At 71.1% G+C, this 55517-nt stretch carries 58 protein-coding genes and 1 pseudogene (2 of these 59 cut by a window edge); 21 read left to right on the top strand and 38 right to left on the bottom strand.

The window, feature by feature from the left end:
- The 8 genes from AYL44_RS07965 to AYL44_RS08000 form a co-directional block, all read right to left on the bottom strand.
- Positions 1 to 168, bottom strand: the start of a protein-coding gene (locus AYL44_RS07965; RefSeq protein WP_064002743.1) for an MSMEG_6728 family protein. Its footprint begins 285 nt before the window's first position; 168 of the gene's 453 nt are visible here — the first part of the coding sequence; the start codon lies at positions 166 to 168; its stop codon lies off the left edge, out of view.
- Position 169: 1 nt separating this feature from the next.
- Positions 170 to 544: a DUF2256 and DUF3253 domain-containing protein gene (locus AYL44_RS07970; protein WP_064002744.1), complete on the bottom strand. Its 375-nt coding sequence runs from the start codon at positions 542 to 544 to the stop codon at positions 170 to 172.
- Positions 545 to 607: 63 nt separating this feature from the next.
- Positions 608 to 1258 carry a GNAT family N-acetyltransferase gene (locus tag AYL44_RS07975; RefSeq protein WP_064002745.1) on the bottom strand — a complete coding sequence of 217 codons (651 nt, stop codon included), beginning with the start codon at positions 1256 to 1258 and terminating at the stop codon, positions 608 to 610.
- 36 nt (positions 1259 to 1294) lie between these two features.
- A complete protein-coding gene (locus tag AYL44_RS07980) occupies positions 1295 to 2170 on the bottom strand; it encodes an Fpg/Nei family DNA glycosylase (protein WP_231872755.1) in 876 nt (291 codons plus the stop codon).
- 104 nt (positions 2171 to 2274) lie between these two features.
- Positions 2275 to 3969 (bottom strand): glycoside hydrolase family 13 protein, encoded by a 1695-nt coding sequence (locus tag AYL44_RS07985; RefSeq protein WP_064002747.1) that lies wholly within the window; start codon positions 3967 to 3969, stop codon positions 2275 to 2277.
- Between the two features lie 29 nt (positions 3970 to 3998).
- Positions 3999 to 4919, bottom strand: a complete 921-nt coding sequence (locus tag AYL44_RS07990) for a carbohydrate ABC transporter permease (RefSeq protein ID WP_064002748.1) — start codon at positions 4917 to 4919, stop codon at positions 3999 to 4001.
- Positions 4919 to 5842 carry a carbohydrate ABC transporter permease gene (locus AYL44_RS07995; RefSeq protein WP_064002749.1) on the bottom strand — a complete coding sequence of 308 codons (924 nt, stop codon included), beginning with the start codon at positions 5840 to 5842 and terminating at the stop codon, positions 4919 to 4921. The genes AYL44_RS07990 and AYL44_RS07995 overlap by 1 nt, the downstream gene beginning before the upstream one ends.
- Positions 5839 to 7140, bottom strand: a complete 1302-nt coding sequence (locus AYL44_RS08000; RefSeq protein ID WP_064002750.1) for an ABC transporter substrate-binding protein — start codon at positions 7138 to 7140, stop codon at positions 5839 to 5841. The genes AYL44_RS07995 and AYL44_RS08000 overlap by 4 nt, the downstream gene beginning before the upstream one ends.
- A 128-nt stretch (positions 7141 to 7268) precedes the next feature.
- Here AYL44_RS08000 and AYL44_RS08005 point away from each other — a divergent pair, with 128 nt between their 5' ends.
- Positions 7269 to 8462, top strand: a complete 1194-nt coding sequence (locus AYL44_RS08005; protein ID WP_064002751.1) for an ROK family protein — start codon at positions 7269 to 7271, stop codon at positions 8460 to 8462.
- A 149-nt stretch (positions 8463 to 8611) separates the two neighbouring features.
- Here AYL44_RS08005 and AYL44_RS08010 read toward each other — a convergent pair whose 3' ends face one another.
- Entirely contained in the window at positions 8612 to 9604 is a 993-nt protein-coding gene (locus AYL44_RS08010; protein WP_064002752.1) for an alpha/beta fold hydrolase, read from the bottom strand.
- 94 nt (positions 9605 to 9698) lie between these two features.
- On the opposite strand from AYL44_RS08010, the gene AYL44_RS08015 reads away from it, so the two are divergent.
- Positions 9699 to 11252: a cryptochrome/photolyase family protein gene (locus AYL44_RS08015; protein ID WP_064002753.1), complete on the top strand. Its 1554-nt coding sequence runs from the start codon at positions 9699 to 9701 to the stop codon at positions 11250 to 11252.
- Positions 11253 to 11275: 23 nt separating this feature from the next.
- Entirely contained in the window at positions 11276 to 12013 is a 738-nt protein-coding gene (locus tag AYL44_RS08020; protein ID WP_064002754.1) for an SDR family NAD(P)-dependent oxidoreductase, read from the top strand.
- 9 nt (positions 12014 to 12022) lie between these two features.
- Here the strand turns inward: AYL44_RS08020 and AYL44_RS08025 are convergent, their stop codons facing one another.
- From AYL44_RS08025 to AYL44_RS08075, 11 genes are all read right to left on the bottom strand, one after another.
- Positions 12023 to 12679: a hypothetical protein gene (locus tag AYL44_RS08025; protein ID WP_157532592.1), complete on the bottom strand. Its 657-nt coding sequence runs from the start codon at positions 12677 to 12679 to the stop codon at positions 12023 to 12025.
- A gap of 85 nt (positions 12680 to 12764) precedes the next feature.
- Positions 12765 to 13196 (bottom strand): hypothetical protein, encoded by a 432-nt coding sequence (locus AYL44_RS08030; protein WP_064002756.1) that lies wholly within the window; start codon positions 13194 to 13196, stop codon positions 12765 to 12767.
- 81 nt (positions 13197 to 13277) lie between these two features.
- On the bottom strand, positions 13278 to 13706 hold the full coding sequence (locus AYL44_RS08035) for an SRPBCC family protein (RefSeq protein ID WP_064002757.1): 429 nt from the start codon (positions 13704 to 13706) through the stop codon (positions 13278 to 13280).
- 4 nt (positions 13707 to 13710) lie between these two features.
- Complete coding sequence (locus tag AYL44_RS08040) at positions 13711 to 13920, bottom strand: hypothetical protein (RefSeq protein WP_157532594.1); 210 nt, start codon at positions 13918 to 13920, stop codon at positions 13711 to 13713.
- Positions 13917 to 14450, bottom strand: coding sequence for a GNAT family N-acetyltransferase (locus AYL44_RS08045; protein ID WP_082886151.1), 534 nt, complete (start codon positions 14448 to 14450; stop codon positions 13917 to 13919). Before AYL44_RS08045 ends, AYL44_RS08040 begins: the two co-directional genes overlap by 4 nt.
- Positions 14451 to 14512: 62 nt before the next feature.
- Positions 14513 to 15055, bottom strand: coding sequence for an RNA polymerase sigma factor (locus tag AYL44_RS08050; protein WP_197471617.1), 543 nt, complete (start codon positions 15053 to 15055; stop codon positions 14513 to 14515).
- Entirely contained in the window at positions 15052 to 15651 is a 600-nt protein-coding gene (locus tag AYL44_RS08055; RefSeq protein WP_064002760.1) for a hypothetical protein, read from the bottom strand. The genes AYL44_RS08050 and AYL44_RS08055 overlap by 4 nt, the downstream gene beginning before the upstream one ends.
- A 224-nt stretch (positions 15652 to 15875) precedes the next feature.
- A complete protein-coding gene (locus AYL44_RS08060) occupies positions 15876 to 18053 on the bottom strand; it encodes a heavy metal translocating P-type ATPase (RefSeq protein ID WP_064002761.1) in 2178 nt (725 codons plus the stop codon).
- On the bottom strand, positions 18050 to 18337 hold the full coding sequence (locus tag AYL44_RS08065) for a heavy-metal-associated domain-containing protein (RefSeq protein WP_064002762.1): 288 nt from the start codon (positions 18335 to 18337) through the stop codon (positions 18050 to 18052). The genes AYL44_RS08060 and AYL44_RS08065 overlap by 4 nt, the downstream gene beginning before the upstream one ends.
- Positions 18338 to 18365: 28 nt before the next feature.
- Entirely contained in the window at positions 18366 to 18647 is a 282-nt protein-coding gene (locus tag AYL44_RS08070; RefSeq protein ID WP_064002763.1) for a metal-sensitive transcriptional regulator, read from the bottom strand.
- A 165-nt stretch (positions 18648 to 18812) separates the two neighbouring features.
- Positions 18813 to 19517, bottom strand: coding sequence for a FadR/GntR family transcriptional regulator (locus AYL44_RS08075; protein WP_064002764.1), 705 nt, complete (start codon positions 19515 to 19517; stop codon positions 18813 to 18815).
- A gap of 168 nt (positions 19518 to 19685) precedes the next feature.
- Between AYL44_RS08075 and AYL44_RS08080 the strand changes: the two genes are divergently transcribed.
- From AYL44_RS08080 to AYL44_RS08120, 9 genes and pseudogenes are all read left to right on the top strand, one after another.
- Positions 19686 to 21068: a GntP family permease gene (locus tag AYL44_RS08080; protein WP_064002765.1), complete on the top strand. Its 1383-nt coding sequence runs from the start codon at positions 19686 to 19688 to the stop codon at positions 21066 to 21068.
- A complete protein-coding gene (locus tag AYL44_RS08085) occupies positions 21061 to 21828 on the top strand; it encodes an SDR family oxidoreductase (protein ID WP_064002766.1) in 768 nt (255 codons plus the stop codon). Before AYL44_RS08080 ends, AYL44_RS08085 begins: the two co-directional genes overlap by 8 nt.
- A gap of 15 nt (positions 21829 to 21843) precedes the next feature.
- Entirely contained in the window at positions 21844 to 22866 is a 1023-nt protein-coding gene (locus AYL44_RS08090; protein ID WP_064002767.1) for an L-idonate 5-dehydrogenase, read from the top strand.
- Positions 22863 to 23357, top strand: a complete 495-nt coding sequence (locus AYL44_RS08095; RefSeq protein WP_064002768.1) for a gluconokinase — start codon at positions 22863 to 22865, stop codon at positions 23355 to 23357. The genes AYL44_RS08090 and AYL44_RS08095 overlap by 4 nt, the downstream gene beginning before the upstream one ends.
- A gap of 88 nt (positions 23358 to 23445) precedes the next feature.
- Positions 23446 to 24027 carry a class I SAM-dependent methyltransferase gene (locus AYL44_RS08100; protein WP_064002769.1) on the top strand — a complete coding sequence of 194 codons (582 nt, stop codon included), beginning with the start codon at positions 23446 to 23448 and terminating at the stop codon, positions 24025 to 24027.
- A gap of 63 nt (positions 24028 to 24090) precedes the next feature.
- On the top strand, positions 24091 to 24999 hold the full coding sequence (locus AYL44_RS08105) for an NmrA family NAD(P)-binding protein (RefSeq protein ID WP_064002770.1): 909 nt from the start codon (positions 24091 to 24093) through the stop codon (positions 24997 to 24999).
- Positions 24945 to 25913: pseudogene (locus AYL44_RS08110) on the top strand (UbiA family prenyltransferase); the annotation flags it as partial. The gene AYL44_RS08105 and the pseudogene AYL44_RS08110, both read left to right, overlap by 55 nt.
- Positions 25820 to 27334 carry a phytoene desaturase family protein gene (locus AYL44_RS08115; protein WP_082886163.1) on the top strand — a complete coding sequence of 505 codons (1515 nt, stop codon included), beginning with the start codon at positions 25820 to 25822 and terminating at the stop codon, positions 27332 to 27334. The pseudogene AYL44_RS08110 and the gene AYL44_RS08115, both read left to right, overlap by 94 nt.
- 161 nt (positions 27335 to 27495) lie before the next feature.
- Positions 27496 to 27975, top strand: a complete 480-nt coding sequence (locus AYL44_RS08120; protein WP_064002772.1) for a GNAT family N-acetyltransferase — start codon at positions 27496 to 27498, stop codon at positions 27973 to 27975.
- Positions 27976 to 28004: 29 nt separating this feature from the next.
- On the opposite strand, the gene dnaB is transcribed toward AYL44_RS08120, so the two are convergent.
- A complete protein-coding gene (gene dnaB, locus AYL44_RS08125) occupies positions 28005 to 29375 on the bottom strand; it encodes a replicative DNA helicase (RefSeq protein WP_064002773.1) in 1371 nt (456 codons plus the stop codon).
- Between the two features lie 440 nt (positions 29376 to 29815).
- Between dnaB and AYL44_RS08130 the strand changes: the two genes are divergently transcribed.
- Both AYL44_RS08130 and AYL44_RS14550 read left to right on the top strand, forming a co-directional pair.
- The gene (locus tag AYL44_RS08130; RefSeq protein ID WP_064002774.1) at positions 29816 to 30907 is read left to right on the top strand and encodes a hypothetical protein; all 1092 of its coding nucleotides are present in this window, start codon (positions 29816 to 29818) and stop codon (positions 30905 to 30907) included.
- A 97-nt stretch (positions 30908 to 31004) separates the two neighbouring features.
- Positions 31005 to 32768, top strand: a complete 1764-nt coding sequence (locus AYL44_RS14550; RefSeq protein WP_197471618.1) for an LPXTG cell wall anchor domain-containing protein — start codon at positions 31005 to 31007, stop codon at positions 32766 to 32768.
- A gap of 235 nt (positions 32769 to 33003) precedes the next feature.
- Here the strand turns inward: AYL44_RS14550 and rplI are convergent, their stop codons facing one another.
- From rplI to AYL44_RS08160, 5 genes are all read right to left on the bottom strand, one after another.
- Positions 33004 to 33456 (bottom strand): 50S ribosomal protein L9, encoded by a 453-nt coding sequence (rplI, locus tag AYL44_RS08140; RefSeq protein WP_064002775.1) that lies wholly within the window; start codon positions 33454 to 33456, stop codon positions 33004 to 33006.
- A gap of 11 nt (positions 33457 to 33467) precedes the next feature.
- Entirely contained in the window at positions 33468 to 33722 is a 255-nt protein-coding gene (rpsR, locus tag AYL44_RS08145) for a 30S ribosomal protein S18 (protein ID WP_005054609.1), read from the bottom strand.
- A 53-nt stretch (positions 33723 to 33775) separates the two neighbouring features.
- Positions 33776 to 34297 carry a single-stranded DNA-binding protein gene (locus tag AYL44_RS08150; RefSeq protein ID WP_064002776.1) on the bottom strand — a complete coding sequence of 174 codons (522 nt, stop codon included), beginning with the start codon at positions 34295 to 34297 and terminating at the stop codon, positions 33776 to 33778.
- Positions 34298 to 34302: 5 nt separating this feature from the next.
- Positions 34303 to 34668 (bottom strand): 30S ribosomal protein S6, encoded by a 366-nt coding sequence (rpsF, locus tag AYL44_RS08155; RefSeq protein ID WP_269454691.1) that lies wholly within the window; start codon positions 34666 to 34668, stop codon positions 34303 to 34305.
- Positions 34669 to 34780: 112 nt separating this feature from the next.
- Positions 34781 to 35728, bottom strand: a complete 948-nt coding sequence (locus AYL44_RS08160) for a helix-turn-helix transcriptional regulator (RefSeq protein ID WP_064002777.1) — start codon at positions 35726 to 35728, stop codon at positions 34781 to 34783.
- 90 nt (positions 35729 to 35818) lie between these two features.
- Between AYL44_RS08160 and AYL44_RS08165 the strand changes: the two genes are divergently transcribed.
- The 3 genes from AYL44_RS08165 (at position 35819) to AYL44_RS08175 (ending at position 38461) form a co-directional block, all read left to right on the top strand.
- Entirely contained in the window at positions 35819 to 36274 is a 456-nt protein-coding gene (locus AYL44_RS08165) for a VOC family protein (RefSeq protein ID WP_064002778.1), read from the top strand.
- Positions 36275 to 36365: 91 nt separating this feature from the next.
- Positions 36366 to 37346 (top strand): hypothetical protein, encoded by a 981-nt coding sequence (locus AYL44_RS08170; protein ID WP_064002779.1) that lies wholly within the window; start codon positions 36366 to 36368, stop codon positions 37344 to 37346.
- Positions 37343 to 38461, top strand: a complete 1119-nt coding sequence (locus AYL44_RS08175; protein ID WP_064002780.1) for a hypothetical protein — start codon at positions 37343 to 37345, stop codon at positions 38459 to 38461. Before AYL44_RS08170 ends, AYL44_RS08175 begins: the two co-directional genes overlap by 4 nt.
- An 89-nt stretch (positions 38462 to 38550) precedes the next feature.
- Here the strand turns inward: AYL44_RS08175 and AYL44_RS08180 are convergent, their stop codons facing one another.
- Together AYL44_RS08180 and AYL44_RS08185 are read right to left on the bottom strand one after the other, a co-directional pair.
- Positions 38551 to 39297, bottom strand: a complete 747-nt coding sequence (locus AYL44_RS08180; RefSeq protein WP_064002781.1) for a 3-hydroxybutyrate dehydrogenase — start codon at positions 39295 to 39297, stop codon at positions 38551 to 38553.
- The gene (locus tag AYL44_RS08185; RefSeq protein WP_064002782.1) at positions 39294 to 40676 is read right to left on the bottom strand and encodes an MFS transporter; all 1383 of its coding nucleotides are present in this window, start codon (positions 40674 to 40676) and stop codon (positions 39294 to 39296) included. The genes AYL44_RS08180 and AYL44_RS08185 overlap by 4 nt, the downstream gene beginning before the upstream one ends.
- Before the next feature lie 144 nt (positions 40677 to 40820).
- Here AYL44_RS08185 and AYL44_RS08190 point away from each other — a divergent pair, with 144 nt between their 5' ends.
- The gene (locus tag AYL44_RS08190) at positions 40821 to 41729 is read left to right on the top strand and encodes a LysR family transcriptional regulator (RefSeq protein ID WP_064002783.1); all 909 of its coding nucleotides are present in this window, start codon (positions 40821 to 40823) and stop codon (positions 41727 to 41729) included.
- Positions 41730 to 41879: 150 nt separating this feature from the next.
- Here the strand turns inward: AYL44_RS08190 and AYL44_RS08195 are convergent, their stop codons facing one another.
- The 8 genes from AYL44_RS08195 to AYL44_RS08230 all read right to left on the bottom strand — a co-directional run bounded on the left by AYL44_RS08195 (position 41880) and on the right by AYL44_RS08230 (position 51184).
- Positions 41880 to 43220, bottom strand: a complete 1341-nt coding sequence (locus tag AYL44_RS08195; protein WP_157532598.1) for a DUF6716 putative glycosyltransferase — start codon at positions 43218 to 43220, stop codon at positions 41880 to 41882.
- Positions 43217 to 44089: an N-acetylneuraminate synthase family protein gene (locus AYL44_RS08200; protein ID WP_064002785.1), complete on the bottom strand. Its 873-nt coding sequence runs from the start codon at positions 44087 to 44089 to the stop codon at positions 43217 to 43219. Before AYL44_RS08200 ends, AYL44_RS08195 begins: the two co-directional genes overlap by 4 nt.
- A gap of 104 nt (positions 44090 to 44193) precedes the next feature.
- Positions 44194 to 45357 (bottom strand): acylneuraminate cytidylyltransferase, encoded by a 1164-nt coding sequence (locus AYL44_RS08205; protein WP_064002786.1) that lies wholly within the window; start codon positions 45355 to 45357, stop codon positions 44194 to 44196.
- Between the two features lies 1 nt (position 45358).
- Positions 45359 to 46711 carry a polysialyltransferase family glycosyltransferase gene (locus AYL44_RS08210; protein ID WP_064002787.1) on the bottom strand — a complete coding sequence of 451 codons (1353 nt, stop codon included), beginning with the start codon at positions 46709 to 46711 and terminating at the stop codon, positions 45359 to 45361.
- Positions 46708 to 47685: a glycosyltransferase family 2 protein gene (locus AYL44_RS08215; RefSeq protein ID WP_231872756.1), complete on the bottom strand. Its 978-nt coding sequence runs from the start codon at positions 47683 to 47685 to the stop codon at positions 46708 to 46710. Before AYL44_RS08215 ends, AYL44_RS08210 begins: the two co-directional genes overlap by 4 nt.
- A gap of 66 nt (positions 47686 to 47751) precedes the next feature.
- Complete coding sequence (locus AYL44_RS08220; RefSeq protein WP_064002789.1) at positions 47752 to 48138, bottom strand: DUF779 domain-containing protein; 387 nt, start codon at positions 48136 to 48138, stop codon at positions 47752 to 47754.
- A gap of 11 nt (positions 48139 to 48149) precedes the next feature.
- Positions 48150 to 49700 (bottom strand): aldehyde dehydrogenase family protein, encoded by a 1551-nt coding sequence (locus tag AYL44_RS08225; protein ID WP_064002790.1) that lies wholly within the window; start codon positions 49698 to 49700, stop codon positions 48150 to 48152.
- Positions 49701 to 49870: 170 nt separating this feature from the next.
- Complete coding sequence (locus tag AYL44_RS08230) at positions 49871 to 51184, bottom strand: GAF domain-containing protein (protein WP_064002791.1); 1314 nt, start codon at positions 51182 to 51184, stop codon at positions 49871 to 49873.
- Between the two features lie 187 nt (positions 51185 to 51371).
- Between AYL44_RS08230 and AYL44_RS08235 the strand changes: the two genes are divergently transcribed.
- From AYL44_RS08235 to AYL44_RS08245, 3 genes are all read left to right on the top strand, one after another.
- Complete coding sequence (locus tag AYL44_RS08235) at positions 51372 to 51764, top strand: DUF6992 family protein (protein WP_064002792.1); 393 nt, start codon at positions 51372 to 51374, stop codon at positions 51762 to 51764.
- Between the two features lie 78 nt (positions 51765 to 51842).
- Positions 51843 to 52319 carry a hypothetical protein gene (locus tag AYL44_RS08240; protein ID WP_064002793.1) on the top strand — a complete coding sequence of 159 codons (477 nt, stop codon included), beginning with the start codon at positions 51843 to 51845 and terminating at the stop codon, positions 52317 to 52319.
- Between the two features lie 2 nt (positions 52320 to 52321).
- Entirely contained in the window at positions 52322 to 52519 is a 198-nt protein-coding gene (locus AYL44_RS08245) for a helix-turn-helix transcriptional regulator (protein WP_064002794.1), read from the top strand.
- Positions 52520 to 52537: 18 nt separating this feature from the next.
- On the opposite strand, the gene AYL44_RS08250 is transcribed toward AYL44_RS08245, so the two are convergent.
- A complete protein-coding gene (locus AYL44_RS08250) occupies positions 52538 to 53965 on the bottom strand; it encodes a CCA tRNA nucleotidyltransferase (RefSeq protein ID WP_064002795.1) in 1428 nt (475 codons plus the stop codon).
- A 51-nt stretch (positions 53966 to 54016) separates the two neighbouring features.
- On the bottom strand, positions 54017 to 55517 hold the 3' portion of the coding sequence (locus AYL44_RS08255) for a DUF7059 domain-containing protein (protein WP_064002796.1). 23 nt of this gene lie beyond the right edge of the window; only the last 1501 of its 1524 coding nucleotides appear in the window; its start codon lies beyond the right edge, outside the window; the stop codon is at positions 54017 to 54019.

Genomic DNA, 55517 nt, shown 5'->3' on the forward strand with positions numbered 1-55517 from the left:
GCGGTGCCCGCGCCACATGGCGACCGCCGGGTGATGGCGCCAGCCGTAATCCGGGATCGTCAGCGCGCGCATCACCTGCAGGGTCTCGACGCGCTGCTTGCCGAGCCGCTTCGTGTCGAGCGCGGCCATGCCGCGGGCGAGGTCGGCGTACGGGACGAAGGTCTGCACGTCAGCGGACCTTCCGGATGCGGATGGGTCCCTTCGCGGTCGACGGGTCGACGACCTGCCCCCGCTGCGTGATCTCGACCTCGCCGGCCGCGACGAGTCGCCTCGCGGCGCGGCGGGCGGGCTCCATGAGGTCGCGCCAGTCGTCGCCGCCGACCGCTTTCGCCGCCTCGGACGGGCAGATCGTCGCCGACGCGGCCCGCGCATCCAGCAGCTCGACGATCGTCCGCGTGAGCTTCTCGTCGACGGGACGGATGCCGCGCTTCCGGCACGCGTCGGAGCAGTACTTCACGTCGTCCCAGTTCTTCTCCCACTTCTTGCGCCACTGGATCTCGCGCCCGCACGAGGCGCACGTCTTGGGTGCCGGGGTGGAAGCCATGCCGCGACGCTACGTCGGAGAGCCGACACGGGCGAAGGGGTTGCGCCGTCCGAGTTGCGCCTGTCAGGTCAGGACGCCGAGATGGGCGCGGACGGACTCCGCGCCGGTGACCGCGATGGACCAGTCAGGTCGGATGAAGGCGTCCCGATGCAACCGAACCCGCTGTTCATCTACGGGCTCACCCTGCCGAGGGGCGACGCGCGTCACGCCGTTGAGTTCGTACCCGAGCTTGCGGGACACGGCGAGGGACGCCTCGTTCCAGGACGCTGCGCTGGATTCCGCCCATTCCGCCCCGAGAACGTCGAACGCGAACATCAGCAGCGCCGCCCGCATCTCGGTTCCCCAGCCCCGGCCTTGAGCAGACCTGGTGAGCCAGGAGCCCGTGTTGACGGTTCGCCGGTCGGCGAAGGTATACGCAGACAGGTCTTGCGAACCCACAACACGGCCGTTCGCGTGGACGGCGAACGCGACTGTCCAGTGTGCAGGGTTCACTCTGGTGCGAAGACTCCATTGGTACTCGGCCAGGTTCCGGGGAAGATCAGCGGGATCCGCATCGGTCCAGGGGACGCCGAACGGCATCCGCTCCGGGTCGTGCACCCCGTCCGCCGCCGCCTGAACCAATCCCGGCAGGTCGACGTCACGGACGGGGCGCAGGGTCAGATTCGGCGTGCCGATCGAGAGTTCGAACAGCGGCCAGATCTCCTCGAGTTCCATGCCGGGACCCTACCCGTCTCGGCGGGCGGCGCGCCTTCACATGACGGCGTCACACTCGGGCTGGCAGCGCGGGCACCACCAGGTGCGGCGACGCTCGGGGTCGTTCGCGACCTCGTTGCGGACGAGGATGCGGGTGCCGCACCGCAGGCACGGTCGACCGGCGCGGCCGACGACCCAGTGCGACTCGCCCTTCCGCGTCGACCCGGTGGTCACCTGGTACATCCCCGGCACGGTCGCCGAGATCCGCAGCATCCGCGCCGCCCTCTCGACGAGCGGTGCGAGGTCGACCGATCCGATCGGGGCGAACGGATGCGCGCCGGAGAGGAACGCGGTCTCGTTGACCCACAGGTTGCCGAGCCCTGCCAGGTTGCGCTGGTCGAGGAGCGCCGCGACGAGAGGACGCTCGGGCCGTGAGGCGAGCCGGCGCACCGCCTCGGCGGCATCCCAGTCCTCACGCAGCGGATCCGGACCGAGGTACGCGAGCAGGCCGCCCTCGCCCGCCGTCGCGACGAGCTCGACCACGGGCAGGTCGATCCCCCACAGCGTCGATCCGTCGTCGAGACGCATCCGCACGCGCACCCGATGCTCCTCGCGCGACGGGATGCGGCGACCCGGCCGCGTCACCGTCCAACTTCCCTGCATCCGCAGGTGCGTGTGGAGCGTCTGCCCGGTGTCGAAGCGGGTCAGCAGGTGCTTGCCGTGCGTGTCGTACGAGGCGATCCGAGCCCCGGCGAGCGGCGTGCCCGCCGCGTCGCCGGAGCGCAACTCACCCGAGGCGATCGTGTGACCGACGGATGCCGCGGCCAGCCGCTGCCGCAACCGGAACACACTGTCGCCCTCCGGCATCCGTCTCCCCATCCCCGTGTCGCTCCAGCCGAACCACGAGTCACCACCCGCGTGCCGAATCACCACCCATCGTCATGCATTCCGGTGGTGATTCGGCCGTTAAGTGGTGACTCGGCGCTGCGGAGTCGCGCACGAGCACGTCGGCACGTGCGAGACGGGCCGTCCGGGGTTCAGCTCGCGGCGCGCAGCCAGACCGTCGTCGCGGCGGGCAGCCGGTCGCCCTCGAGCTCGGCGCTCGAGAGCAGCACCTCACCCGCGGGCAGATCGGCCGGCTCGTCGCCGAAGTTCGTGACCACGATCCAGCCATTCGGTCGCGAGAACGCGAGCACGTCGTCGCGTCCCGGCTCGAGCCAGGTCAGCTCCTCGACCGTCTGCAGCTCGTGCCGCAGCTCCAGCGCACGGCGGTAGAGGTTCAGGGTCGACGCGGGGTCGTCCTCCTGCGCCTCGACCGACATCGCGCCGAACCACTCCGGCTGCGGCAGGTGCGATCCGCCCGAGCCGAAGCCGAACGACGAGCCGGACTCGGTCCAGGGGATCGGCACCCGGCATCCGTCGCGCCCCTTGTCCTCGCCGGGGCTGCGGAAGAACGTCGGGTCCTGCCGCTCGTCGTCGGGGATGTCGGCGACCTCCTGCAGCCCGAGTTCCTCGCCCTGGTAGACGTAGGCCGAGCCCGGCAGCCCCAGCACGAACGCGCTCGCCGCGCGGGCGCGCCGCAGGCCGGCCTCGGCGTCGAGCGCGGGCTCGGCGCCGCCCGAGAGCAGCCACTCGTTGCCGTGCTTGCGAGAGGGGCGGCCCGAGGCATCCCGCTCCGGATGCGGCAGCCCGTACCGCGTCGCGTGCCGGACGACGTCGTGGTTCGACAGCACCCAGGTCGTCGACGACCCCGACGAGGCGGCGAGCGCGAGGTTGTCGGCGACGATCCGCCGGAACTGGCCGGCGTCGAAATCGGCCTCGAGCAGATCGAAGTTGAACGCCTGCCCCAGGCTCTCGGCGCTCGCGTACAGCGGCACGCGCGACGGGTCGACCCACGCCTCGGCGACGGCGGTGCGCGGCGGGTCGTAGGAGTTGAACACCCGACGCCACTCGGCGTAGACCTCGTGCACGTCGTCGCGGTCGATCATCGGATGCTGCCCGTCGCGCGGCATCGCGTCGAGCTCGGCCTGCGAGGGAAGCTCGTCGGGCAGGTCCTTCGTGAGCATGTGCGCGACGTCGATACGGAACCCGTCGACGCCCCGGTCGGACCAGAAGCGCAGCGTCCGCACGAAGTCGGCGCGCACCTCGGGATTCGACCAGTCGAGGTCGGGCTGCTCCACGGCGAAGTTGTGGAGGTACCACTGCCCGTCCTCGACGCGCTCCCACGCCGGGCCGCCGAAGGCCGACGTCCAGTCCGCCGGCGGCTCCTCGCCGTTCTCACCCTTGCCGTCGCGGAAGATGTACCGCGCCCGCGCCGCCGAGCCGCGCCCGGCGGCGAGCGCCTCCTGGAACCAGGCGTGCCGGTCGGAGGTGTGGTTCGGCACGATGTCGATGACGACCTTGATACCCGCCTCGTGGAGGGCGGCGATGAGCGCGTCCGCGTCGTCGAGCGTGCCCAGACGCGGGTCCACGTCGCGGTAGTCCGCCACGTCGTACCCGCCGTCGGCGAGGTCGGACGGGTAGAACGGGCTCATCCAGATCGCATCGACGCCGAGCTCCTTCAGATAGGGCACCCGGGAGCGGATGCCGCGAAGGTCGCCGATGCCGTCACCGTCGGCATCCGCGAAACTGCGGGGATACACCTGGTAGACGACCGCCTGACGCCACCATTCGGGCAGCTCGGCGTCGGTGAGGTCGGCGGTCTCGGGTGCGGTCTGTACGTCGGAGGTCACGAGGGTCCTTTCGAGGTTGCGGTGGTCGATCAGCCCTTGACGGCGCCCTGCGTCACGCCCTCCATCACCCAGCGTTGGGTGAAGAGGTACGCGAGGATCGCGGGGGCCATGGCCATCAGGTACGACGCGAACGCGACGTTGTAGTTGTTGCTGAACTGCGTCTGGAACAGGTTCTGCCGCACCGGGAGCGTCTGCATGGCGGGGTCGGAGATGATCAGTGACGGCAGCATGAAGTCGTTCCACGCGTAGAGGAAGGCGAAGATGCCGACCGTCGCGCTCATCGGAGCGAGCAGCGGGAAGATCAGCTTCCAGAACGTCTGCCACGTCGTCGCGCCGTCTATGCGCGCGCTCTCCTCGAGCTCGAGGGGGATCGAGCGCAGGAACGCCGTGAACAGCAGCACGCTGAAGCTCAGCTGGAACATCGTCGCCAGCAGGATGACGCCCACCGGGTTGTCGAGGCCGAGGCGTCCGGTCAGCTGGATCTGCGGCAGCGCGACGACGGGGAACGGGATGAACATCGCCGCCAGCAGGTAGAAGAACGAGTAGCGGAAGAGCTTGCGGTCCCAGTTGCGGACGATCGCGTACGACGCGAACGCGGCCAGGATGATCGTCGCGACCACCGTCCCCGCCGTGACGAAGAACGAGATCGCGGCGCCGACGGGGAACTGCGTGAGGTTCCACGCCTGCACGAACCCGTCGAAGCTGAACGGGGCCGGCAGCGAGAACGCGTTGCCGTCGACGGCCTGCCCCGTCGTCTTGAGCGACATCGAGATGGTGACGTACAGCGGCAGGAGCACGGTGACCGAGCACAGGAAGAGGATGACGGTGCCCGACCAGTTGGGGCGCTCGGCGCCCGTCTTGCGCCGACGGCGCGGCGGTTCGGTGGGGCGGTCGGGGGCGGTGACGGCGTCGGCCTGTTCGAAGGCGAGCGCGGGCTGCGTGGTGGACATCAGACCTTGTTCCTTCCCCGCGTGAGCGAGAGCTGGAGGAGAGAGATGAGGACCGCGACGATGAAGAAGATCGTCGCGTTGGCCATCTGGTAGGCGTAGTCGCCGCCGTTGAAGCCCGCGATGATCGTCATCGCGACGCTGCGCGTCGCGGTCCCGGGACCGCCGCCGGTGAGGCCGACGATGATGTCGTACGCGTTGAGGAAGCCCTTGAAGCCGAGGATCACGTTGATGACGACGTACCCGGCGACGAGCGGGATGGTGATGCGCAGCAGCTGCTGCCGCTTGGACGCCCCGTCGATGTCGGCCGCCTCGTACACGTCGCCCGGGACCGACAGGAGCCCTGCGATGTAGATGAGCAGCGTGCCCGGGATCGCCTGCCACGCGGTGACGATGACGATCGCGATCCAGGCGAGGTCGGGGTTCGCGAGCAGGCTCTCCTGCAGCCACGGGACCCCGAGCGCCGACCCCGCCGAGGGCAGCGAGTTCGAGAACAGGAAGTTGAAGACGTAGGCGATGATGATGCCCGAGATGACCATCGGGATCACGAAGATCGTCCGCAGGCCCGTCTTGAAGCGGATGCGGGAGGTCAGCCCCACGGCCAGCAGGAACGCCGCGATGTTGACCACGATGACCGTCGCCACGGCGAAGCCCGCCGTGAACAGGTAGCTCTGCAGGATCGCGGGGTCGCTGAACAGGGCGATGTAGTTCGTGAACCCGATGAAGTTCCACTCCCCCAGCCCGATCGAGTCGGTCAGGCTGAAGAAGATGCCGACGATCCCGGGGACGGTGATCGCCAGGGTGAACAGCAGCACCGTCGGCAGCAGGAACAGGTAATAGATCGGTTCGACGCGTTTGCTGCTGCGCCGACGCGTGCGGTCGCCCTGCGTCAGGAGGGTCGTCGTCGACCCGGTGGTGGTGGTCATCGCGTGGCCTCCTCAGCCTCGTCGGTGAGGACGGGCTGGCGGAACGCGAGCCGCGACCAGTCGCTGTCCATGGTGGCGAACGTCCGTGCCGGGTCCTGCCCGAACACCAGCGCCTGCGCGTAGGCGAAGACGGGGATCGTCTTCGGCACGAGGACGGACGGGCCCTGGTAGATGGCGCCGGAGTCGTAGAACTCCTGCATGCCCTGGACCCTCGGGTCGTCGGGCGGAGCGGCATCCGTCGTCGGAGCGAACCCGAGCTGGGACTCGTTGTAGGCCTCGATGATCTCGGGCTGGTACAGGTACTCGAGGAAGTCCCGCGCCGCGTCCTTCTTCGTGGAGGCGTCGGGGATCATGGCCGCGAGGTCCATGTTCACTCGGATCGCGCGGTCGTCGGGGTCGTCGGTCATCGGCAGCGGGAAGGTGCCGAGGGGGGCGTCGGGCGCGGTCTTCGCGATCTCGCTGAAGGCCCAGGGACCCTGCAGGTACATCGCCGCCTGACCCTCGCCGAACGCGAGGTTGCCGTCGCCGTAGGCCCGGCTGTCGGCATCCTCGTTGGTGTACTCGGTGGCCAGCTGCAACATCTTCTCGGCCGGCCCCGTGAAGTCCTTCTCGAACGAGACGTCCGAGGACCCGTCGACGTCGGCGCCCTCGGCGGCCAGCCCGTCGAAGAAGTCGATGACGTCGATGGAGCCGCCGATCGCGTAGTCGTACCAGCCCTGCGCGACCGTCCAGTCGTCCTTGAACGTGCCGTAGAACGGCGTGACGCCGGCGGCTTCGAGCGCGTCGCACACGGCGACCAGCTCGTCCCACGTGGTCGGCACCTCGAGGCCGTTCTCCTCGAAGATCTCAGTGTTGTAGATGACCGATGAGGCCATCACGGAGTAGGGCAGTGCACTCGTGCGGCCCTCGCAGTTGCCGTACTGCTCCATGAGCGGCTGCAGGTCCTCGCGCACCGTGGCCGCGGCATCCGTGTCACCGAGATCGCTGAGCGCGCACCGCTGGACGAAGCGGGCGACTTCGTAGTTGTAGTTGGCCAGCATGATGTCGGGCGGGTTGCCGCGCACGAAGCTCGCCGAGACGACGTCGACGCCCGACGTGTCCATCTCGACCGTGACGGCGTCCTGCGAGGCGTTGTAGTCCTTCACGACGTCCTGCATGAACGTCAGCGCCTCGCGCTTGCTGAAGGTGAAGCGGATGGTCTCGCGGCCGTCGGCGGAGCAGCCGGCCAGGGTCGCGGCGCCCAGGGCGGCGACGGCCAGCGCGGCGGCCGCCCGCCGGCGGGGAGTGGTCGATGACATGTGTATCCGATCGCGTCGTTGCGGACGAAGTTCTCACTCAGGAAGTGATGCCGGCGATTATATTTAGTCGCCAAATCAATGTGATGCAGGCAATATTGCAGGGCGCGTCCCGAAAGGTCAAGACCCCGATGTCGACACTCGCCTCCTCCCCGGCACGGCCTGCCAGTCAGGACGCCGTGCTCGCTTTCGCGTGGGACTCCTCGGAGTTCACCGCGACGGAGGCCCTGCAGTCCACGGGGTTGACGCGGTCGACCACGATTGAAGCGACCGACGCGCTCGTCGCACGCGGCCTGCTGCGCGAGCTGCCGAACGCCCGCCTCGCCGGCGACTACCGCAAGGGACGACCCGCCCGTCGGTTCGCGCTCCGTGACGACGCGGCCGTCGTCGTCGGCGTCGACGCCGGCCACGAGCACGTATCCGTTGCCGTCGCGGACCTGCGGGGGAAGCGGATCGCGGATGCCGACGCGCGCCTCGTGCTGGATCGTGACGACGCGGCCGCCCGCGCCGCCGTGGTCTCCGACACGATCGACCGTGCCCTCGCTGCGGCAGGCGTCGCGCGCGCCGACGTGCTCGCCGTGTGCGCCGGCGTGCCCGCACCGGTCGATCGCACGGGGCGGTCGCCGCGGCATCCGACCCGCTTCTGGGAGCGGATGAACCCCGACCTCGTCGACGTCCTCTCGTGGGCGCCCGTCGTGCGCATCGAGAACGACGCATCGCTGGCCGCGGTCGCGGAAGGTTCCGTCGGCGCGGCGGTCGGATGCCAGGACTACATCGCCCTGCTCGCAGGATCGCGCCTGGGCGCCGGGGTGGTCGTCGACGGTCGGCTCCTGCGCGGCAGCCACGGCGGCGTCGGCGAGATGGTCGCGTTCGACCACGTCGACGGCGTGCACGGGGCCGAGGGCCTCGGACATCGCGTGGCCGCCTGGGCGGCCGAACTCGCGCAGTCCGGCGAGGCGACGGCGGGGTTCCGCGACGTCGCGCCGGAATCGCTCGACGCGCGGACGGTGCTCGCGATGGCCGCGCAGGGGGATGCCGATGCCCTGCGCATCGTCGACCGGGTAGGCCTCGCGCTCGCCCGCATCGTCAGCGTGCTGGGCAGCATGTTCGACCCCGAACGGGTCGTCGTCTCGGGGGCGATCGCCGACGGCGTGGCCGAGGTGGTCGCCGCCGCCCGGCGCTCGCTGCCGACCGACCTCGACCTGCCCGCACCCGAGCTCGTCGCCTCGACGCTCGGCGGCGAGGTGGTCGTGACGGGTGCGGTCGCCGCCGCTGTCGCGTCGGCCCGCGAGCGGGTGCTCGACGTGTGGGGCGCCGCCGGCTGAGCGGCGCGCAGCGCGGCGACAGTCGGCGTCGGTTGCCGAATCACCACCCGATCGCCGAATCACCACCCGTGTGGCGACATCTGCGTGGTGACTCGGCACGCGAGTGGTGATTCGGCGGAGAGGGGCCGCGCGCGGGGGGCGACGCCGGGTCAGCGTGCCCCGCGGCGGGGGTCCTGGCCCGAGCGGGTGTAGGCGCGCCAGAGGATACTCGCATGACGCTCCTTCGCGCGCTCGACGCCCGCCTCGTCGCCGCGGGCGGCCGACCACCACTCCGCGAAGCGCTCGCGCATCGCGCTGAGGACGATGTCGAGTCCCGCGTGCGGCGGCGGGGGGACGACCGCCTCCTCGGCCGGCATCCGTCCCTTCGGGGCGAGCGAGTCGTTCGCGTGCTTCACGACGAGGTCGGCGGCACCCACGGCGTGCGCGTTGATGATCGAGTGCGCCGCTCCCCGGATCTCCCAGCGGCGCGCGTTCTTCGCCGCCGCGACCAGCCGCGAGTGGAACCGGCGCGGGGACGTCGCGTCGTACTCGCCGCGGATCAACAGGACGGATGCCTCGACGAGCGGCATCCGCTCGATCAGCCGGTACCGGAGCATGTGCGGCAACACCTGCACGAAGTAGACGAAGCCGCAGAGGACGTACGCCGACAGCGCTGTCATGGCGAGGTGGAACGTCTCGCGGGTGGCGGACTGCGCGAACCGCAGCGCGACGATCGGGAGCGACGACTCCTGGTCGTTGACCACGGGGCTCACGAGCACGGCGTGACGCAGCTGCGGCCGGCGGATGAGTACCTCGGTGACGACCTGCGTGCCCATCGAGTGGCCGATGATCACGGGGTCATCGAGCCCGTAGTGGTCGAGCACCTCCTCGACCCGATCAGCGAAGAACTCGGCCGTGGGCTGGTCGCCGGGGCGCGGCATCCCGGCGAAACCCGGCAGGTCGAGGGCGAACACGTCGCCGTGCTCGGCGAGCGACGGCGCGAGGAACTCGAAGTAGGTCGCCGCGACCCCGACCCCCGCGACCAGCACGAACGGGCGGCCGCCGTCGCCCGCGGTGGTCTCGACCCGCGTGACCCGCGTGCGGCGATCGCCGTGGCCGACATGCTCGACGTCGACGTCGGGGGCGTCCTCTGTCGCGGGCATGCCCCCAGGATGCCAGGTCGCGCGCACCGCTAGCGCAGGGCCCGACCGCGCACAAGCGCTGGGGATCGGTCCGCGGCGTTCCTACGCTGGCGCCATGCTGCGCCACCTCGTCATCGTGCTGGGCGACCAGCTCGACCACGAGTCGAGCGCGTTCGACGACTTCGACGCGGCTCACGATGCCGTCTGGATGGCAGAGGTCGCCGAGGAATCCGAGCACGTGTGGAGCACGAAGCAGCGCACCGCCGTCTTCCTCGCCGCCATGCGCCACTTCGCCGCCGAACTGACGGATGCCGGGCGCCCCCTCCACTACGCGAAGCTCGACGCCCGCGGGACCCGGGGGTCGCTCGCCGAGCAGCTCGCCGCCGATCTGACCACGCTGAAGCCCGAGGCGCTCATCGTGACGGAGCCCGGGGAGTGGCGTGTGCGGGAGGCGCTCCGCGAGGTCGCCGAGATCACCGGCATCCCGCTGGAGATCCGTGAGGATCGGCACTTCTTCAGCACCGTCGCGGAGTTCGCCGCGCACGCCGCGGGCCGCAAGGCGCTGCGGATGGAGTACTTCTACCGCGAGATGCGCAAGAAGCACGACGTGCTGATGACGACGCGTGGCCAGCCCGTCGGCGGGCAGTGGAACTACGACGCCGACAACCGCAAGGCATTCCCGAAGCAGGGCCCGGGCCTCGTGCCGTCGCGCGCCCGGTTCGAGCCCGACGAGATCACCCGGGACGTCATCGCGCTGGTCGAGAAGCGGTTCGGCGACCATCCCGGCTCGCTGGATTCGTTCGCGTGGCCGGTGACCCGGGCGCAGGCGCTCGAGGCGCTCGACCTGTTCATCGCCGAGCGGCTGCCGGGCTTCGGTGAGACGCAGGACGCGATGTGGCCGGGCGAGCCGTGGCTGTGGCACGCGCACCTGTCGTCGTCGATGAACCTGAAGATGCTGACGCCGCGCGAGGTCGTCGCCGCGGCCGAGGCGGCGTATCGCGCGAAGAAGGCGCCGCTCGCGGCCGTCGAAGGGTTCATCCGCCAGATCCTCGGCTGGCGCGAGTACGTCCGCGGGATCTACTGGACGCAGATGCCCGGATACCTCGAACGGAATGCGTTCGAGGCGTTCGAGCCGCTACCGGACTTCTACTGGACCGGCGACACCGCGATGGCGTGCCTGCAGGACGCGATCGGCACGACGCTCGAGAACGGCTACGCGCACCACATCCAACGCCTCATGGTGACGGGTCTGTACGCGATGCTGCTCGGCGTCGACCCGAGGGAAGTACACGCCTGGTATCTCGCGGTGTACGTCGACGCGGTCGAGTGGGCGGAGCTGCCGAACACCCTCGGGATGAGCCAGTACGCCGACGGTGGACTGATGGGCAGCAAGCCGTATGCCGCGACCGGCAAGTACATCGATCGCATGAGCCCGTACTGCAAGACCTGCCCTTTCGATCCCGCGAAGCGGGTCGGCGACGACGCGTGCCCGTTCACGACCCTCTACTGGGACTACCTGATCCGACACGAGGAGCCGCTGGCCGCCAACCACCGCATGTCGCTGCAGGTGAGGAACGTGGCGCGGTTGGACGACGACGAGATCACCGGCATCCAGGAACGCGCCGACGCGATCCGCCGCGGCGACGTCCCCGTGCCGAGCCACGCCTGACCACACCCGAGCAAGGAGACACCATGACCTCGACCGACATCGCCCTCGTCACCGGCGCCCGCGGCGGCGTCGGCAGTGCCCTCGTCGCGCGGCTGCGGGCACGCGGGCTGCGGGTCGCCGCGGTGGGGCGGGATGCCGCATCCCTCACCGCCGTCGAGGCGGACGCGCACATCGAGGCCGACGTGACGACGCCCGAGGGTGCCGCCGCCGCACTCGAGGGGTGCCGGTCCGAGCTGGGTGACGCGCCCGCCTGGCTCGCGCACGCGGTGGGCAGCACGCTCATCACGCCGCTGCACCGCACGAAGGCCGACGCGGCGCGCGACATCCTGCGGGTGAACCTCGAGAGCAGCATCTGGATGCTGCAGGCGTGGCTCGAGGCGACCGGCAAGGAGCCCGGCGCGGCGGTGTTCGCGAGCTCCGTCGTCGCGCGCATCGGCGTCGCGAACCACGAGGCGATCGCGGCGGCGAAGGGCGGCGTCGAGGCGCTCGTCCGCAGCGCCGCAGCGACGTATGCGAGTCGCGGCATCCGGGTCAACGCGGTCGCTCCGGGCATGACCGACACCCCCATGACGGCCGGGATGCTGAGCGTCCCGATGCAGCGGGAGGGCGCCGAGAAGCAGTACCCGCTGGGCGGGGTGCAGAGTGCCGACGACGTGGCGGCGGTCATGGACTGGCTGCTGTCGGCGGATGCCGCCCGCATCACCGGTCAGGTGATCCCGGTCGACGGCGGGTTCACCACGATCCGCCCGCTCGTGAAGTAGGTCAGCGGGTCACGACGCCGGCCACATGCGTCCGACCTCTGCCGCCCCGCGAGGAAGGTCGTTCGAGTGCATGGTCAGAGCGGGGGGCAGCTCAGTGCATTCCGTGCGCACGGCAATCGCCGCAGCGAATTCGACGTCGATGGCCAGATCGACGCATGCGTGATAGACGAACAGGTGACGGCCGAACCCGACGCTGTCCGTCGTCCCCATGCGCACGAAAAGACGCACCGTGCCGTGCGTCCCTGCGGATTCGACGCCGAGAACCACGGGATCGCGAACGCCCGTGGGACCGAATTCGGCGAAGGTGGATTGCACCTCCGCGGCTCCCGCGCCCGCCGCCAACAGCCACGGCAACCCGACGCCGCGGTCGGCAGACGCCTCGCCGAGGGGGATGCCGTTCTCCTCGACGAAAGCGCCGAGAGAATCGAACGAACCGTCGTGCAGCGACGACCGGACGTCCTCAAGCAGGATGCCGACCGAGCGGACGACCCCCTCCTGCAACGCCGTGTCCGTCGGGTCGGGCGCGCACCCAGCTGTGCCGGTACAGATCGCGAGGAGGGCCAGGGGCGCAAGTGCCCGTTGGGCGGTTCCCGGCCGTCGAACCGGCTTTCTCGCGGGTTGCAGAGTGGTCGCCACCTCGGGGATGCGATGCTGCGCGCGAGACATGACGTGAGTCTGTCACGTACCTCCACCCCCGGTCGGCGCGAGCGACCGGTCCGCCATCGGATGATCCGCCCGCTGGTGAAGTAGGTCAGCGGGTCACGACGTAGACGTCGTCGCCGTTCCGCGTGACGGCGAGCCTGTCGTCGGCGTCGCCCGGGTACACCGGCCACGCGCCGCCCGTCGAGCAGAAGTCGACCCGATCGCGGGGGAGTTCGCCCGCGTCGATCCCGTCCGCCGTCACGACGACGAGCGCCTGCGAGTCATCGCGGTCCGAGAGGTCGGGAACTGCCTTCGCGTCGACGTCGAGCCGGGCGGCGAGATCCGCGGCGGTCTCGTACGGACAGGCGACCGTGAACCGCTTCGCCCCCTCCTCGGGGAGCAGGTCGGTCACGGTGAGGGTCGACCCCGCGGCGACCGTTCCGAGCACGCGTTCCTCGATGTCGCTCGACGTCGGCGCGCACGCCGTGGTCAGGCCGGCGGCGAGGAGGGCGAGGGACAGGGCAGCGAGTGCGCGGTTCATGCTCCCTGTCTACGGGGATGCCGCGCCGCGATCATCGGCCTCGCGAGGCATCCGCGTCCATCGGAAGGATGATGCTGGTCGTCAGCCCTGCTCGAGCACGCGCTTGGCTTTTGCGAGCGACGCCGTGAGCGTGGAGCGAACCTCGCCGGCGATCATCGCCTGCGCGAGGCGCATGACGCCGGTCGGTTCCGCCTCGATGCGCACCCTCACGAGGGCCGCGCCGTTCGCGTCGGCGAACGTCAGCTCCGACGACGTCGCCATGACGCCGCTGGTGCTGGTGATCGCCATGCGGGAGCCGGGTTCGTACCCGGTCACGCGCCAGTCGAACGCGAACTCCTGCCCGACTGCCCGCATCCGGGTGTGCAGTGTCGACCCGACGCCGACGGGCGGAGGCGAGGTCAGCTCCTCCGAGATGACCGACTCGTCCCAGCGGGCGCGCCCCTCGGTGAAGAAGGCGAACACCTCGTCCACCGGGCGGTCGATCGTGACGGACTCGGCGACGGTGAACATGTCCTCACCCTAGGTGGGATCCGATGGGGGTCGACGCGTGGGGCGGGGGGAGCATCCCGGCACCGAGCGCGAAGATGACGAGGAACACACCGAGCAGCCTCAGCGCCGCTGTCGACCACCCCGGCGACCCTGCGGTGTCGAGAACGATCGACAGGACGAGGACTGCCCCACCCAGAACGCCGATGATGATGCGCGCACGCCCCGTCATGGTCATGCAGCGGCGATCTCGTAGATGATCTCGCGGCCGTCTTCCTCGTCCCATTGCTCGCCGTTCTCCGTGAAGCCGTAAGCCGTGACGAGTTCGATCGAGGCCAGGTTGTCGGGAGCGATCGTCGCACGGATGGTCCGCACAGAGGGGTGGCTGCGCGCCTCGGCGATCAGGATCTCCAACGCGCTGCGGGCACAGCCTCGACGTCGCCAACCGGGATCGACGCTGTACCCGACCTCGACCATGCCGGACTCGTCCGGGCCACCGTGGAAGCCGGCGACCCCGATGGGAGCGGAGACCTCGGGGGTGATGATGAACCGGGTCACCCAGGGGGCGTCCGCCGGTCTCGCTGCGATCTGCGCGCTGCGGATGCGCCAAAGACCCCGGAACTCCGGACCGGCCAGGTACGGCGACACCGACTCCGCACTCGCTTCGCCGCGTGCCAACCCGTGGATCACATCACTCGGCACGACATCCAGCCGGATGCGGGAGCGGGTCGGGTCCGGGTGCCGCCACGAGGGATCGGTGATCGCCATCCCCCCACCGTGGCACACACCCGGGACTGAGCGCGCAGCGCCTGGCGACGGTGAACATGCCCTCACCCTGGGTGGGATCCGATTGGGGTCGACGCGTGCGGCTGATCTTCGAGCTGCTTCCGGAGACGCGTCTTCGCCCGGTGGTAGCGGCTGCGGACGGTGCCCTGCTTCATCCGGAGGATCCGGCTCACCTCGATGAGCGAGAACCCCTCCCAGTGCACGAGACCGATAATGTCCCGGTCCACGGAGTCGAGCGCCCGAACGGCCCTAAGGAGTTCGTCGTATTCGTGGGTGTCCGCGAACCCGGGGTTCGCCGTGCCGGCCAGCGCATCCCGCAACCGGTCGGCGAGGGCATGGCGCCGGGTCGCACCCCGGAAGTGATGCAGCAGGATGCCGCGCGCGAACGAGAACATCCACGGGCGCACATCGTCGTCGGCCGGGGGCAGCGACGAGGCTCGGCGCCACAGGGCGAGGAGCGTGTCCGCCAGCAGGTCGGCGGCGTCGCTCTCGGATCGGACGCGGCGCGCGAAGTACGCGAGCAGATCGGGCGCGTGCGCACGCACGGCCGCCTCCATCCGCGCCGCCCGATCGTCGGAACGCCTCATCCTTCCGCCTCGGGGACACACGTCATCCCCCACGCGTCGACCGCGCGCGCGGACGCATTGCGCGTCTCGCCGAGCCATGCGACACCGGGGAACGCCTCACCGGCGAAGGAGCGCAGCACCGGCTCCAACGCCTCGTCGACGCGACGCTCGCCGTCCGCATCGCCGGCGAGAGGGGGTGCGGCGTCGTACAGGCGCTGCCCCAGACCCGTCCAGCCGTGCTGGCTGATCGCGCGATCGAGGGTCGCCGGGTCGCCCACCTGGGGGTTGCGCAACTCGATCCAGGCCCGGCACTGCTCGACGTGGCCTGTTCCGGTGGTCCACGTGACGGGGATGGGCTCGTTGCTGCGGACGTTCTCGAGCGGCATCCCCACGCCGGCCCAATGGGACATCATCACGCTGGCCGTCCCGGCCCCCGCCGTCAGTGCGAGTGCACCGCCGACGACCACCGGGAGGACCCACCGCGCTCGAGGTCTCTTCCCCTCGCGCACACGACGCGGCGTCGTCGCATCCACCACACCGAGGGCGGCGGTGCGGAGTTCCGACGACAGCGGCACCGCCATCGTCGTGAGCGTGTCGTCGAGATCCGTCGGGTTCATTCGGCTCCTCCTGCCTTCTCCCCTGACATTCCCGGCAGCGACCGAAACGTTGCGCGCGTCAGCAGACTCTCCCACGGCGCAGCGGCGCGGTGCGGCTCCGGCCGTTCACCGATGCAATGGATCCGAGGCGACACGCCGGGGACGGATGCCGGGGCGCGGCGTGTCGCGCGGCATCCATTGCATCCGTGAACACCCTGCCCGCGAACACGCCACGGGCACGCGCCTCAGCCCCGCCCCACCGCCTGGAACCCGCGCAGCCGCAGACTGTTCGTCACTACGAACACCGACGACAGCGCCATCGCGGCGGCGGCGACGAGCGGGTTCAGCAGCGCGGCCATCGCCAGCGGGATCGCGGCCACGTTGTACGCGAACGCCCAGAACAGGTTGCCCTTGATGATCCCGAGGGTCCGCCTCGCGAGGCGCACCGCGTCCGCGACGACGAGGGGATCGCCCGAGACGACGGTGATGTCGGATGCCGCGATCGCCGCATCCGTCCCGCCACCCATCGCGATCCCGAGGTCGGCAGCGGCCAGCGCCGCGGCATCGTTGACACCGTCGCCGACCATCGCGACGACCCGGCCTTCGCCCTGCAGCCGGCGGATCGCGTCGAGCTTGCCCGCCGGCGTCACCCCGGCCTCGACGCGGGAGATCCCGACCTCGGCGGCGACCCGCGATGCCGAGGAGGCGGTGTCGCCGGTCAGCAGGATCGGCTCGAGACCGAGCTCACGGAACCGTGCGATCGCCGCGGCGCTCGTGGGCTTGACCGTGTCGGCGACGACGATCGCACCGAGGTACTCCCCGTCCCGGGCGACGGCGACGACCGTGCCCTCGGGCAGGTCGGCGGGAACGGCGACGGCCCACTGCTCCGCGAGCCACGACGGACGCCCGGCGACGACTGACGCTCCGTCCACGACGCCCTGCACCCCGAACCCGGCGTGCGACTGGAACGACTCGACGCTTCCCGATGTCGACGCCGCGACGATGGCCCGCGCGACGGGGTGCTCCGACCCCGACTCCACCGCCGCCGCAACGGCGAGCAGCTCCTCGCGCGAGACGCCCGCGGGCATCACCTCGGTCACGCTCATCCGCCCGGTCGTGACGGTGCCGGTCTTGTCCAGGACGATCGTGTCGACGGTGCGGGTCTGCTCGAGGACCTGAGGTCCTCGGATCAGGATGCCGAGCTGCGACCCGCGCCCGGTTCCCACCAGCAGCGCGGTCGGGGTCGCGAGACCCAGCGCGCACGGGCACGCGATGATGAGCGTCGCGACGGCGGCGGTGAACGCGAGCTCCCATGGCGCACCGGCGACCGTCCAGCCGGCGAAGGCGACGAGCGCGAGGCCGATCACGACGGGGACGAAGACGGCCGAGACCCGGTCGGCGAGGCGCTGCACCTCGGCCTTGCCGGTCTGCGCCTCTTCCATGAGCCGCCGCATCCGCGCCAGCTCGGTGTCGGCACCCACCCGGGTGATCTGCACCTCGAGGCGTCCGCCGACGTTGATCGTCGCGCCGACGACACGGGAACCTTCGGCGACCTCGACGGGCATCGATTCACCCGTCAGCATGCTCGCGTCGACGCTGCTCATCCCCGCTGTGACGAGTCCGTCCGAGGGGATCTTCTCGCCCGGACGCACGACGACCGTGTCGCCGACGACCAACTGCGACACCGGCACGCGCGTCTCGACACCGTTCTGCAGCTTCGCGGCATCCGTCGCCCCGAGTTCGAGCAGCGCGCGCAGCGCCTCGGACGACGCCCGCTTCGCGCGGGCCTCGATGTAGCGCCCGGCGAGAATGAAGACGGTGACGAGCGCGGCGACCTCGAGGTAGATCTCGTGTCCGCCCGCCCGCGGCGCGCCGATGAGCGTGAAGGACATCGTCATGCCCGGCATGCCCGCGCCGCCGAAGAACAGCGCGTACAGCGACCAGCCGAACGAGGCGATGACGCCGAGGCTGATGAGGGTGTCCATCGTCGCGGCGCCGTGGCGCAGGTTGACGGCCGCGGCCCGGTGGAACGGCCACGCGCCCCACACCGCGACGGGAGCCGCGAGGGTCAGCGCGAGCCACTGCCAGTACTCGAACTGCAGCGCCGGGATCATCGAGATCAGCGCGACCGGCAACGACAGGGCGGCGCTGATCAGCAGACGGTTGCGGAGCGGCTTCGTCTCGTCATCCGCCTCCGTCGTCTCGGGCTCCGGTGCGGGCACCGCCGCCGCGTACCCGACGGCTTCGACCGTCGCGATGAGCTGCGCCGTGTCGATACCCTCGGCACGCACGCGCGCCTTCTCGGTGGCGTAGTTGACGGATGCCTCGACCCCGGGCAGCTTGTTGAGCTTGCGCTCGATCCGGGTGGCGCACGAGGCGCAGGTCATCCCGGAGATGTCGAGTTCGACGTCGGTGGTGCTCACGCCGACACCCGGGTGTATCCGGCCTCCTCGATGGCGGCGGTCAGGGCGTCGTCGTCGAGGGGGGTCGCGCTGTGCACGGTGACGTGCGAGGTGCCGCCGGCGACGAGGTCGACGGTCACGGCCTCGACGCCGGCGATCTCGGAGAGCTCCTCGCGGATGCTCGCGACGCAGTGGCCGCACGTCATACCGGTGACGAGCAGTTCTTCGGTGACAGCGGATGCCGGGGCGGCAGGCGTCACGGATGCGGAGACGTCGGTGAGGCCCAAGTGGATGCGGTCGGTCATGGTATTTCCTCCAGGTTCAGGAGCGAGTTCAGGAGCGGACGAGACGGGCGATCGCGTCGTTCGCCTCGCGGATCTTGTCGGCGGCGACCTGCCCGCCTTCGGCGCTCGCCTCGGCGACGCAGTGGCTGAGGTGGTCGGCGAGCAGCGAGAGGGCGACGGTCTCAAGGGCCTTCGTCGCCGCGGACACCTGCGTGAGGATGTCGATGCAGTACTTGTCCTCGTCGACCATGCGGGCGATGCCGCGCACCTGCCCCTCGACGCGGCGCAGCCGCTTCTGCAGGTCATCCTTGTTCGCGTCGTAACCGTTCACGATGGATACGGTACCCCCCTAGGGTATGTACGTCAAGGCGCCGCGAGTCTCGGCATCCCGAGCGTCGGAGGATTCCCCACCCCCGGTCTTCGCCTGTCACAACACGCCGCGCGCGGCCGCACTTCGCGACAGGTGAGCGGATGCCGCGGCCGCGCCCAGTCCGGGTCAGGCCCCTTCGACCTCGTCCGACACGAGCGTCAGGTGCTCGCGCGCCGACGCCTCGGCATCCGCGCCGCGCCCGTCATGGATCGCTTGCGCCGTCGCGAGGTGCGCTTCGAGCGTGCCGACCCGCGGCATCCCCGGCGTCAGTCCCCGCACCGACCGGCCGCGAAGGATCTCGGCGATGGGCTCGCTCAGCTTCAGGAACAGCGGGTTCCCCGACGCGCGCAGCAGGAGCCGGTGGTACGCGATGTCGGCCTCGAGGTACTCGTCCGAATCCCCGAGGCCCTGCCCGCCGAGATCGCTCAGCACCGTCGCCCATTGAAGGAGTTCCTCGCGGTCAGACGCCGTCGCGCGTTCCGCGGCGAGGCGGGCGGCGACCGGCTCGACGGCGACGCGGAGCTCGGTGAGCTCGATGATCACGTCGCGCCGGTTCGGGCCGTCGAGGGACCATTCGATGATGTCGGCGTTCAGGGCGTCCCACTCCTCGCGCGGGCGGACGACGATTCCCACGCGGCGGCGCGACGTCAACAGTCCATGGGCTTCGAGGACGCGCACCGCCTCGCGCACGACGGTCCGCGACGCCGCGAACGACTCCTCGAGCCCGGCGAGGGTCAGACCCGTCCCCGGTGCGAGCTCGCCGCCGACGATGCGGCGACCGAGGGTCTCGACGATGTGGGCGTGGGACGCGGTGGTGACGGGCGTGGGCATCGGTGTCCTTCGTTGCGACCCTCACGTTACCCCGCGGATGCCAGGGGAACAGTCGCGGCATGCGAAAAGTACTACTAATCGCTTGCCAAAAGTACTACTTATGTGGCACCGTGGGCTCGCTGTCGGGAAAGACCCCGGCATAGGGACGATTCACTGGAGAACACACCCATGGACGAGTGGACGCAAACACTCGGAGCAGTGCCGCTGCTTCTGATCGCGGCCGGAGCGGTCGCCCTGATCCTGCTGCTCATCATCAAGGTCCGCCTGCACGCTTTCATCGTGCTCGTGCTGGTCTCGCTGCTGACAGCACTGGCCACCGGCATCCCGGTCGCCAGCATCGGAAAGGTGCTGATCGACAGCTTCAGTTCGACCGTCGGCACGGTCGCGCTCCTCGTCGGCTTCGGCGCGATGCTCGGCGCCCTCATCGAGAGCTCGGGGGGCGCGCGCGTGCTGGCCGAGAAGATGGTCTCGGTCTTCGGTGAGAAGCGCGCTGCCATCGCCCTGAGCGTCGCGTCGCTCCTCATGGGCTTCCCGATGTTCTTCGACGCCGGGCTCGTCGTCATGCTGCCGATCATCTTCGCCGTCGCCCGCCGCATCGGCGGCAAGCACATGCTGCTCTACGGCATCTCGGCCGCCGCCGCGTTCTCGGTCATGCACGTCTTCGTCCCGCCGCACCCCGGTCCCATCACGGCGAGCGAGACCTATGGCGCCAACCTCGGGCTCGTGCTTCTCATCGGTCTCGTCGTGGCGATCCCGACGTGGTACGTCAGCGGTTACCTCTGGGCGCGCTTCATCGACCGCCGCATCCCGCTCGCCATCCCGCGCCTGTTCGGCGAGGACGTCGAGCCCACCAACCCGCCCAAGGCCGGCACCGTCATCGGCGTCATCGCCATCCCGCTCGTCCTGATCCTCCTGAACACCGGGTCCGCGGCGCTCGTCTCGTCGGGAGCCGTCGACGGCACCGCCGTCTGGGTCCAGGCGCTCGGCCTCATCGGCACGAGCCAGGTCGCGCTGCTCATCGCCGTCCTCGTCGCCCTGTTCGTCCTCGGCACCCGCCGCGGCGTCGGAGGCAGCGCGCTGGACAAGATCGTCGAGTCCGCTCTCGGACCGATCTGCTCGGTCGTGCTCATCACCGGCGCCGGCGGCATGTTCGGCGGCGTCCTGCGGGCGTCGGGCATCGGCGACGCACTGTCCGACTCGCTGGCCTCGATCGGCGTCCCGGTCATCTTCGCCGCCTACATCATCGCCGTTCTCCTCCGCGTGGCGCAGGGGTCGGCGACCGTCGCCCTTGTCACCGCGGCGGGGCTCGTCGCACCGGCCGTCGTGTCGGGCGGCTTCAACCCGCTGCAGGTCGCCTGTATCGTCCTCGCCACTGCGGCGGGCTCCGTCTTCGCGGGGCACGTGAACGACTCGGGCTTCTGGCTCGTCGGCCGCCTCATGGGCATGGACGTCAAGACCACGCTCAAGACCTGGACGGTGCAGCAGGCCATCGAGTCGCTCGTCGGCTTCCTCATCGTGCTCGGCATCTTCGGTCTGGTGTCCCTTGTCTGACGTCTTCGACCTGACCGGCCGCCTGGCCCTCGTGACGGGCTCGTCGCGGGGGCTCGGGCAGAGCCTGGCCTTCGGCTTGGCGGATGCCGGCGCCCGCATCATCGTGCACGGCCGCGACGCCGAGGCGACGGAGCGGAGCGCCGACGCGATCGGCGAGCGCACCGGCATCCGTCCCGAGACGACCCTGTTCGACGTGACGGATGCCGCGGCTGTCGAGGAGGCGATCGGTGACCTCGTCGAGCGGGTCGGCACCCCCGACATCCTCGTGAACAACGCCGGGATCCAGCGGCGGGCACCCTTCGCGGAGTTCCCCGTCGCTGACTGGGATGCGGTGATCTCGAGCAACCTGTCGAGCGCCTTCTACGTGTCGCGCTTCGTCGCGCCCGGCATGATCGCGCGCGGCTCCGGCAAGATCATCAACGTCGCCTCGGTCCAGTCGCTGCTCGGGCGGCAGACCATCGCGCCGTACGCGGCCAGCAAGGGCGGCATCGCCCAGCTCAGCCGGGGGATGGCCGCGGACCTGGCGCGCCACGGCATCCAGGTCAACACGCTGTCGCCGGGGTACTTCGCCACCGAGATGAACGCGGCGCTCGTCGCCGATGCAGACTTCTCGGACTGGGTCACCCAGCGCACCCCGGCCGGTCGCTGGGGCGATGTCGCGGAACTGCGCGGCCCGCTCGTGTTCCTCGCCTCGGCAGCGAGCGACTTCGTGAACGGACAGAACCTGTTCGTCGACGGCGGCATGACCGCCGTCGTCTGACAAGAGGAGCAAGACATGGACGCCGTCGTCATCAACGGAAAGCTCGACCTCACCGTGGCCGAGCACCCCGTCCCCGAGCCCGACGCCGGGCAGGTCCGGATCCGGGTGGGGTACGTGGGGATCTGCGGATCCGACCTGCACTACTACGGCGAGGGCGCAAACGGCGCGTTCGTCGTCACCGAGCCCCTCGTTCCCGGGCACGAGCTGTCAGGCTGGGTCGACCTCGACCCCGACGGGCGCTTCGCGCCCGGCACGCCGGTGACGGTGCATCCCGCCCGCTTCGGTCCCGAAGGGTCGACTCCGGTCGAGCCCCATCTGCGCTCCGGCGGCAGCTACCTCGGCAGTGCCGCGACCACCCCGCACACGCAGGGCGCGATGAGCGAGTACCTGGTGGTGGATGCCGGCATGATCCGGACGCTGCCCGCAGAACTGCCCGTGCGTCGCGCCGCCCTCGCCGAGCCCCTCGCCGTCGCCCTGCACGGCGCGAGCCGCGCGGGCTCGCTCGCCGGCGCGCGCGTGCTCGTCTGCGGCGCGGGTCCCATCGGACTGCTCGCCGTCGTCGCCGCGCAGGAGGCCGGGGCGGCTCGCGTCGAGATCACCGACCTGCTGCCCGAGCCGCTCGACCGGGCGCGCGCGCTCGGGGCCGATGCCGTGTGGCGGGTCGGCGAGGACGCGATCCCCTCGGACACCTACGACGTCGTGCTCGAGTGCTCTGGCGCGGCGCCCGCCGTGTCGTCGGCGATCGCCGCCGTCCGTCGGCGCGGCACCATCGTGCAGATCGGGATGCTGCCGAATCAGCCGGTCGGCGTGAACATCGCGCCGCTCATCTCCAAGGAGGCGACCCTCACCGGCGCCTTCCGGTTCCTCGACGAGATCGACCGTGCGATCGAGGTCCTGGGCCGCCGTCCGGAGATCGAGTCCGTCATCACCCACGAGTTCGCTCCGGCCGACGCCGTCGAGGCGTTCGAGACGGCCCGCCGACCCGCCGACAGCAGCAAGGTCGTCGTCGCGATGAACTCTGCGAAGGTGGCATCGTGAGCACCGCACCGCGCATCGTCGTCATGGGGCCGAGCGGGTCGGGCAAGACCGCGGTCGGAGCCGCCCTCGCCGTCGATCTCGGCGTGGATTTCGTCGACGCCGACGACCTGCATCCCGCGGCGAACGTGGCGAAGATGGAGGCCGGGCACCCCCTCGACGACGAGGACCGCGCGCCCTGGCTCGACATCGTCGGCAGGACGCTCGCCGACGCACCCGGCCTCGTCGTCGCATGCTCCGCGCTGGCGCGCCGCTATCGCGACCGCATCCGTGCCGCCGCAGCCGACGTCCGCTTCGTGGAGCTGGTCGTCTCGCCCGAGGAACTGGACCGACGGATGCGGTCACGTCAGCACTTCATGCCACCGGCGCTCCTCGCCTCGCAGCTCGCGACCCTCGAGCACCTCGGGGCGGACGAGCCCGGCGTCGCGATCGAGAACGTCGGCCGCATCCTCGACGTCGCGCGCCGCGCGCGCATCGCGCTGGACGTCGCGTAGCACGCGGACGCCGCCCCGGCCCGCATCCTTCCCCTGTCACACCCCCCGCCGCGACGCCACGCGACGCGACGCGCGCGAGAATGGTCCGATGACGGGGTCAAACGACTGGCAGCAGTACTACTCTGCGGCGACGGGCCGGGCGCCGCGGCCCCACCTCATCGCGGCCCTCAAACACGTGAGCCGCGTAGGGACCGCGATCGACCTCGGCGCTGGTGACGGCGTGGATTCGCGATTCCTGCTCGATCAGGGCTGGCAGGTCGTGGCTGTCGACGCGACGCCCGGGCTGCGTGAGCGCATCGCGGCGAGCGGACACGCGTCGTCCTGGCTCGATGCGCGTGACGCGTCCTTCGCAGCGGTCGACGACCTGCCGGATGCCGACCTCGTCTTCGCGAGCTATTCGCTGCCGTTCGCGAGCGTCGCCGAATTCGCTCACATCTGGGAGCTCCTCACCGCAGCTCTGCGCCCGCGTGGCGTGTTCGCGGGCCAGCTTTTCGGACATCGCGACGACTGGGCTGAGCGTGATGACGTGCTGACGCACTCCGCGAGCGAGGTCGCGGAACTGCTCTCGGACTGGGAGATCGTCGAGCTCGTCGAGCGCGAGAGGGACGGCCCGTCGGGTCGAGGGCCCAAGCACTGGCACTTCTTCGACATCATCGCCCGCCGCCTCTGACCGCGACGAGCTCCGCAGCGCAACCCCTCGCCCGGATCGTGCAGTCATCCGCAGACTGACCTCGTGACCACCACCGTTCTCGTCGCCGGGGCAACCGGCGACCTCGGCAGCCGCATCGCCCGCGAGCTCCTCCAGCACGACGTCCAGCTCCGGGTGCTGACCCGTCCCGGGAACTCGACCGCGGCCGACCACTTCAGCGACGACCCGCGGGTCGAGATCGTGACCGCCGACTACGCGGACCATGACGCGCTCGTGGCCGCGGCATCCGGTGCCGACGTCGTCGTCTCGGCCGTCAGCGGAACGCGACCGGTCATCGTCGATGCGCAGCGCGCGCTCCTCGCCGCCGCCGTCGCGGCCGGCGTGCCCCGCTTCATCCCGTCGGACTACTCGGCCGACTACCGGCGCCTAACCCCGGGAACCAACCGCAACCTCGAGCTGCGCCGCGAGTTCGCCGCGGACCTCGATGCCGCGCCGATCCAGGCGACGTCCGTGCTCAATGGAGTGTTCACCGAGCTGCTCGCCGGCCAGGCGCCCATGATCCTCCGCGATCGCAAGCGCGTCCTCTACTGGTCGTCGGCGGATCAGGTGCTCGACGTCACGACGAAGGACGACACCGCCCGGACCGTCGCCCTGGTCGCCCTCGATGCCGACGCCCCGCGCGTCGTCGAGGTCGCCGGCGACCGGGTGACCGCGCGTCAGGTGGCCGAGCTCGCCACCGAGCTCAGCGGCAAGACCTTCACGCTGCAGTGGGCGGGCACGACGGGGACGCTCTCGGCCATGGCCGCGGTGGGGCGTCGCCTCTCTCGCGATCCCGAGGACACCTTCCCCGCCTGGCAGGGGATGCAGTATTTCGTCAGCATGTTCAGCGGCGAGGCCGAGCTGCACCACGTCGACAACGATCGCTATGGTCCGCACCCGTGGACCTCAGGCCGCGACATCCTGCAGCCCTGGCTCGCCGGCTCGCAGGCCTGACCCGCAGCCCGCATACAATCGCGGAACACGGTCGTCTGCGCCGTCGCCACCCGAGGAGCCCCGCCATCGACCATCCGCCCGCCCCGGCATCCCTCGCCTTTGCGTGGGCGACCCTCGGGCGCCTCGTCCACATCTCGCGCCCCGTGCTCTGGATCAACACGATCGGCACCGGCGTGCTCGGGATGTGGCTCACCGGCGCGCTGCTGGATCCTGCGGCGATCCCGCTCCTCGTCTGGCTGACGCTGCCGTTCAACCTGCTGATCTACGGCGTGAACGACATCTTCGACCAGGAGACCGACGCCCTGAACCCGCGCAAGGGGTCGATCGAGGGCGCCCGGATCGAGCCGCGCGAGGTGCGGACGATCGTCTGGGCCGTCGCGATCACCAATGTGCCGTTCCTCGTGTGGTTCCTGATCGCCTACCCGCTCGCCGCGAACGCGCTGATCCTGCTCTACACGGCGGTGTTCGTCTTCTACTCGGCGCCGCCGCTGCGCTTCAAGCAGCGGCCGTTCCTCGACTCGCTCAGCAACGCGGCCTACGGGCTTCCGCTGCTGATCGTCCCCGTCGCGCTTGGCGCTCCGCCGCTGTGGCCCGCCGTGGCCGGGCTGCTCGTCTGGAGCGTCGCGAAGCACGCCTACGACGCCGTCCAGGACATCGACGAGGACCGCGAGGCCGGCATCCGGACGACCGCCGTCCTCCTCGGACCGCGCGGCACGGCGCTCTGGAGCGGCTTCTGGTGGCTCGTGTCGAGCGTGCTGTTCGCGTTCGTCAGCATCCCGGTCGCCGCGCTCAACGCCGTCATCGCCGGTGTCCTCGTCGTGTGGATGCTGGTGCGCCCCACTCCCGCGACCGGTCGCCGCCTCTACCCGGTGTCGATCGCCTTCCCGTACGTCGCCGGGTCGGTGGCGAGCGGGCTGCAGCTGACGAAGATGTTCTTCGAGGCGTACGGATGAGCCGCATCGTGGTGGTCGGTGCCGGACTCGGGGGGCTGGCGGCATCCGCTCTTCTCGCCCGTGCCGGTCACGAGGTGACCCTGCTCGAGGCGGCGGATCGGGTCGGCGGCAAGAGCCGCAGGCTCGAGGTCGACGGTGAGCGCATCGACTCGGGGCCGTCGCTCGTGACCTTCCCGGGGGTGTGGGACGAGCTGCGGCAGCGCCTCGGTGCGGCCGACGAGCTCCAGCTCGAACGGCTGCCCGAGGTCGGCCGGTACTACTACGACGGCGAGGAGGTCACCCTCCCCGTGCCGCCGGACCACCGCTGGTACCCGGCGTGGCAGCGGTTCAGCGATCTGCACGCGCCGCTCGCCGACGACGTGACCGCGCTACTCGTCGCCGACCCGCTCGACCGGCGGTCGCTGCCGGCGCTGCGCCGGTTGCTCTCCGTCTACGGCCCGCGGCTCAGCACCCGGGCCTACCTCGACAGCCTCACGTGGATGCCCGACGGGCTGCGCGAGATCATCGCGATCCACACCCTCAACGCCGGGGTGTCGCCGTCGCAGACGCCCGCGCTCTATGCGAGCATGCCGGCGATCATGGCGGCATCCGGCGTGTGGGTTCCGCGCGGCGGCGTGTTCGAGATCCCGCTCGCGCTGGAACGGATGGCGGATGCCGCGGATGTCGACATCCGCACCGGCGAGACCGTGACGCGCCTCGAGCGCGGCCGCGTCACGACGGCCGGCGGATCGTTCGCCGCCGACGTCGTCGTGAGCGCCCTCGACGCGGACCGCGTCGAGGCGCTGCTCGGCCGGCGGCCGCGACGGGCGCGCGCGCTGTCATGCTCGGCGGTCGCGATCTACGGTGCGCTGCGCGAGCCGCTGCCCGAGCGGATCGCGGCGCACAGCGTCATCCTCCCCACCAAGCCCGACGCGCTGTTCCGCAGCCTCGCCGCGGGCGACGAGCCCGCCGACACGATGGCGTTCGTGAACCTGTACCGGGCGGGCGAGATCTACCCGAACGGCCGCAGCACGCTCGCGCTGCTGCTCACCGCGCCGGCCGACGGCGCGGGGTACAGCCTCGAGCATCCGTTCGTGCGCCGCGAGGTCGAACGGATCTCGCGGACGATGGGTCTCGATGAACTGCTGACCGACACGATGACGGATGCCGCGGTCCTCGACCCGCGCTACTTCGGCACCTTCGGCGAGCGCCACGGCGCGCTGTACGGCGCCGCGCGACCGCTGTGGATGAGCGGCCCGCTGCACCGCCCCGCGCACCACGACCCGCGGACGCCCTGGCTGTGGCGCGTCGGCGCATCCGTGCACCCGGGCGGCGGAATCCCCGCCGTGCTCGGCGGAGCGATGATGGTCGCCGCGAAGCTGTTGCGGCGGCATCCGGTCTGATTGGGGTTCCGGGGACGCGAGTCGTCGCGTGCGCGGGGCGTGAGCGACAGGAAGCGTCCCCGGAACGCGGGCCGTCTCTGTTCCGGGGACGCGATTCGTCGGGTGCCTCGCGCGCGAGCGACCGAACGCGTCCCCGGAACGCTCGCCCGTAGCATCGCCGTATGACGACCGACGCTGTGATCCGCCGTGCCCGCGCCGCCGATGTTCCCGCGCTCGTCGACCTGCGCGCGCAGATGATGCGCGACATGGGTGCGGACACGGGCGACGATTCCTGGCGGGTGGATGCCGCGGCCTGGTACCGCGCCCGTCTCGCCGAGCCGACGCGGTGCGCCGCGATCATCGCCGAGGTCCCCGGCGACGGCGTCGTCGCGTGCGCCGTCGGGACGGTCGACGACCACGCGCCGTCGCCCCGCAACCCGAGCGGACTGCGGGGCGAGATCGCGAACGTCGTGACGTTCCCCGCGTTCCGCCGCCGCGGGCTCGCCCGCACCTGCGTGGAAGCGCTGCTGCAGTGGTTCGACGCCGAGACGGCCGTACGCGTCGTACGCCTCGCTGCGACGGCGGGCGGCGAGGCGCTCTACCGGCGACTCGGTTTCCGCGAACCCCGCGACCTCATCCTGGAACGACGGATGCCGCGCTGATCCGAGCAGGACGGAGGACGACCCGGCCCTCAGTCCATCCCGACGGCCATGTCGGTGAAGCGGGAGAAGTGTCCCTGGAAGGCAACGACGACCGTATCGGTCGGACCGTTACGGTGCTTGGCGACGATGAGGTCGGCCTCGCCCGCACGGGGGCTGTCCTTCTCGTACGCGGCCTCGCGGTGCAGGAGGATCACCATGTCGGCATCCTGCTCGATCGAGCCCGACTCACGCAGGTCGCTGATCGCGGGCTTCTTGTCGGCACGCTGTTCGGGACCACGGTTCAGCTGCGACAGTGCGATGACCGGGACCTGCAGCTCCTTCGCGAGGAGCTTCAGCGCACGCGAGAACTCCGAGACCTCCTGCTGTCGCGACTCGACGCGCTTACCGCTCGTCATGAGCTGCAGGTAGTCGATGACGACCATCTCGAGCCCGACGCGCTGCTTGAGCTTGCGGCACTTCGCGCGGATCTCGACGAGCGTCATGTTCGGGCTGTCGTCGATGTAGAGGGGCGCGTCGTTGATGCGGCCGCGGGTCGAGGCGATCGTCGTCCAGTCGCGGCTGTCGAGCATGCCCTTGCGCATGCTCTGCAGCGGCACCGAGCCCTCGGCGCTCATGAGACGCATCGCGATCTCGCTGCGCCCCATCTCGAGCGAGAAGAACACGGTCGGGCGGTTGTGCTTGATGGCGGCGGCGCGGGCGAAGTCGAGCGCGAGCGTCGACTTACCCATCGCGGGACGCGCCGCGACGACGATCATCTGTCCGCCGTGCAGACCGTTGGTGAGCTGGTCGAGCCCGGCGAAACCGGTCGGGATGCCGGTCATCTGGCCGTCGCGACCGCGAGCGGCCTCGATCTCCTCGACGGCGGCGTCGACGGCGACCTGCAGGGGGACGTAGTCCTCGGACTGCTCGGCGCCGGTGACCGAGTAGATCTCGGCCTGGGCGTTGTTGACGAGGTCGAGCGCCTCGCCCTGCCCGTTGTAGCCCATCTGCACGATGCGGGTGCCGGCCTCGACGAGCCGACGCAGCAGCGCCCTCTCGCGGACGATCGACGCGTAGTAGGCGGCGTTCGCCGCCGTCGGGACGATGGATGTCAGCGAGTGCAGGTAGTCCGCCCCGCCGGCACGCTGCAAATCGCCTGTTTTGATGAGCTCGTCGGTGACCGCGACGACGTCGGTCGGCTCGCCGTGCGAGTAGAGGGAGAGCACGGCCTCGAAGATCAGCTCGTGCTTCGGGACGTAGAAGTCGGTTCCGCGGAGCGCCTCGATGACGTCGGCGACCGCGTCACCCGAGAGCAGCATTCCGCCGAGGGTGCTCTGCTCGGCGAGCATGTCGTGCGGCGGAGTCCGCTCGGGGCCGCGGGAGCCGCCGATTCGGTCGTCCGACAGATCCGCGATCGACATCCATGCCCCTCTTCCGGGCCCGCTGGAAGGCCCTCGCACACGCTAGGGAGGGGCTCCGACACACGCAAACCAGCCTGTGGATAACTGTGTGGACAATATGCGGGAAACGCCGACCACCCTGTGCAGAGTCCCTGTGGAGAACCTGCGGAAACACCTCGATCCGCTCCGCTGAATCATCCTCTGACCGGGGCTTGTTCTTCCCACAGGCTGTGGATGGATAACCGACCTCAAGTGGCGCTTGAAGGTTCAGCGTTATCCCCACCCCATGTGCAGAATCGCCCGTTTGTCAAATGAGAAAGTCGGGCCTTCCCGGCGGTCTTCCCGCACCCTCGGACCCTCTTGCCAAACTCATAGGAACGGCGTAACTTATGGGGTCCAGGCACCCCGCAGACGCGGCCTTCTCGGCATGCGTCCCGATGTTTCCATCGTGGAGGTGACCTGTGCAGACGACGCTACGCGCGTTCACCCGCCTCGGTCTCCTCTGTGCGATCGGGCTCGGGATCGCCGTGATCTGGGCCGCGATCGTCACCGTCCTGGTGGCATCGGATGCTCGCGCGTCCGACCGCACGGACGAGGGACTCCTCGGCGGGGTGACCAAGGTCGTCGAAGATGTCACCGAGCCTGTCGTCGACAAGGTGGTTACCCCCGTCACGGAGAAGGTCGCGAAGCCCGTGACCGAGAAGGCGGTCAAGCCGACCGCCGACAAGGTCGTCAAGCCCGTCACGGACAAGGTCGTCAAGCCGGTCGCCGACACAGTCGTCAAGCCCGTCACGGACAAGGTCGTCAAGCCCGTCACGGAGGCTGTGAAGCCCGTCACCGACGCGGTCCTCGAACCCGTCGTCGAGGTGGTGACCCCCGTCACGGACGAGGTCGTCGCCCCCATCGTCGAGGCCGTCGTCCCGCCCATCGTCGACGCGGTCAGCCCGGTGACCGACCCTGTCGTCGACGCGGTCTCCCCGGTGACCGACCTCGTCGTCGACGCCGTCTCGCCCGTGATCCCGCCGATCGTCGAGGTCGTCCCGCCCGTGGTGGATGCCGTGACGCCCGACGTCGAGCTCCCGAGCCTCCCCGTCGACGTGCCCTCCACGGGCCCTGTGCCAGGCCTTCCTGTTCCGGCCGCGCCCACCGTGCCCGTCGTCGAGCCGGCCGTGTCGATGCCGGTCCTCGATGCTCCCACCGGTGCGCTCGTGAACCGGCCCGCGACCGCTCCGGTCGAGGCATCGTCGGGCGCCCCGACGCACGTCGCCCAGCTCTTCTCCCGCGCCGTCGCGCAGGCTCCCGCCGACTCCGGCGCGGCTGTCGCGGCGCCGCATCCGCTTGATCTCGCGGGCCCCCCTGCGCCCGCGCCCTCGGCGCCGCTGAGCGAGTCGGGTTCTCTGTCTTCCGCATCCTCCGGAGGGGCTGCCGGGCTGTTCGCCCTGCTCCCGCTCGGGTTCCCGGTCGCGCACCGTGCCTGGGCACGACGGGGTCGCCCGACCGATGAGCAGGGCCTTCCCGCGCCCTTCTTCGACACCGACGTCTCTCCCGACTGACGGGGATCGCGCCGCGCCTTCTCGCGGCATGCATCCGCGCGCTCTGCGTGCCGGCGCTCCAGCGCCGATTCACTGTCGATTTTTGAGGAGAGATGAAATGAACTCCACGTTGTCGCGTGTCCTGTTGGGCACGCTCGTGGCCGGGGGCATCACGCTCTTCGGCGCGGCGGCCGCACAGGCCGCAGAACCGACGACGTCCGGCGAGGATGGGCTGCTTTCGGGCACCCAGGCCCTGCTGAACGTCGACATCCCGATCACCGTCGGCGACACCGCCGTCTCGGCGATCGGCGACTCGTCCAGTTCGTCCGACGACGAGGCCGAGCCGGCTCAGCCGCGCGAGACCTCGTCCGGGTCCACGAGCGGTGCCGACGGCGCCGCCTCCGGGTCGCAGGCGCTGGTCGACGTCAACGTCCCGATCACGGTGAAGGACACCGCGGTCTCGGTCGTCGGCGACAGCACCACCGAGTCGACGGATGCCGCGCCGGCACCCGCACCCGCACCCGCCGAGCCCCCCGAGGCCCCGTCCACCGACGGAACCGACGGCGTCGGCTCGGGCACCCAGGTCGTCGCCCCCATCACGGTCCCCGTGACCGTGGACGACACCGCGGTCTCGGTCATCGGCGACAGCACCACCGAGTCGACGGATGCCGCCACCCCGACCGCCCCGGCGCCGAACGGTTCGACCGCAGCGCCGACCACGGGTGGTTCGGACGGCATCCTCTCGGGCTCGCAGGTGGTCGCGCCGATCACCGTGCCGGTCACCATCGGTGACACGGCGGTCTCGGTCATCGGTGACAGCACGAGCGACAGCACCGACGTCGCCGCGCCCACCGCACCGGCCACCGGAACCACCGGCGCGCCCTCGACCGACGGCACCGACGGCATCGGCTCCGGCACGCAGGTCGTGGCTCCCATCACGGTCCCCGTGACCGTGGACGACGCCGCGGTCTCGGTCATCGGTGACAGCACGAGCGAGAGCTCGTCGGGTCCGGCGGCGCCGGTCTCGGGCGGCACGACCGAAGCGCCCACCACGGGCGGTTCGGACGGTATCGGCTCGGGCACGCAGGTCGTCGCGCCCATCACGATCCCCGTGACCGTCGGCGACACCGCGGTCTCGGTCATCGGTGACAGCACGACGGAGGGTACGGATGCCGCGGCCCCCGCAGCGCCCGCACCCGGCACCACCGGCGGCCCGTCCACGGACGGCACCGACGGTGTCGGCTCGGGCACCCAAGTCGTCGCCCCGATCGGCATTCCGGTGACGGTCGACGACACCGCGGTCTCGGTGATCGGCGACAGCTCGGTGATCGGCGGCGGCTCCGCCGGCACGCCGGGAACCGGCACGTCGACAGGCCCCGCCACCTCCGGTGAGGGCGGTCTCGGAAGCGGTACGCAGGTCGTGCTGCCCATCGGCATCCCGATCACCATCGGTGACACCGCCGTCTCGGTCATCGGCGACAGCGAGGTGACCGACCCCGGCACCCCGACGGACCCGACGGACCCGACCGACCCGACCGACCCGGTCGACCCCACGGACCCCACGGACCCGACCGACCCCACGGACCCGGTCGACCCCACGGACCCGACCACCCCGGTCGACCCCACGGACCCGACCGACCCCACCACGCCGGTGAACCCGACGGACCCGACCACCCCGGTCGACCCGACGGTCCCCGGTGACGGCACGGACGGTCAGATCCCCGGCGGCAGCCCCGCCCCGATGGTCCCCCGGGCCAGCGGTGGCGAGACGCCGCAGGCGCTGGCTCAGACGGGAGGCGTCGCGACCCCGTGGCTGCCCCTGGCTGCGATCACCCTGATCGCCGGCGGTGCGCTGCTCACGCTGCGTCGCCGCACCGTCTGACCGACTCCCCCCCCCCAGAAGGGCGGATGCCACGGGCCCCCACCCGCGGCATCCGTCCACCCCCTCGCGGATGCAATGGATCCTGCGTGACACGCCGCGTCCCCACCCCCTACACCGGCGTGTCGGCCGAGATCCATTGCATCCGCGAACGCATCGCACGGCCCCCGGAAACGACGGATGCCGCGGTCCCGACCCGTGAGGGAAGGGACCGCGGCATCCGAACCGCGCGCCAGGATTACTTGGCGGCGACCACCTGCAGGGTGATCACGGCGGTGAGCTCGTCGCCGAGGCGAACGGTCGCCTCGTGCTCGCCCACGGCCTTGATCGGCGAGGTGATGTGGATCTTGCGCTTGTCGAGGTCGCCCAGACCGGCGGCCTTGACGGCGTCGGCCACGTCGGCGGTCTTGACCGAACCGAACAGGCGGCCCTCAGCGCCGGCCTTGACGGTCAGCTTGACCGTGTTCGACTCGAGCGTGTTCTTGAGCGCCACGGCCTCTTCGTGGTCGTGGATCGCACGGGACTCGCGAGCGGCGCGGATCGACGCCACCTGCTTCTCGCCACCGCGGGTCCAGGCCACAGCGAAGCCCTGGGGGATGAGGTAGTTGCGGGCGTACCCGTTCTTGACCTCGATGACGTCGCCGGCGCTACCGAGCCCGGCGACCTCGTTCGTGAGAATCAGCTTTGCCATGTCGGTACTCCTTACCGGCCAGCGCCGGCGTAGGGCAGGAGCGCCATTTCACGGGCGTTCTTGATCGCCTTGGCGATCAGACGCTGCTCCTGCACCGAGACTCCGGTGATACGACGGGCGCGGATCTTCCCACGCTCCGAGATGAACTTGCGAAGCGTCGCGACGTCCTTGTAGTCGATGACGCCGACGCGGATCGCCTTCGCGGGAGCGGCGTTCTTCGCGCCCTTCCGCGGCTTGCGGCGATCGCCGGTTGCCTTTCCAGCCATGTGTCTTCCTTAAGAGAGATGGATGCCGCGACCCGCGGCATCCGCAATTCGAATCAGAACGGGGTGTCGTCGCCGTAGCTCGTCCCGGGCGCGCTCCAGGCGTCGGGAGCCGAGGACCCGGGCGTGGCCCAGGGCTCGTCCTGCTGCACCTGCGGACGCGACTGCTGCTGACCGCCGCCGAAGCCGCCGCCACCGTTACCGCCGCCGTTGGAGGCAGCGCGGGTGACCTGAGCCGTGGCGTAGCGGAGCGAGGGGCCGATCTCGTCGACCTCCAGCTCGATCGCCGTGCGGTTGTTGCCTTCGCGGTCCTGGTAGGAGCGCTGCTTCAGGCGGCCGGTCGCGACGACCCGCATGCCCTTGGTGAGCGAGCCTGCGACGTGCTCAGCGAACTCGCGCCAGACCGACGCGCGCATGAACAGCGCTTCGCCGTCCTTCCACTCGTTGGCTTGACGGTCGAAGCTGCGCGGCGTCGATGCGATCGTGAAGTTCGCGACGGGCAGGCCGTTCTGCGTGTAGCGCAGCTCGGGGTCCGCCGTGAGGTTACCCACGACCGTGATGATGGTCTCGCCGGCCATGAGCCTTACGCCTTCGCAGCCTTGCGGGCGGCCTTGGCCTCAGCGCGCTCCTTCTCGGCGGCGACCTGAGCGATCGCCTCCTCGGCGCGGAGGACCTTGGTACGCATGATCTGCTCGTTCAGCTTGAGCTGACGGTCGAGCTCCTGCGTGGCCTCGCTCGTGGCGGTGAAGTTGACGACGGCGTAGATGCCCTCGGTCTTCTTCTGGATCTCGTAGGCGAGACGGCGCTTGCCCCACACGTCGACGTTGTCGATCGAGCCACCATCAGCGGTGATGACCTTCAGGAACCCGTCGAGCTTGGGAGCAACCTGGCGCTCGTCGACCTCGGGGTCGAGAATCACCATGAGTTCGTACTGGTGGATGTGCGTCACTAACCCACCTCCTTCGGACTAGAACGGATGCCGGGCGTTTCCCGGCATCAGGAGGGTTGATGCACGTGTCCGGTGATTCCGCGCATGAGCGCAGACGGACAACCACAACAGTCTAGCGGATGCCCGGCCCCGCAGCGGAATCGCTCAGTCGCACCGCGAGCGCCCTGGCCGCCTCGGCGAGCTCCGGTGGCCCTATGACCTCGAACGGGACGTCGAAGCGCAGCGCCCACGCGAGCGCTCCCGCCCACGACCAGGATCCGACGCGCACGCGACTGCGGCCGTCGCCGAGGTCCTCGAGCTCCGCGTCGCCGAGGAACGGCACGACCCGCTGCGCGGGCGTCGACAGGATCAGGTCCGCGGTCACAGGCCAGCGGTCCTGCTCGCCGGAACCCTTGGACCTCGCGGAGAGATAGGTGCGCGCATCGCCCGTGGGAATCTCGCGCGGCTCGAACGGGACGCCGCCGCCCTGCCGGACCCGCACGCGGTCGAGCCGCAGGATGCGCCAGTCCGCGGCATCCCCGTCCCATGCGACGACGTACCAGCGGCCGTCGCGCACGACGACGGCGTTCGGCTCGATCCGCCGGGAGCGGCCGTCGTCGCGGTACTCGATGCGGAGGGTGCGGTGATCGCGGGCCGCGGCGCTCATCGCCGCGACGACCGCCGGCGCCGCCTGCGCGCCCGCCGCGTCCGCCTCGAACCGGATGCCGTCGATGCGGTGGCGCAGGTGCGACGGCATGACCTGCCGCATCGTGGCGAGGGCGCGGGCCGCGGCATCCGCGATGTCGACTCCGGATGCCGACTGCAACGCGACCGCGATCGCCACCGCCTGTTCGTCGTCGAACAGGAGCGGCGGCAGCTCCTCGCCGGGCGCGAGGCGGTACCCGCCGTACGGACCCTTGACCGCCGTGATCGCGTAGCCGAGTTCGCGCAGCCGGTCGACGTCGCGTCGCACGGTGCGCACGGTCACCCCGAGGCGGTCGGCGAGCTCCTGCCCCGCCCAGTCGCGCCGGGACTGCAGGACCGACAGCAGGTTCAACATCCGGTGCGAGGGCGACGACATGTCCCCATCCTCGTCGAGAAGCGGACAGGAACGGTCCTCTACGCGGAGGAGAGTCGCTGCAGGCAGACAGCCACTCAGCAAAGGACGACCATGACCCTCACCACCACGACCCACCTCAACTTCCGCGGCACCGCACGGGAGGCCCTCGAGTTCTACGCCCGCGTCTTCGACGGCCAGGCGATGGTGACCACGTACGCCGACCTCGGGATGCCCGCCGACGCACCCGGCGCCGACACGGTCGTCTTCGGCATCCTCGTCGCGGCGGACGGATTCCGTCTCATGGCGTACGACGTCCCGGGGCCCGCCGCGGGCGCCGAGGCGATCGCGGGCACCACGCACCGCGAGAACGGGATGACGATCACCGACCGCACCTTCTTCGTCTCGCTGCAGGGCGACACCCTCGACGAGGTCACCGCACGCTGGGACGCCCTGGCCGAGGGCGCGACCATCGTCGAACCCCTCGCCGCGTCGGCGTGGAGCGCGGGGTTCGGCATGCTCACCGACCGCTTCGGCGTCACCTGGGTCGTCGACGTGCGCACCGCGTGAGCCGGGTCGCCTGACGACGAACGGGACGGATGCCGGTGCCTCGCCGCATCCGTCCCGTTCCCGGGAGCGGCCGGCCGGTACCGTGGCCGTCATGGAGTGGACCGCGGACGTCTCGGCCGGCGACTGGCTGCGCGAGCGCATCGACGACCCGTGGACCTGGACCATGCACGACGTCGTGCCGCGCGGGTTCGAGGCGTACGCACGGGTGTTCCACCCGGCATCCGTCACCGAGCTCCCGGGTGAGCGGCTGCCCTCGATCGAGGAGTGGGTGGCGGTCACGGCCGACGAGCACCTCCGCGTGAGCGAACGCCTCGTCGCACGGGACCTCACGTGGCGTGAGGCGGCGGGGATCTTCGGCACGGTGTTCCACCCCACCGCCCAGTGGTCGAGCCTGACGCAACAAGAGGACACGGGCGGCACGCTCGTCACGCCCGACGGGCGTTGGGTCGATCCCCCCGAGAGCGGGCAGCTCCTGCCCGAGCTGCTCGCCGCGATCGCGCCGATCCTCGCGCAGCACACGACCACGCCGGACGACGGGATCGTCGCGCTCTGGGAGGGGCACGGGGCGCTGCTCGGGCACATGGGCGAGGGGCCGTCCCGCGCGTTCTTCCAGATGGGGGACCCTGCCGACCCGGTGCTCGCCCATCACAATCAGATGCTCGGGACGAGCGTGAAGGATGCGTGGAACAACGTCTTCCGTCGGAAGACCTGGCAGGAGGGCATCCTCCCGCGGGAGATCTCCGAGAGTCCTCGGCTCGAGCTCCCGGGCCGGGGACACGTCCTCTTCCGCGGCGGCGTCAGTGAGCTCGCCCGTCCGGACTGGTTCCTCGACGTGCCCTGGCGCGACCGGCCGGCAGAGGAGCACGGCTTCGAGCCGTCGGCGCTCAGCCCGAGCATGGTCTGGCCGCAGGATCGTGCTTGGGTGCTCGTCACCGAGGTCGACTTCGACTCGACGGTGATCGGCGGCTCCCGCGAACTGATCGCCGCCCTGGTCGCGGCATCCGATCTCGAAGCACTCGAGATCGCCGAGGGCGCCGCCCTGACGTCCGACTCCGACGAGGTGAACCGATGAGCACATCGACCTTCGACCCGACTCCGCTCACCGAGCCGGTCGACCGTGCGGCCGTCGCCGCCCACCGCAAGGAGCTGCTCGCCGCCGGTCGGCTCCCCTCCGGCGGGGGTGTGTGGGTGGTCGTCGTCGTGGCCGCGGTGTTCCTGTTCGTGGGGTTCTTCGTCGTCAGCATCTTCGTCGAGGTGCTGACGAGCTCACTCGGCGGAGCGAACCGAAACCCGCTCGCCTTCGGGTTCATCCTCGTCATCTCGATCTTCGCGATCGGCGTCGTCTCGCTCATCATCCGCGGGTTCAAGGGATCGCACGAACGGATCTACCGCCTCGACCGCTTCGCTCGGGCGAACGGGCTGACGTGGTACGCCGAGGCATCCGCCCCGCCCCTGCCGGGCATGATCTTCTCGCACGGCCACTCGCGCAAGTCGACCGACATCCTGCGCGGCGAGAGACCGCGGTTCGTGGAGTTCGCGAACTACCGCTACACGACCGGTTCGGGCAAGAACCAGACGACCCACCGCTGGGGGTACGTCGCGATCCGGCTGGCGACACCGCTGCCGCACATCGTGCTCGACGCGACCGGCAACAACGGACTCTTCGGCTCAAACCTGCCGCAGGCGTTCGACAAGGACCAGCGACTCAGCCTCGAAGGCGACTTCGACGAGCACTTCGCGCTCTACTGCCCGCAGGGGTACGAGCAGGACGCGCTCTACCTCTTCACGCCCGACATCATGGCGCGCTTCATCGACCACGCCGCGCAGCTCGACGTCGAGATCGTGGACGACTGGCTGTTCCTCTACGCGAAGCGCGACCTGTCGACCCTCGACCCGAACACGTGGGCGTGGCTGTTCTCCGCGGTCGGCGCCCTGCTCGACAAGCTCGCGCAGTGGGAACGCTGGCGCGACGACCGGCTCACGCAGACCGCGGCTGTGCCGGGCGCGACGGCCGACTCGCTGCCGTTCGCCCCGCCGCTCGGCACGCTGCGCCCGCCGCCGGGCGTCGCCGCGCAGGGCCGCCGCCTGAAGGGCGGAGTCTCCTGGCCCGCCATCATCATCGGCGGGCTCTTCGTCCTCGGCGTCTTCGCGATGCAGAGCGGCCTGCTCGACGCGATCTTCCGCTGACCCGGCGCGCCGCGCCGCGGCATCCCCCCTTCCCCTGTCACAAACGGCAGCCGCGGGCGGCGTGTTGCGACAGGGGAAGGCCGGGGGGCTCAGCGGGCGGACCAGCCGCCGTCCATCGTGTAGCTCGCGCCGCTGACCATGCCGGCGTCCGGACCCGCGAGCCAGACCGCGAGGGCGGCGACCTCCTCGGGTTCGACGAGGCGCTTGACCGCGGCCTCGGCGAGCAGCACCTGCGACAGCACCTCGTCCTCGCCGATGCCGTGCAGCTTCGCCTGGTCGGCGATCTGCTTCTCGACCAGCGGCGAGCGCACGTACCCGGGGTTGATGCAGTTGCTCGTGACCCCGTGGGCGCCGCCCTCGAGGGCGGTCGCCTTCGACAGTCCCTCGAGACCGTGCTTGGCCGCGACGTAGGCCGACTTGAAGGGGGATGCCACGAGTCCGTGCACGCTCGACATGTTGAGGATCCGGCCGAACCCGCGCTCGTACATGGCGGGCAGCGCCGCGCGGATGAGAAGGAACGGAGCCTCGAGCATGAGCCGCATCATGAACGAGAACCGCTCGGGCTCGAACTCCTCGATGGGGCGGACGTGCTGGATGCCGGCGTTGTTCACGAGGATGTCGACGTCCAGCCGCAGGTCGGCGAGAGCCGCCGTGTCGCTCAGGTCCACGGCCCACGCCTCGCCGCCGACGGCGGCAGCGACCCGCTGCGCGCCGTCGGCGTCGACGTCCGCGACCGTCACCCGGGCACCGGCGGCGGCGAGCGCCGAGGCGCACGCCGCCCCGATGCCGCTCGCGCCGCCCGTGACCAGGGCGGTCCGGCCGGTGAGGTCGGTCATGCGCGCTCCTTCTCGCGGAGCAGTTCGGCCGTGCGGGCGGCATCCGCTTCGTCGATCGCCTGGAGCGAGGCGCCCTTCGTCTCGCGCATCAGGACGATCGTGGTGCCGGTGATGAGGCAGGCGATCGCGATGTAGATCGAGACCGGGGTCCACGAGCCGAAGTCGCGCAGCCACTGCGTCGCGAGGATCGGGGCGAGCGAGCCGGCCGCGATCGCCGTGACCTGAGCGCCGAGCGAGACGCCCGAGTACCGCATGCGGGTCGGGAACAGCTCGGCCATGATCGCGGGCTGCGGCGCGTAGAGGAAGGCGTGGAAGGTGAGGCCCACCGTCACCGCGAGCACGATGAGCACGGGGTTCAGGGTGTCGAACAGCGGGAAGGCGAAGAACGCCCACGTCGCGCTGAGGATCGCGCCCGTCAGGGCGACGGGCCGGCGGCCGAACCGGTCGGCGAGGCGCCCCACCTGCGGAATCACGAGGAAGTGCACGACGTGCGCGATGAGCAGGGCGAGCAGCAGCTGGCTGGTGTCGTACTCGTGGACGGTCTTCAGGTAGACGATCGAGAAGCTGACGACGATGTAGTAGACGATGTTCTCCGCGAACCGCACGCCCATGGCCTGCAGCACGCCGACCGGGTAGCGACGCAACACCTCGACGACGCCGTACGAGACCGCCTTCTCGGCCTCGACCTGGGCCTTGGCCTCGAGGAAGATCGGCGCCTCCTCGACGTGACGGCGGATGTAGAAGCCGACGAGGACGATGACGGCCGACAGCCAGAACGCGATGCGCCATCCCCAGCCGAGGAAGTCCTCGGAGCTCAGCACCCACGACGTGATGAGCAGGACGAGCGTCGCGAGCAGGTTGCCGACGGGCACGGCGGCCTGCGGCCAGCTCGACCAGAACGCGCGCGACCGGTTCGGGCTCTGCTCGGCGACGAGGAGCACGGCACCGCCCCACTCGCCGCCGACCGCGAAGCCCTGCAAGAAGCGCAGCGCGACCAGCAGCGCGGGAGCCCAGTAGCCGATCTCGACGAAGCCGGGCAGGCATCCCATCAGGAACGTCGCGACGCCGACGATGATGATCGTCGCCTGCAGGGTGGGCTTGCGACCGAAGCGGTCGCCGATCTGACCGAACACGACGCCGCCGAGCGGGCGTGCGACGAAACCGACCGCGTAGGTGACGAAGGCGGCGATGATCCCGTCGAGCGACGATCCGGTCTGCGGGAAGAAGTAGGTGCCGAACACGAGGCTCGCGGCGGTGGCGTAGAGGAAAAACTCGTACCACTCGACGACGGTGCCGGCCATCGAGGCGGCGACGACGCGGCGCAGGCCGGACGGGGTGGGGGATGCCGCGGGGTCGGCGGCGCGGGTGGGGGCTGACATGGTCTCTCCGATCGATGTCGTCGATGACATCCGGGGTGGTCTGCTCTGACGCGGGACGCGGTGGCGTCCGCCCCACAGTCTGCGCATCGCGCGCCATGGGGATCAATGCCCAGTCCTGCACCCGTCATGTGCAGAATTGCACACATGGACGCCCGTGGTCGCCTCCGCGCCGATGACCTGCTCGTGCTGCTCGCCGTCGCTCGGTCGGGTCGCTACACGACGGCGGCGAACGCCCTCGGCGTCGACCACACGACGGTCGCGCGTCGCATCGCCGCGCTCGAGGACGCGGTCGGCGGGCGCCTCGTCGCGCAGTCGGGCGGCGGGTGGGAGCTCACGGCGCTCGGGCGCCAGGCGGTCGACACCGCGGGACGGATCGAGTCCGCGCTGACGCAGCTCGCGGGCGCCGGCGAGGACAACGATCCGATCGCGGGTGTCGTGCGCATGTCGGCGACGGACGGGTTCAGCGCCTTCATCGCCGCCCCCGCCGTCGCGCGGCTGCGCCGGCAGCACCCGCGCCTGAGCGTCGAGATCGTCACCGCGACCCGGCGGGCCGCCGCGCACCGTCCCGGACTCGACATCGAGGTGGTCGTCGGCGCCCCGCAGTCCCGGCGCGCGCAGGGCGTCGAGCTCGGCGCGTACACCCTCGGGATGTACGCCTCGCGCGCCTATCTGGAACGGGAGGGGATGCCGCGCGACGCCGCCGAGCTGATGCGGCATCCGCTCGTCTACTTCGTCGACGCGATCCTGCAGGTCGACGCCCTCGACCTGCCGCGGCGCCTCGTACCCGAGATGCGCGACGGGCTGAGCTCGACGAACGTGTTCGTGCACGTCGAGGCGACGCGGGCGGGGGCGGGGATCGGGCTGCTGCCGTGCTTCGTCGCCGACCGGCACGACGACCTCGTGCGGCTGCTGCCCGATCAGTTCGACGAGCGGCTGCCGTACTGGATGATCGTGCGGCCCGAATCGCTGCGGATCCCGGCGGTCGCCGCCCTCGCGGACGCCCTGCGCGACGAGACCGCGGCCGCCGCCGCGATGCTCGCCGGGCGCCGCTGACGCGCGGCGTTCTCCTCCCCTGTCACGAACGGCGGCCGCGCGCGGCGTGTTGCGACAGGCGAAGCCCCGGGGCGCAGCCGCATCCCCCCTCCCCTGTCACAAACGGCAGCCGCACGCGGCGTGTTGCGACAGGGGAGCCCCGGCGGCCCGTCAGTCGATCGCGACGAGCGCCGCGCGGCGGGGCCGGACGATGGGGTCCTGGTACCGGGCCGGGGTGACGGTGATGTCGGTCTGGTCGTCGAACCAGCTGCCCGCGCCGCGACGGCCGACCACCTTGCGCGCGGTGAGGATGCCCCAGACGAGCGGTGCGCCGACGGCGAGCGCGACGGCCCCCGTGGGCGAGCGGTCCTCGCGGCCGAGCACGGCCTTGCGCTGCCACGCCTCGTGCAGCGCGCCCCCGCGAGCCGTCGGGACGAACCGCGGCGGCAGCAGGCCGCGCCGGCGCAGCGAGACGAGCTGCTCGACGTCGGACCACCACGTCGACTGCTCGGGGGCGTGGAAGTAGTTGTCGGCGAGCCACTGCGCGTTCGGGTGCCGGAACCGGCGGGCGATCACGTCCTCGGCACTGCCCTGCACGCCGCTGCCGTTGAACACGGTGTTGAGGTGCGTCTTCGAGACGCCGAACGTGTCGAGGGCGATGACGGGGACCCCCATCGCCATGGCTTCGATCGCCGCCGTCGAGCTGACCGTGACGAGCCCCTCGGCGTTCGCGAGCGCGTGCGCCATCGGCTCGTGCGAGAAGACGAGGTTGTCGGGCCGGTCCCGCAGCAGTTCGGTCAGCTCGGTGCGCTCGTAGTGCGTCTCGGTCTCGCCGAGCTCGGGGCGGGAGCGCAGTTTCACGACGACGCGCCGCGCCGGGTCGGCGAGGGCCGCGGCCCGCAGGATGCCCGCGATGGCGACCCGGTCGGCGGGCTCGCGCGGGACGATCGCCTGCGCCGCGAAGACCAGGTCGGTGCCGCCCTCGGAGCGGCGGGCGGGCCGCGCGAACGGCAGGGTCGCGAGCCCCACGCGCAGTTCGATGCCGAGCCGCTGCGCGAGGTGACGGAAGGCCCGTCGCTCGCGCTGCGAGTGGACGATCATCAGGTCGCAGTGCTTGCGGTACATCGCGGCCCCGCGCTGCGCGGGGATCGAGATTCCCGGCAGTCCCGACACGACGACGGGCCGCGGCGCGACGCGGTCGATCTGACGCATCACGAGCCGCACGAACGGGCCGCGTCCGCCGATGACGACGACGTCGGGCCGGTCCTTCGCGAGCCAGGCTGCGATGTCGTCGCAGGCCAGGCGGGTGACCGCCTCGGGACGGATGCCGGTGCCCGCCAACGCCGCATGCTCCTGCGCCACGCTCACCGTGAGCGGCGTCTTCACGAGCAGCAGGTGGGGGTCCACCGACGGCGCGGAGTCGATGAGCGCCGCCGACCACTTCACGAAGGAGTCGGCGTCGGCGATCGCGACGACGCGCAGGCGCCCCGGACGGTCACCGCGCATGGTCATGCCGGAACGCGGCGCAGCTTCGCCATGGGGGCGAGCTCACCCTCGTAGATGCGCTTCACCCCGTCGCCGAGAGCCGTCTCGATGACGCGGATGTCGCGGACGAGGTGCTCGAGACCGGTCGGCTCGAGCGAGGCGGCGTGGTCGGAACCCCACATCGTGCGGTCGAGGGTGATGTGGCGCTCGACGGCGACCGCGCCGAGGGCGACGGCGGCGAGGGAGATCTGCAGGCCGCGCTCGTGTCCCGAGTACCCGACGGGGATGCCGGCGTAGCGGTCGCGGAGCGAGGCGATCATCTTGATGTTCGCCTCCTCGGGCTCCATCGGGTAGGTCGATGTCGCGTGCATGAGCACCGTGCGGTCGGTGCCGAGCACCTCGAGCGCGCGGTCGATCTGCTCGATCGTGGACATGCCCGTCGAGAGGATGACCGGCTTGCCCGTGGCACGCAGTGCCTCGAGCAGCTCGATGTCGGTGAGGCTCGCCGAGGCGACCTTGTGCGCGACGACGCCGAGGTCCTCGAGGAACTCGACGCTCGGGACGTCCCACGGCGACGCGAACCAGTCGAGGCCGCGCATCGTGGCGTGGTCGCCGATCTCGATGTACTGGTCGCGGTCGAACTCGACGCGGTAGCGGTACTCGAGGTAGGTCATCGTGCCCCACGGGGTCTCGCGGGGGGTGTCGCGCATGTGCGCGGGCGTCGCGATCTCGGGGGTGCGCTTCTGGAACTTGACCGCGTTCGCGCCGGCGTCGGCGGCGACGTCGATCAGACGCTTGGCGAGCTCGACGTCGCCGTTGTGGTTGAGGCCGATCTCGGCGATGACGTACACGGGGTGTCCGCCGCCGAGTACGTGGTTTCCGATGGTCACCGTCATGGCGAGTCCTTTCGTCGTTAGTCCCCTCAGCGTCGGTTCCGACCGTGAATGACGGATGAACCCCGGGTGGCGAGGACCGGACGATCGGCTGTCGGGTGGGGGCGTCAGCGTGCGGCGAGGACGCGGTCGGCCAGTTCGCGCACCGCGCCGGCACCGCCGGGGCGCGTCAGCACGACGCGCGCCGCAGCGACCACCTCGGGCCGGGCGTCGGCGACGGCGACGGGCCAGCCGACGAGCGCCATCGCCGGCAGGTCGTTGACGTCGTTGCCGAGGTAGGCCGTCTCGGCGAGGTCGACGCCGCGGTCGGCCGCCCACTGCCGCAACACACTCGCCTTGTCGTCGACGCCGTGGATCACCTCGACCTGCAGCTTCTCGGCGCGGGCACGGACGACCGCGTTCCGCTCAGTCGAGAGGATCAGCACCGGCACTCCGGCTCGCCGGAGCAGCGCGACCCCCATGCCGTCGGAGCGGCTGACGCGCACGTGCTCGGTGCCGGCGGCATCCACCCACGCGGAGTCGTCGGTGTGGACGCCGTCGAAGTCGGTCACGACGACCCGCGCGGCAAGCGGTTCGGCGGGCTCGAGCAGGTGCGCGAGGGTCTGCGCGGTGCGCAGTTGCGCCGGGTCGTCGATCTCGATCGCGGCCGCCTCGGGGACCTCGACGATCCCGGTCCGGCCGAAGAAGCGGTGCCGGGCCTCCCGGAACCCGTCGGTCGTGAAGACGTAGAACGCGCCCGTCTCGACGTAGTGCGGGTCGCGGTCCTGCCGGCGCGGGCGATGTGCGGCGTCGTGACCGAGAGCGGATGCCGCACCGGCGGCATCCCTCCGCCAGACGAACTCGTAGCTCTCGCGCGCCGAGAACACGCTGTCGGCGCGGCCGTCCCGCACGAGCGCGACCGCCTCGCCGAGGGCGGCGGCGGGGATGAAGGGGCTCGTCGCCTGCAGGAACGCCGTCACCCGCGGGGTGATCCCCTCGGCCGCGAGGGTGTCGAGGGCGTGCAGCAGCGCACTCTCGGAGCTGGCCTGGTCGCCGGAGATGTCGGCGGGACGGTCGACGCCGCGCGCCCCGGCGGCGCGCGCGGCGTCGGCGATGGCGGCGTCGTCGGTCGAGACGACGACGAGGTCGATCGCGCCGGAGGTCAGCGCGGCACGGACGGCGCGCGCGACGAGCGGGATGCCGCCGACGCGGGCGACGTTCTTGCCCGGCACGCCTTTCGACCCGCCGCGGGCGGGGATGATCGCGATCGTCTGGGCGCTGCTCGGTGTCACGTCATCCTCCTCGCAGGGCCTTCCAGGCCCGCTTGCCCCGGCGCTGCGCGCCGCGGAGCGCGAGCTGCAGCTCTGTGATGCGACTCGCGCCGTCGCGCTGCCCGAGCGCACGCGAGAACAGGCCGGGCGTGCCGCCGCCGGGCAGCGCGAGCGAGGTCAGGCGCGTGCGGGCGAAATATCGGGAGCGCTCGGCGGCGGGCGCCGATGCGAGGAACTCCTCGGCGCGCGGCCGCAGGTGCGCGGCGATGACCGGCTGCATGGCGTACCCGACGGCATCGACGAGCAGCTGCATCCGCTCTCCCGGGTAGGGCGAGTCCGGACGGGTGAGCGCGTCGATGATCGTGACCGGGATGCGGTTGCCGTTCTCGAACGGGGTGAGTCGCTGCAGCAGCAGATCGGTGCCGACGGCGCCGATGGGCAGGCCGGTCAGCGCCTGCAGCGTGGGCAGGGCCGTCGAGAAGCCGGCGACCGCGCCGACGAACGGCAGCCGCACGGCGAGGACCTCGGCGGGGGTGCCGCCGCGGAAGACGGTGAAGCTCACCCCGCGCGCGGCGGCGTGCGCTGCGAGGTCGTCGATGAGGGCGGGGGCCGACGACGGATGCGGCTTGAACACGATCGAGCCCGGGCGCCACTCGAGCGCACGGTCGATCATGTCGCACTGCATCCGCAGCTCCTCGTCGGCCGAGATGAGCTTCAGCGCCGAGAGGTACTGCCCGAGCACGAGCGCCGGGCGATCGAGCTGCACGAGCGCATCGATCTCGGGGTCGTCCGTCGCGGCGGCGACCTCGTCGACGACCGCGCGGAGGGCTGCGGGTGGCACGGGCACTCGAGCGGCAACGGGGAACAGCAGCGGCTCGACGCCCCGCACGGTGTCGGCGTAGACGACGGCGGTGACCCGGCTCGCGACGGTGTGCGGCCAGCGGTTGCGGATCGGCGAGTACGTCATGAGACCGTCGCCGACGATCGACACGTCGGCACCGGCGAACACGTCGATGAACACCCGCGACGGCGCGACCTGCGGGCTTTGCAGGAACAGCTCGACGTCCGCGTGGCCGATCCCCCAGGCCTCGCGCAAGAGGCGCTCGAGGACGGGAGCCGCATTCGCGGTCACACGCCAGTGCGGCGGGCGTTCGGGGGCGAGCAGCTCGTTCAGGTCGACGACGCGGTCGAACCGCGCGCGGAGGGTGTCCAGGTGCGCGGCGTCCCCTATGCTCGGGCCGGCTTCGGGGATGATCGCCGCGTTGACGGCGACGAGGATGCGCCCCGACGGGGATGCCGGGATCGCCCCGGCATCCATCGCCGCGACGGCGGTCATGAGTCCGTACGCGGAGTTGAGGACGAAGATCTGGGTCATGCGGTGCGCACCTCGCGCACGAGGCGCGCAAGGATGCGGCGACGGCGGTCCGACAGCCGCGACAGCGCCGGGTCGATCTGCTCGGCCGGGATGGCCCGCAGCAGGTCACGGATGCCGGTGCGCAGCGCCGTGCGGTCGGCGGTCGACATCGCCCGCGCGCGGAACAGGTGGTAGGCGCACACCGACATCGTCGTGGTCGCGATCTTGGGAAGGAAGCGGTCGGCCTCGTCGTCGGCCTCGACGACCCGGATCGCCTCCGCGAACGCCGGGAGGAAGTCGAGCTGGCGACGGTCGAGCACCTGGGTGAGCGAGGTGGTGACCCCGCGGCGATACAGGATCGCGGGGGCGTCGACGACGGCGAACGACGCGGCCCGCAGGTGCAGGCGCCAGATCCACGGGCGGTCCTCGGCCGTGAACAGGCCCGGCTCGAAGTGCGCGAGACCCTGATCCAGCACCCGCCGGTGAAACATGCCCGCCCAGGCATAGGGGTAGTCGACCATCGTCGTCTCGTCGGCCGGCATGATCGCCTCGCGCGGCGACACCACCCGCCCGCGGCGGCCGTGCGGCGCCCGCATCAGGCGTCGACGCCCGTCGGTGTCGGTGACGTGGTCGGTGCGGACGAAGTCGCATTCCAGCCGGCTCATCGAGTCGACGAGGCTCTCGAGGCGCTCGGGGTGCATCCAATCGTCGCCGTCGACGAAGCAGAAGAAATCGGTGTCGACGAGGTCGAGTCCCTGGTTGCGCGCCGCGGCGAGGCCGACGGGCTGCGGGTTGGAGATGATCTCGACGTGGGGCATGTCGCGCGCGAAGTGCTGCACCTGCGCGCGGGTGTCGTCGGTCGAGCCGTCGTCGATGACCACGAGGCGCAGGCGACCCGGGTCCTCGAACTGGCGTCCGAGGGTCGTGACGGTCGTGCCGATGTACGGGCCGGCGTCTTTCGCCGGCAGGATGACGGTCACGATCGGTGAGGACACGCCGCGATCCAAACAAGCGGGCGTAACCGGAAGGTGGCCTCCGGGTGAACGATCGTGGTCGCGCGCTCAGGAGAGCCCGAAGGCCGCGAGCTCCTCGTCGGTCAGCATCCGGGACCGGATGAGGAACCGCATCCCCGTCGGCCCTTCGACCGAGAAGCCGGCACCGCGCCCGGGGACGACGTCGATCGTGAGGTGCGTGTACTTCCAGTACTCGAACTGGGATGCCGACATGTAGACCTCGATCGGATCGTCGAGACCCGCGTCGATCTCGCCGAGCTTCACGTCGCCGGGGCCGGTGAGGAACATGCCCACGGGGTAGCACATGGGACTGCTGCCGTCGCAGCATCCGCCCGACTGATGGAACATCAGCGGACCGTGCTGCGCGGTGAGGGTGCGCAGCAGGGCCGCCGCCTCGTCGGAGACGGCGACCCTGCTGTAGGTGGTGTCGGTCATGGGGTGACGGCTCAGAAGAAGCCCATCGCGCCTTCGGCGTACGACACGAGGAGGTTCTTCGTCTGCTGGTAGTGGTCGAGCATCCGGAGGTGGTTCTCGCGCCCGATGCCCGACTGCTTGTACCCGCCGAACGCGGCGTGGGCGGGGTACTGGTGGTACGTGTTCGTCCACACGCGGCCCGCCTCGATCGCGCGACCGGCGCGGTAGGCGATGTCGCCCGAGCGGCTCCACACGCCGGCGCCGAGCCCGTACAGGGTGTCGTTGGCCATCGAGATCGCGTCGTCGAAGTCGTCGAAGCTCGTCACCGACAGCACCGGGCCGAAGATCTCCTCCTGGAAGATGCGCATGTCGTTCGTGCCCTCGAACACCGTCGGGGCGACGTAGTAGCCGCCGCTCAGGTCACCGCCGAGGTCGACCCGCTCGCCGCCGGTGAGCAGCTTCGCGCCGCCCTGCTTTCCGATGTCGATGTAGCTGAGGATCTTCTCCAGCTGGTCGTTGGATGCCTGGGCCCCGATCATCGTGGCCGGGTCGAGAGGGTTGCCCTGCACGACCTTCGACACCCGCTCGAGCCCGTCGGCGAGGAACGAGTCGTAGATCGACCGCTGGATGAGCGAGCGCGACGGACAGGTGCAGACCTCGCCCTGGTTGAGCGCGAACAGCGTGAACCCTTCGAGTGCCTTGTCGTAGTAGGCGTCGTCGGTCGAGCGGGCGACGTCCTCGAAGAAGAGGTTGGGGCTCTTGCCTCCGAGCTCGAGGGTGACGGGGATGAGGTTCTGCGACGCGTACTGCATGATGAGGCGCCCGGTCGTGGTCTCGCCGGTGAACGCGATCTTGCGGATGCGCTTGTGCGAGGCCAGCGGGGCCCCCGCCTCGATGCCGAACCCGTTGACGATGTTCACGACGCCGGCGGGCAGCAGGTCGCCGATGATCTCGAACAGGAACAGGATGGATGCCGGGGTCTGCTCGGCGGGCTTGAGCACGACGCAGTTGCCGGCCGCCAGGGCGGGGGCGAGTTTCCACGTCGCCATGAGGATCGGGAAGTTCCACGGGATGATCTGGCCGACCACACCCAGCGGCTCGTGGAAGTGGTACGCCACGGTGTCGTCGTCGAGCTGGCTGAGCGTGCCCTCCTGTGCGCGGAGGACGCCCGCGAAGTAGCGGAAGTGGTCGACGGCGAGCGGGATGTCGGCGGCGAGCGTCTCGCGGACCGGCTTGCCGTTCTCCCACGTCTCGGCGACGGCGATCTTCTCGAGGTTCTCCTCGATGCGGTCGGCGATCTTGTTGAGGATGACGGCGCGCTCGGCGGGCGTGGTCTTCTTCCACGACGCGAACGCCTTCCACGCGACGTCGACCGCGCGGTCGATGTCCTCGACGGTGCCGCGGCCGACCTCGCAGAACGGCTTGCCGGTGACGGGGGTGATGTTCTCGAAGTACTGGCCCTTGATCGGGTCGACGAACTCGCCGCCGATGTAGTGGCCGTAGCGCGCCCGGTACTCCGCGACCGCGCCCCGTTGGCCGGGTGCGGCGTAGACGCTCGAGACGCCCTCTTCGACGATGGTCATGCTGTCTCCTTCGACGGACATGGATGCGGCGTCAGCGCCGCGGATCGGATGCCGGGCACGCTACGCCGCGCAACGTTGCATCCGGTTGCGCCCCGGCATCCCTCCGTCCCCGCCTTCGCCTGTCGCAACACGCCGCGGCGGCCTGCCGTTCGCGACAGGGGAACGGCGCGTCAGGCGGTGAGGGCGTCGAGCCGGGCGACGAGCCCGGGGCGGCGCGGCGAGCGCGGCGGCAGCATGCGCAGGCACAGGCGGAGCACCTCGGCATCCTCCCGCCCGTCGGCGCTGTCGGCGTAGGCGAGCAGCGCTTCGACGCCGGCCTCGCCGATCATCGTCTCGCGCAGGGTGGCCCGCACCGACGTGCGCAGCTCCTCCACCCCGGGCGCGACGGAGTCCGGCAGCACCGGTCCGGTGTACGCGGCGAGCGCGACGCGGTGCGCCCCGCGGTCGAGCAGCGACACGACGTGCTGCACGTCTGTCTCGAGCTCCGCCGGCAGCCGGTACGGACGCGAGAGCGGCACGAGCTGAGGTGCCTGCTTCTCGAGCACCCTGCGCAGCCGCACCATCTCGGGACGCAGGGTCTCGACCGCGGGCTCGCCGTAGACGAGGTCGGCGAGCGCCTCGGCCGACAGGCCTTCCCGGTGGCTGGCGAGCATGAGCAGGATCTCCGCGTGTCGTGCGCTGAGCTCGACGACGGATGCCGCGGCATCCCCCTCCGTCTCGAGCAGCGCCCGGTCGCGCCCCAGCACCCGCAGGGTCGCGTGCCGGACGGTCGCGGCGCGGGGGGCTCGGCGCCGGGGCGCCTCGGCGCGGGAGCGCAGCCGTCCGACGAGCAGCTCGCTCTCGATGGCGCGCGCCGTCGCGTCGACGAGCAGCTGCGCCTGCGGCGTGACGGCCTCGCTGCCGCCGGTGACGTCGATCACCCCGAGGAGGCGCCGGGTCTCGGGGTCGTGGACCGGCGCCGCGGTGCACGACCACGGCTGTACGAAGCGGTTGAAGTGCTCGGCCTGCCGGATCTGCACCGCCCGGTCGAGCGCGAGCGCCGTACCGGGCGCCGAGGTGCCGACGGATGCCTCGGCCCAGTCCGCGCCGGCGACGAATCCCATATCGCCGGTGAGGGTGCGCACCCCGCGGTCGCCCTCGACCCAGAGGAGGCGACCCGAGGCATCCCCGACCGCGACGATGACACCTGAGTCCTCGGCGGAACCGGGCAGCAGGAGCGATCGCACCATCTCCATGACCCCGGCGAGCGGATGCGCCCGCCGGTAGGCCTCGAGCTCGTCGGCGGTCATGTCGAGGCGCGGGAGCCCTTCGGCGGCGGCATCCGAGGCGATCGACCGGCGCCACGACTCCCGGACGAGCGGCCGGACGTCCTCGAGCCGCGGATCCCCGGCGTTGCCGGCGAGGAGTTCCTCGTGCGCGCGCTCGATCAGCAGGCGCGAGGTGGCGGGCGCGACCTCGACCCGGGCGGACCACGGCGAACTCATGGGGCTCCGATCATCGTCGAAGGAGCGGTGCCGGTCAGTCTAGGTCGACCCGTCCGGGAGCGACAGTGCGGGGGCGGCCCGTGGCGAGGCGACCACCCGCGCTCGCCTGTCACGACACGCCGTCGCCGGCCGCAGATCGTGACAGGCGAGCGGCCCCGGGGCCCCGCCGCCGGGCCATGATGAAGGCATGAGCTCCGCGAAGTCCGTCGCCGCCGTCGTCGTCCGTCGCCTGACGCGGTGGGGCACGGCATCCGTCGTCGTCGGCGGCGCGCTCGCGCTGTTCCCGCGCACCCGCGCATTCGGCCTGCAGAACCTGATGTGGGGCACGATCGACGCCGGTCTCGCGGCGTTCACCCGCCGTCAGCGGAGCGTCCCGAAGAAGCGGATGCTGCGCCGCATCCTCCTGGTGAACGCGGCGCTCGACGTCGGTTACGTCGCCACCGGCGCCCACCTCGCGGCGCGTACGCCCTCGTTCGGGGGGCGCCTGAGCCGGGCGGATGCGCGCGGACACGGTCTCGCGATCGTCCTCCAGGGCGCCGCGCTCTTCGTCATCGACCTCACCGCGGCCCGACGCCTCTGACGTCGGCCTTGCGCCGATCGTTCCGTCTGTGTCAAGGTTGCTTTACAGTAAAGCGACCTTGACACATCGGAGGACATCATGGCCGGCATCGGCGGCACCGCGCCACAGCTCGACCGCGCGCGATGGGGCCGCCTGCGCGGCGGCAGCCGCACCCCCGCCATGGCCATCGCGATCCCGGCCGGCCTCGTGCTCGCCGTCGCGGTCGGCGTCATCGCCGGCGCGATGTGGGACACCCCCACCCCTCCGTTCGTCGTCGGGATCGGTTTCACCGTCGTCACGCTGCCGGCTCTCGTCGGCCTCGCGTGGGCGTTCCTCGTCGATCGCGACACGATCCGCGGCGCGATCGACCGGCCCGAGGAATCCATCGAAGGCGCCTGGTACGACAAGGCCGCGCAGGGGGCCTTCTCGGACACGCTGCTGATCACGGGACTCGGCACGACCTTCTTCGCCATCACCAGCATCCGCATCGACATGCTCATCGCCCTGATCGGCGTGCTCGTCGTCGCAATGGGCAGCTGCGGCATCCGCTATCTGATCGCGCGACGTCGGGGCTGAGCGTGCAGAACTCCCTGCCCGCACTTCGTCAGGACCGCGGCTGGTCGCAGCAGCGCCTCGCCGACGAGCTCGGCGTCTCGCGCCAGACGATCATCTCCATCGAACGCGGGCGCTTCGACCCCAGCCTGCCGCTCGCGTTCCGCATCGCCCGCCTGTTCGAGACGACGATCGAGACCGTGTTCGAGCCGGACGGGGAGTGACCCGCCGCGTGCACGGGCTCAGCTCCGCGCGGCCCACCACTCGCGCAGGCGCTGCTCGGCGGCATCCGCTCCGATGACCCCCTCGTCGAGGCGGATGTCCAGCAGAAACCGGTACGCCTCGCCGACCTCGCGACCGGGACGGATGCCGAGGACCTCCTGGATCCGGTTGCCGTCGAGCTCGGGACGCATCGCGTCGAGCTCCTCCTGCTCGGCGAGCGCGGCGATGCGCGATTCGATGTCGTCGTAGGCGGTTCGCAGCCGCGTCGCCTTGCGCTTGTTGCGGGTCGTCACGTCGGCGCGCGTGAGGATGTGCAGCCGCTCGAGCTGATCGCCCGCGTCGCGGACGTACCGCCGCACCGCCGAGTCCGTCCACGCGCCCTCGGCGTACCCGAAGAAGCGCAGGTGCTGCTCGATGAGCTGACACACGGCATCCGTCGTCGCACCGTCGAACCGCAGCGCCTGCAGCCGCTTGCGCGCCATCCGCGCGCCCTTAACGTCGTGGTGGTGGAAGCTGACCGCACCGCCCGGCTCGAGCTTGCGGGTCGCGGGCTTCCCGATGTCGTGCAGGAGCGCGGCGAGGCGGAGGGTCACGTCGGGCGCCTGACCCGGGTGCCGCTGCTTCTCGAGGTCGATCGCCTGCGCGAGCACCGTGAGCGAGTGCTCGTACACGTCCTTGTGATGGTGGTGCTCGTCGACCTCGAGCCGCAGGGCCGGGACCTCGGGCAGGAAGAGCGCCATGAGGCCGGTGTCGACGAGCAGACGGATGCCGCGGTCCGGCGCATCCGTCGACAGGAGCTTCACGAGCTCGCCTTGGATGCGCTCGGGGCTCACGATCGACAGGCTCGGCGCGAGCCGGGTCATCGCCTCGAGCGTCGCGGGGTGCACGTCCATGCCGAGCTGGCTCGCGAAGCGGGCGGCGCGCAGCATCCGGAGCGGGTCGTCGCCGAAGCTGACGTCCGGGTCGGTGGGGGTGCGCAGCGAGCCACCGACGAGGTCCTCGACGCCACCGGTCGGGTCGACGAGCGACGGCCCCGGGATGCGGAGCGCCATCGCGTTGACCGTGAAGTCGCGGCGCACGAGGTCCTGCTCGAGGGTGTCGCCGAACTCGACGGTCGGCTTGCGCGTCGCGCCGTCGTAGCTGTCGGCGCGGTAGGTCGTGATCTCGACCTGCTCGCCCCGGATCTTCGCGCCGATCGTGCCGAACGCACGACCGATGTCCCACGTCGCCGTCGCGAGCGGTTTCACGATGCGCAGGATGTCGTCGGGTCGCGCGTTCGTCGTGTAGTCGAGGTCGTTGACCGTGCGGCCGAGCAGCGCGTCGCGGACGGGTCCGCCGACGATCGCGAGCTCGAACCCGGCATCCGCGAACGCGCGGGCGAGCGTGGCCGACACGGGAGCCTCGGCGAGCGCGCCCAGGCGCGCGAGACCCTCGGCCATGTTCAGCATGCCTACGAGCCTACCGACGGCATCCGCCGCTCCCGCCTCACCGAGAAGGCATCACACCACGCGCAGGAACCCCGTGAACGCCAGCTCGCGCACGCGCGGCAGCAGGTCGGCACGGAGCGCGGCGGCATCCACCTCGAGCAGGTCGGCGATCGCGTCGATGAGCACGCCGAGCGGCAGGTCGCCGTCGCACGCGCCGACGAGGGCGGCGAGCGCGGGGTCGACGTTCAGCACACGCCCGAACCCGGCGCCCTGGCGCAGCTCGATCACCGAGGGTTCCTCGGCGCCCGGGCGGTGGTGGCGGGCTTCGGTGACGTCCGACGCCACGACCGCGGTCGCCTCGGCCAGTCCGTCGTCGTCGAGGAGCCCGAGGCGGTCCCACGCCGCGAGCGCGGCCCCCAGGTGCGGCCCCAGGGCCCCGGGGACCGGCTGGGTGACGCGCTCGTAGCGGGCGAGGGGCGGCATCCCGATCGGCGTCCGTCGCAGCAGCAGGTACCCGAACCCGACCGCCGTCACCCCGCGCGCGGCGAAGTCCGCGAGCCACGCGTCGATGAGGCGGGCGTAGTCGGGGCTCCCCGGCGCGGTGCCGCCGTCGCGCACCCACAGTTCGGCGTACGCGAGCGGGTCGAGCTGCTCGCGTTCCACGATCCACGCGTCGAGCGGGTGAGCGGATGCCGCGACCCACTCCCGCACGCGGTCGAGACCGTCCTGCCCCTCGCGGTACTCCCAGTTGCCGAGCAGCTGCGCCGTCCCGCCGGGGGCGAGCACCCCGCCGACGCCCGACACGAACGCCGCGACGAGGTCGTCGCCCGCGAAACCGGCATCCCGGTACTCGTACTCGGGCACCCCGGCGACGCGCGGCGTGATGACGAACGGGGGATTCGAGACGACGCGGTCGAACTCCTCGCCCGCGACGGGCTCGAACAGGCTGCCGTGGCGCACCTCGATCGCGTCGACGTCGTTGAGCGCGGCGTTCAGCAGCGTGAACCGCAGCGCCCGCTCCGACACGTCGGTCGCGACGACGCTCGACGCGCTCCGCCGCGCCCGCAGGGCCTGGATGCCGCATCCCGTCCCGACATCGAGTACGCGCCGCGCGGGGGTGTCGAGCTGCAGACCGGCGAGCGTGAGCGAGGCGCCGCCGACCCCGAGGACGTGCCCGGTCGGCAGCGCGCCGCCCAGCGCCGCCTCGTCGAGGTCGCTCACGATCCACCACCACCCCGAGCCGGCGGCATCCGTGTAGTCCTGCGGGCGCAGCAGCACGAGCGGTGTCGCGGTGCCGCCCTCGACCCGCACGATCCCGAGCGTCACGAGACCCGCGGCGCCTGTGGTCGGCAGTGCGCGGTCGAGGTCCGCGGCCGGCGCGGCGTCGCCGAGGAAGAGCGTCCGGCACAGCACCGCGAGCGCGTCGGTGCGTCCCGCGAGGGCGCGGCGGGCGGGGGCGAGCAGGCCGCGGCCGATCGCGTCGTCGGCGAGCGGCCCCCACGCGGTCCGGACGGCGTCGGCCGTGTACCCGGCGGCGGCGAGGTCGGCGCGGAGCGCGGCGGTCGTGGACGGG

This window comes from Microbacterium oleivorans (genome assembly GCF_001644225.1).
Taxonomy (GTDB): Bacteria; Actinomycetota; Actinomycetes; order Actinomycetales; family Microbacteriaceae; genus Microbacterium; species Microbacterium gawkjiense.

Bases quoted from the DNA above. Each gene is read 5' to 3' on its own strand.
- AYL44_RS08035 (WP_064002757.1), bottom strand. From the start codon at position 13,706: ATGTTCACCGTCGCCGAGTCCGTCACGATCGACCGCCCGGTGGACGAG.
- AYL44_RS08165 (WP_064002778.1), top strand. From the start codon at position 35,819: ATGACCCTCACCACCACGACCCACCTCAACTTCCGCGGCACCGCACGG.
- AYL44_RS08230 (WP_064002791.1), bottom strand. From the start codon at position 51,184: ATGAGTTCGCCGTGGTCCGCCCGGGTCGAGGTCGCGCCCGCCACCTCG.
- AYL44_RS14550 (WP_197471618.1), top strand. From the start codon at position 31,005: ATGAACTCCACGTTGTCGCGTGTCCTGTTGGGCACGCTCGTGGCCGGG.
- AYL44_RS08150 (WP_064002776.1), bottom strand. From the start codon at position 34,297: ATGGCCGGCGAGACCATCATCACGGTCGTGGGTAACCTCACGGCGGAC.
- AYL44_RS08160 (WP_064002777.1), bottom strand. From the start codon at position 35,728: ATGTCGTCGCCCTCGCACCGGATGTTGAACCTGCTGTCGGTCCTGCAG.
- AYL44_RS08000 (WP_064002750.1), bottom strand. From the start codon at position 7,140: ATGTCATCGACCACTCCCCGCCGGCGGGCGGCCGCCGCGCTGGCCGTC.
- AYL44_RS07995 (WP_064002749.1), bottom strand. From the start codon at position 5,842: ATGACCACCACCACCGGGTCGACGACGACCCTCCTGACGCAGGGCGAC.
- AYL44_RS08210 (WP_064002787.1), bottom strand. From the start codon at position 46,711: ATGACCCAGATCTTCGTCCTCAACTCCGCGTACGGACTCATGACCGCC.
- AYL44_RS08180 (WP_064002781.1), bottom strand. From the start codon at position 39,297: ATGACCGACCTCACCGGCCGGACCGCCCTGGTCACGGGCGGCGCGAGC.
- AYL44_RS08200 (WP_064002785.1), bottom strand. From the start codon at position 44,089: ATGACGGTGACCATCGGAAACCACGTACTCGGCGGCGGACACCCCGTG.
- AYL44_RS08175 (WP_064002780.1), top strand. From the start codon at position 37,343: ATGAGCACATCGACCTTCGACCCGACTCCGCTCACCGAGCCGGTCGAC.
- AYL44_RS08055 (WP_064002760.1), bottom strand. From the start codon at position 15,651: ATGAACCCGACGGATCTCGACGACACGCTCACGACGATGGCGGTGCCG.
- AYL44_RS08195 (WP_157532598.1), bottom strand. From the start codon at position 43,220: ATGACCATGCGCGGTGACCGTCCGGGGCGCCTGCGCGTCGTCGCGATC.
- AYL44_RS08005 (WP_064002751.1), top strand. From the start codon at position 7,269: ATGTCGACACTCGCCTCCTCCCCGGCACGGCCTGCCAGTCAGGACGCC.
- AYL44_RS08250 (WP_064002795.1), bottom strand. From the start codon at position 53,965: ATGCTGAACATGGCCGAGGGTCTCGCGCGCCTGGGCGCGCTCGCCGAG.
- AYL44_RS07975 (WP_064002745.1), bottom strand. From the start codon at position 1,258: ATGGAACTCGAGGAGATCTGGCCGCTGTTCGAACTCTCGATCGGCACG.
- rpsR (WP_005054609.1), bottom strand. From the start codon at position 33,722: ATGGCTGGAAAGGCAACCGGCGATCGCCGCAAGCCGCGGAAGGGCGCG.
- AYL44_RS08240 (WP_064002793.1), top strand. From the start codon at position 51,843: ATGGCCGGCATCGGCGGCACCGCGCCACAGCTCGACCGCGCGCGATGG.
- AYL44_RS08025 (WP_157532592.1), bottom strand. From the start codon at position 12,679: ATGTCTCGCGCGCAGCATCGCATCCCCGAGGTGGCGACCACTCTGCAA.
- AYL44_RS08075 (WP_064002764.1), bottom strand. From the start codon at position 19,517: ATGCCCACGCCCGTCACCACCGCGTCCCACGCCCACATCGTCGAGACC.
- AYL44_RS08050 (WP_197471617.1), bottom strand. From the start codon at position 15,055: ATGAGGCGTTCCGACGATCGGGCGGCGCGGATGGAGGCGGCCGTGCGT.
- AYL44_RS08120 (WP_064002772.1), top strand. From the start codon at position 27,496: ATGACGACCGACGCTGTGATCCGCCGTGCCCGCGCCGCCGATGTTCCC.
- AYL44_RS08065 (WP_064002762.1), bottom strand. From the start codon at position 18,337: ATGACCGACCGCATCCACTTGGGCCTCACCGACGTCTCCGCATCCGTG.
- dnaB (WP_064002773.1), bottom strand. From the start codon at position 29,375: ATGTCGATCGCGGATCTGTCGGACGACCGAATCGGCGGCTCCCGCGGC.
- AYL44_RS08030 (WP_064002756.1), bottom strand. From the start codon at position 13,196: ATGAACCGCGCACTCGCTGCCCTGTCCCTCGCCCTCCTCGCCGCCGGC.
- AYL44_RS08225 (WP_064002790.1), bottom strand. From the start codon at position 49,700: ATGACCATCGTCGAAGAGGGCGTCTCGAGCGTCTACGCCGCACCCGGC.
- AYL44_RS08040 (WP_157532594.1), bottom strand. From the start codon at position 13,920: ATGACCATGACGGGGCGTGCGCGCATCATCATCGGCGTTCTGGGTGGG.
- AYL44_RS08235 (WP_064002792.1), top strand. From the start codon at position 51,372: ATGAGCTCCGCGAAGTCCGTCGCCGCCGTCGTCGTCCGTCGCCTGACG.
- AYL44_RS08080 (WP_064002765.1), top strand. From the start codon at position 19,686: ATGGACGAGTGGACGCAAACACTCGGAGCAGTGCCGCTGCTTCTGATC.
- AYL44_RS08020 (WP_064002754.1), top strand. From the start codon at position 11,276: ATGACCTCGACCGACATCGCCCTCGTCACCGGCGCCCGCGGCGGCGTC.
- AYL44_RS08170 (WP_064002779.1), top strand. From the start codon at position 36,366: ATGGAGTGGACCGCGGACGTCTCGGCCGGCGACTGGCTGCGCGAGCGC.
- rplI (WP_064002775.1), bottom strand. From the start codon at position 33,456: ATGGCAAAGCTGATTCTCACGAACGAGGTCGCCGGGCTCGGTAGCGCC.
- AYL44_RS07990 (WP_064002748.1), bottom strand. From the start codon at position 4,919: ATGTCCACCACGCAGCCCGCGCTCGCCTTCGAACAGGCCGACGCCGTC.
- AYL44_RS08010 (WP_064002752.1), bottom strand. From the start codon at position 9,604: ATGCCCGCGACAGAGGACGCCCCCGACGTCGACGTCGAGCATGTCGGC.
- AYL44_RS08190 (WP_064002783.1), top strand. From the start codon at position 40,821: ATGGACGCCCGTGGTCGCCTCCGCGCCGATGACCTGCTCGTGCTGCTC.
- AYL44_RS07970 (WP_064002744.1), bottom strand. From the start codon at position 544: ATGGCTTCCACCCCGGCACCCAAGACGTGCGCCTCGTGCGGGCGCGAG.
- AYL44_RS08185 (WP_064002782.1), bottom strand. From the start codon at position 40,676: ATGTCAGCCCCCACCCGCGCCGCCGACCCCGCGGCATCCCCCACCCCG.
- AYL44_RS08090 (WP_064002767.1), top strand. From the start codon at position 21,844: ATGGACGCCGTCGTCATCAACGGAAAGCTCGACCTCACCGTGGCCGAG.
- AYL44_RS08045 (WP_082886151.1), bottom strand. From the start codon at position 14,450: ATGGCGATCACCGATCCCTCGTGGCGGCACCCGGACCCGACCCGCTCC.
- AYL44_RS08015 (WP_064002753.1), top strand. From the start codon at position 9,699: ATGCTGCGCCACCTCGTCATCGTGCTGGGCGACCAGCTCGACCACGAG.
- AYL44_RS08220 (WP_064002789.1), bottom strand. From the start codon at position 48,138: ATGACCGACACCACCTACAGCAGGGTCGCCGTCTCCGACGAGGCGGCG.
- AYL44_RS08100 (WP_064002769.1), top strand. From the start codon at position 23,446: ATGACGGGGTCAAACGACTGGCAGCAGTACTACTCTGCGGCGACGGGC.